The 57,671-nt window shown below is 70.7% G+C and carries 47 protein-coding genes (1 of these 47 only partly in view); 25 read left to right on the top strand and 22 right to left on the bottom strand.

From position 1 onward, the window contains the following. Nucleotides 1–73: 73 nt before the first annotated feature. Genes HLK59_RS03340 through HLK59_RS03350 form a run of 3 tightly spaced genes read left to right on the top strand, consistent with a single transcriptional unit; the run spans nt 74 to nt 5,317 of the window. Nucleotides 74–958 (top strand): hypothetical protein, encoded by an 885-nt coding sequence (locus tag HLK59_RS03340; RefSeq protein ID WP_171139660.1) that lies wholly within the window; start codon nt 74–76, stop codon nt 956–958. Next, complete coding sequence (locus HLK59_RS03345) at nt 955–3,153, top strand: bifunctional serine/threonine-protein kinase/ABC transporter substrate-binding protein (RefSeq protein WP_171139661.1); 2,199 nt, start codon at nt 955–957, stop codon at nt 3,151–3,153. The genes HLK59_RS03340 and HLK59_RS03345 overlap by 4 nt, the downstream gene beginning before the upstream one ends. A 55-nt stretch (nt 3,154–3,208) precedes the next feature. After that, entirely contained in the window at nt 3,209–5,317 is a 2,109-nt protein-coding gene (locus tag HLK59_RS03350) for a bifunctional serine/threonine-protein kinase/ABC transporter substrate-binding protein (protein WP_171139662.1), read from the top strand. A gap of 51 nt (nt 5,318–5,368) precedes the next feature. Here the strand turns inward: HLK59_RS03350 and HLK59_RS03355 are convergent, their stop codons facing one another. The 4 genes from HLK59_RS03355 to HLK59_RS03370 all read right to left on the bottom strand — a co-directional run bounded on the left by HLK59_RS03355 (nt 5,369) and on the right by HLK59_RS03370 (nt 10,432). Beyond that, nucleotides 5,369–6,106, bottom strand: coding sequence for a hypothetical protein (locus HLK59_RS03355; protein ID WP_171139663.1), 738 nt, complete (start codon nt 6,104–6,106; stop codon nt 5,369–5,371). A gap of 99 nt (nt 6,107–6,205) precedes the next feature. After that, on the bottom strand, nt 6,206–6,904 hold the full coding sequence (locus tag HLK59_RS03360; RefSeq protein WP_171139664.1) for a response regulator transcription factor: 699 nt from the start codon (nt 6,902–6,904) through the stop codon (nt 6,206–6,208). After that, entirely contained in the window at nt 6,901–8,115 is a 1,215-nt protein-coding gene (locus HLK59_RS03365; protein ID WP_171139665.1) for a sensor histidine kinase, read from the bottom strand. Before HLK59_RS03365 ends, HLK59_RS03360 begins: the two co-directional genes overlap by 4 nt. Before the next feature lie 112 nt (nt 8,116–8,227). Further along, nucleotides 8,228–10,432, bottom strand: coding sequence for an MMPL family transporter (locus HLK59_RS03370; RefSeq protein WP_171139666.1), 2,205 nt, complete (start codon nt 10,430–10,432; stop codon nt 8,228–8,230). A gap of 349 nt (nt 10,433–10,781) precedes the next feature. On the opposite strand from HLK59_RS03370, the gene HLK59_RS03375 reads away from it, so the two are divergent. The 8 genes from HLK59_RS03375 to HLK59_RS03410 all read left to right on the top strand — a co-directional run bounded on the left by HLK59_RS03375 (nt 10,782) and on the right by HLK59_RS03410 (nt 24,231). Then, nucleotides 10,782–13,028, top strand: coding sequence for a glycoside hydrolase family 3 C-terminal domain-containing protein (locus tag HLK59_RS03375; protein ID WP_171139667.1), 2,247 nt, complete (start codon nt 10,782–10,784; stop codon nt 13,026–13,028). Nucleotides 13,029–13,177: 149 nt separating this feature from the next. Beyond that, a complete protein-coding gene (locus tag HLK59_RS03380) occupies nt 13,178–14,158 on the top strand; it encodes a LacI family DNA-binding transcriptional regulator (protein WP_171139668.1) in 981 nt (326 codons plus the stop codon). 215 nt (nt 14,159–14,373) lie between these two features. Further along, the gene (locus HLK59_RS03385) at nt 14,374–15,837 is read left to right on the top strand and encodes an MFS transporter (RefSeq protein WP_171139669.1); all 1,464 of its coding nucleotides are present in this window, start codon (nt 14,374–14,376) and stop codon (nt 15,835–15,837) included. A 43-nt stretch (nt 15,838–15,880) separates the two neighbouring features. After that, the gene (locus HLK59_RS03390; RefSeq protein WP_171139670.1) at nt 15,881–18,322 is read left to right on the top strand and encodes a glycoside hydrolase family 2 TIM barrel-domain containing protein; all 2,442 of its coding nucleotides are present in this window, start codon (nt 15,881–15,883) and stop codon (nt 18,320–18,322) included. A gap of 35 nt (nt 18,323–18,357) precedes the next feature. After that, nucleotides 18,358–20,454 (top strand): hypothetical protein, encoded by a 2,097-nt coding sequence (locus HLK59_RS03395; RefSeq protein WP_206326721.1) that lies wholly within the window; start codon nt 18,358–18,360, stop codon nt 20,452–20,454. A 37-nt stretch (nt 20,455–20,491) separates the two neighbouring features. Then, nucleotides 20,492–21,673, top strand: a complete 1,182-nt coding sequence (locus HLK59_RS03400; protein WP_206326722.1) for a glycoside hydrolase family 43 protein — start codon at nt 20,492–20,494, stop codon at nt 21,671–21,673. A gap of 142 nt (nt 21,674–21,815) precedes the next feature. Beyond that, nucleotides 21,816–23,102, top strand: coding sequence for an MFS transporter (locus tag HLK59_RS03405; RefSeq protein ID WP_206326723.1), 1,287 nt, complete (start codon nt 21,816–21,818; stop codon nt 23,100–23,102). Between the two features lie 112 nt (nt 23,103–23,214). Then, nucleotides 23,215–24,231 (top strand): LacI family DNA-binding transcriptional regulator, encoded by a 1,017-nt coding sequence (locus HLK59_RS03410; protein ID WP_346779641.1) that lies wholly within the window; start codon nt 23,215–23,217, stop codon nt 24,229–24,231. Nucleotides 24,232–24,288: 57 nt separating this feature from the next. On the opposite strand, the gene HLK59_RS52305 is transcribed toward HLK59_RS03410, so the two are convergent. Beyond that, nucleotides 24,289–26,208, bottom strand: coding sequence for a serine/threonine-protein kinase (locus tag HLK59_RS52305; protein ID WP_171139673.1), 1,920 nt, complete (start codon nt 26,206–26,208; stop codon nt 24,289–24,291). Nucleotides 26,209–26,494: 286 nt separating this feature from the next. On the opposite strand from HLK59_RS52305, the gene HLK59_RS03420 reads away from it, so the two are divergent. Next, nucleotides 26,495–26,701, top strand: a complete 207-nt coding sequence (locus HLK59_RS03420; RefSeq protein WP_171139674.1) for a hypothetical protein — start codon at nt 26,495–26,497, stop codon at nt 26,699–26,701. 80 nt (nt 26,702–26,781) lie between these two features. Here HLK59_RS03420 and HLK59_RS52310 read toward each other — a convergent pair whose 3' ends face one another. Then, nucleotides 26,782–28,911, bottom strand: a complete 2,130-nt coding sequence (locus HLK59_RS52310) for a sensor histidine kinase (RefSeq protein WP_171139675.1) — start codon at nt 28,909–28,911, stop codon at nt 26,782–26,784. Nucleotides 28,912–28,957: 46 nt separating this feature from the next. Here HLK59_RS52310 and HLK59_RS03430 point away from each other — a divergent pair, with 46 nt between their 5' ends. The 4 genes from HLK59_RS03430 to HLK59_RS03445 all read left to right on the top strand — a co-directional run bounded on the left by HLK59_RS03430 (nt 28,958) and on the right by HLK59_RS03445 (nt 32,925). Further along, the gene (locus HLK59_RS03430; RefSeq protein WP_346779636.1) at nt 28,958–29,665 is read left to right on the top strand and encodes a response regulator transcription factor; all 708 of its coding nucleotides are present in this window, start codon (nt 28,958–28,960) and stop codon (nt 29,663–29,665) included. A gap of 308 nt (nt 29,666–29,973) precedes the next feature. Further along, on the top strand, nt 29,974–31,194 hold the full coding sequence (locus tag HLK59_RS03435) for an acyl-CoA dehydrogenase family protein (RefSeq protein ID WP_346779637.1): 1,221 nt from the start codon (nt 29,974–29,976) through the stop codon (nt 31,192–31,194). A 76-nt stretch (nt 31,195–31,270) separates the two neighbouring features. Then, entirely contained in the window at nt 31,271–32,416 is a 1,146-nt protein-coding gene (locus HLK59_RS03440) for an alcohol dehydrogenase catalytic domain-containing protein (RefSeq protein ID WP_171139676.1), read from the top strand. After that, nucleotides 32,413–32,925, top strand: a complete 513-nt coding sequence (locus HLK59_RS03445; RefSeq protein WP_346779638.1) for a flavin reductase family protein — start codon at nt 32,413–32,415, stop codon at nt 32,923–32,925. The genes HLK59_RS03440 and HLK59_RS03445 overlap by 4 nt, the downstream gene beginning before the upstream one ends. 56 nt (nt 32,926–32,981) lie before the next feature. Here HLK59_RS03445 and HLK59_RS50775 read toward each other — a convergent pair whose 3' ends face one another. The 6 genes from HLK59_RS50775 to HLK59_RS03475 all read right to left on the bottom strand — a co-directional run bounded on the left by HLK59_RS50775 (nt 32,982) and on the right by HLK59_RS03475 (nt 37,964). Continuing rightward, nucleotides 32,982–33,218, bottom strand: coding sequence for a hypothetical protein (locus HLK59_RS50775; RefSeq protein ID WP_240982173.1), 237 nt, complete (start codon nt 33,216–33,218; stop codon nt 32,982–32,984). Between the two features lie 154 nt (nt 33,219–33,372). Further along, nucleotides 33,373–34,206 carry a PIG-L family deacetylase gene (locus tag HLK59_RS03455; protein ID WP_171139678.1) on the bottom strand — a complete coding sequence of 278 codons (834 nt, stop codon included), beginning with the start codon at nt 34,204–34,206 and terminating at the stop codon, nt 33,373–33,375. A gap of 475 nt (nt 34,207–34,681) precedes the next feature. Next, entirely contained in the window at nt 34,682–35,152 is a 471-nt protein-coding gene (locus tag HLK59_RS03460; protein ID WP_171139679.1) for a DIP1984 family protein, read from the bottom strand. 230 nt (nt 35,153–35,382) lie between these two features. Next, the gene (locus tag HLK59_RS03465; RefSeq protein WP_171139680.1) at nt 35,383–36,006 is read right to left on the bottom strand and encodes a hypothetical protein; all 624 of its coding nucleotides are present in this window, start codon (nt 36,004–36,006) and stop codon (nt 35,383–35,385) included. Between the two features lie 270 nt (nt 36,007–36,276). Further along, a complete protein-coding gene (locus HLK59_RS03470; RefSeq protein ID WP_171139681.1) occupies nt 36,277–37,206 on the bottom strand; it encodes an ornithine cyclodeaminase family protein in 930 nt (309 codons plus the stop codon). Continuing rightward, the gene (locus HLK59_RS03475; protein WP_206326725.1) at nt 37,203–37,964 is read right to left on the bottom strand and encodes an IclR family transcriptional regulator; all 762 of its coding nucleotides are present in this window, start codon (nt 37,962–37,964) and stop codon (nt 37,203–37,205) included. Before HLK59_RS03475 ends, HLK59_RS03470 begins: the two co-directional genes overlap by 4 nt. A gap of 133 nt (nt 37,965–38,097) precedes the next feature. On the opposite strand from HLK59_RS03475, the gene HLK59_RS03480 reads away from it, so the two are divergent. From HLK59_RS03480 to HLK59_RS03495, 4 genes are all read left to right on the top strand, one after another. After that, nucleotides 38,098–39,426, top strand: a complete 1,329-nt coding sequence (locus HLK59_RS03480) for an amidohydrolase family protein (protein WP_171139682.1) — start codon at nt 38,098–38,100, stop codon at nt 39,424–39,426. Beyond that, the gene (locus tag HLK59_RS03485) at nt 39,423–40,490 is read left to right on the top strand and encodes a membrane dipeptidase (RefSeq protein ID WP_171139683.1); all 1,068 of its coding nucleotides are present in this window, start codon (nt 39,423–39,425) and stop codon (nt 40,488–40,490) included. Before HLK59_RS03480 ends, HLK59_RS03485 begins: the two co-directional genes overlap by 4 nt. A 254-nt stretch (nt 40,491–40,744) precedes the next feature. Beyond that, nucleotides 40,745–41,326: a snapalysin family zinc-dependent metalloprotease gene (locus HLK59_RS03490; RefSeq protein ID WP_171139684.1), complete on the top strand. Its 582-nt coding sequence runs from the start codon at nt 40,745–40,747 to the stop codon at nt 41,324–41,326. A gap of 132 nt (nt 41,327–41,458) precedes the next feature. Beyond that, nucleotides 41,459–41,878, top strand: a complete 420-nt coding sequence (locus HLK59_RS03495) for a VOC family protein (protein ID WP_171139685.1) — start codon at nt 41,459–41,461, stop codon at nt 41,876–41,878. 84 nt (nt 41,879–41,962) lie between these two features. On the opposite strand, the gene HLK59_RS03500 is transcribed toward HLK59_RS03495, so the two are convergent. Both HLK59_RS03500 and HLK59_RS03505 read right to left on the bottom strand, forming a co-directional pair. Beyond that, nucleotides 41,963–42,622 (bottom strand): response regulator transcription factor, encoded by a 660-nt coding sequence (locus tag HLK59_RS03500; RefSeq protein ID WP_171139686.1) that lies wholly within the window; start codon nt 42,620–42,622, stop codon nt 41,963–41,965. Then, nucleotides 42,619–43,803, bottom strand: coding sequence for a histidine kinase (locus HLK59_RS03505; RefSeq protein WP_171139687.1), 1,185 nt, complete (start codon nt 43,801–43,803; stop codon nt 42,619–42,621). Before HLK59_RS03505 ends, HLK59_RS03500 begins: the two co-directional genes overlap by 4 nt. Before the next feature lie 271 nt (nt 43,804–44,074). Here HLK59_RS03505 and HLK59_RS03510 point away from each other — a divergent pair, with 271 nt between their 5' ends. Both HLK59_RS03510 and HLK59_RS03515 read left to right on the top strand, forming a co-directional pair. After that, on the top strand, nt 44,075–44,671 hold the full coding sequence (locus HLK59_RS03510) for a DUF308 domain-containing protein (protein ID WP_171139688.1): 597 nt from the start codon (nt 44,075–44,077) through the stop codon (nt 44,669–44,671). A 114-nt stretch (nt 44,672–44,785) separates the two neighbouring features. After that, nucleotides 44,786–45,604 (top strand): SAM-dependent methyltransferase, encoded by an 819-nt coding sequence (locus tag HLK59_RS03515; protein ID WP_171139715.1) that lies wholly within the window; start codon nt 44,786–44,788, stop codon nt 45,602–45,604. A gap of 15 nt (nt 45,605–45,619) precedes the next feature. Here the strand turns inward: HLK59_RS03515 and HLK59_RS03520 are convergent, their stop codons facing one another. Then, nucleotides 45,620–46,540, bottom strand: a complete 921-nt coding sequence (locus HLK59_RS03520; protein WP_171139689.1) for a helix-turn-helix transcriptional regulator — start codon at nt 46,538–46,540, stop codon at nt 45,620–45,622. A 138-nt stretch (nt 46,541–46,678) separates the two neighbouring features. Beyond that, nucleotides 46,679–46,909: a DUF397 domain-containing protein gene (locus HLK59_RS03525; protein ID WP_171139690.1), complete on the bottom strand. Its 231-nt coding sequence runs from the start codon at nt 46,907–46,909 to the stop codon at nt 46,679–46,681. A 150-nt stretch (nt 46,910–47,059) separates the two neighbouring features. Here HLK59_RS03525 and HLK59_RS03530 point away from each other — a divergent pair, with 150 nt between their 5' ends. Both HLK59_RS03530 and HLK59_RS03535 read left to right on the top strand, forming a co-directional pair. Beyond that, entirely contained in the window at nt 47,060–47,566 is a 507-nt protein-coding gene (locus tag HLK59_RS03530; protein WP_346779639.1) for an ATP-binding protein, read from the top strand. Nucleotide 47,567: 1 nt separating this feature from the next. Then, nucleotides 47,568–48,056: a hypothetical protein gene (locus tag HLK59_RS03535; protein WP_171139691.1), complete on the top strand. Its 489-nt coding sequence runs from the start codon at nt 47,568–47,570 to the stop codon at nt 48,054–48,056. A gap of 43 nt (nt 48,057–48,099) precedes the next feature. Here the strand turns inward: HLK59_RS03535 and HLK59_RS03540 are convergent, their stop codons facing one another. Together HLK59_RS03540 and HLK59_RS03545 are read right to left on the bottom strand one after the other, a co-directional pair. Further along, the gene (locus HLK59_RS03540) at nt 48,100–49,227 is read right to left on the bottom strand and encodes a histidine kinase (RefSeq protein ID WP_171139692.1); all 1,128 of its coding nucleotides are present in this window, start codon (nt 49,225–49,227) and stop codon (nt 48,100–48,102) included. Then, nucleotides 49,224–49,886, bottom strand: a complete 663-nt coding sequence (locus tag HLK59_RS03545) for a response regulator transcription factor (RefSeq protein ID WP_240982174.1) — start codon at nt 49,884–49,886, stop codon at nt 49,224–49,226. Before HLK59_RS03545 ends, HLK59_RS03540 begins: the two co-directional genes overlap by 4 nt. A gap of 381 nt (nt 49,887–50,267) precedes the next feature. On the opposite strand from HLK59_RS03545, the gene HLK59_RS03550 reads away from it, so the two are divergent. Further along, nucleotides 50,268–51,497 (top strand): DUF418 domain-containing protein, encoded by a 1,230-nt coding sequence (locus tag HLK59_RS03550; protein ID WP_171139693.1) that lies wholly within the window; start codon nt 50,268–50,270, stop codon nt 51,495–51,497. A 321-nt stretch (nt 51,498–51,818) separates the two neighbouring features. On the opposite strand, the gene HLK59_RS03555 is transcribed toward HLK59_RS03550, so the two are convergent. The 4 genes from HLK59_RS03555 to HLK59_RS03570 all read right to left on the bottom strand — a co-directional run. Continuing rightward, on the bottom strand, nt 51,819–53,327 hold the full coding sequence (locus tag HLK59_RS03555) for a DUF4246 domain-containing protein (protein ID WP_171139694.1): 1,509 nt from the start codon (nt 53,325–53,327) through the stop codon (nt 51,819–51,821). A 112-nt stretch (nt 53,328–53,439) separates the two neighbouring features. After that, a complete protein-coding gene (locus HLK59_RS03560) occupies nt 53,440–54,504 on the bottom strand; it encodes a peptidase C39 family protein (RefSeq protein ID WP_171139695.1) in 1,065 nt (354 codons plus the stop codon). A 50-nt stretch (nt 54,505–54,554) separates the two neighbouring features. Beyond that, entirely contained in the window at nt 54,555–56,657 is a 2,103-nt protein-coding gene (locus tag HLK59_RS03565) for an iron ABC transporter permease (protein ID WP_171139696.1), read from the bottom strand. Next, on the bottom strand, nt 56,654–57,671 hold the 3' portion of the coding sequence (locus HLK59_RS03570) for an iron-siderophore ABC transporter substrate-binding protein (protein ID WP_171139697.1). It continues 47 nt past the right edge of the window; 1,018 of the gene's 1,065 nt are visible here — the last part of the coding sequence; its start codon lies beyond the right edge, outside the window; the stop codon is at nt 56,654–56,656. Before HLK59_RS03570 ends, HLK59_RS03565 begins: the two co-directional genes overlap by 4 nt.

The following is a 57,671-nucleotide window of genomic DNA, read 5'->3' on the forward strand; positions in this document are numbered from 1 at the left end:
TTGTTGGCGCCCAAGAGTGTTGACGTACGCCACACTGATTTCAGGGACGTGGGCACTGGGGTGGGAGTGATGCATGGCCGAGTGGAGACCAGTCTTAGCCTCGGCGGCGGGGGTGCTGCTGCTGGCGGGGTGCACCAGCGGGTCGGGGGATGAGCCCAAGGCGCGGAGCACGCCGGAGAAGAGTCCCGGCGCCTCGGCGTCGCCGTCGGGCTCGGCCTCGGCGTCACCCGTGAACGAGCCGTACTCGCTCGCCGAGAACCGGGCGCCGAGGACACGGACCGAGGCAGTCGAGTTCGTGCGTGAACTCACCGTGCGCCCCGACTACTTCGGCACCGGGTACCGCAAACGCGACCCCTTCGAGAGCGATCCGGCCGAGTGGGCCGTACTCGGCGACGACTGCCTGTGGCGGCGCGAAGCGCTGCCCGACACCGTACTGGCCAGTCTCACGCGGGCGTTCGAGCTGCCGGCGAAGGACGGCAAGGGTCCGGTGTACGTGTCGTTGACGGTCACCGTGCACCAGAACGTCCTCGCGGCGCGGCGCGACATGGCCGGGTCCCTGGAGGAACCGCTGCGCTGCCCCGAGCAGCGGCTGAACGCCACGGACCGGGTGCGCGGCCTGTACTCCCGGGTCGACGCGTTCGCCGACGAGCGGTCCGTGATCTCCGAGGACGACCTGACGGAGACCGGTGACTGGGTCGCCGACGGCGGCAAGGCGTATCCCTTCGACTGGTCGAAGTTCCGGCTGGGGCCGGTCACCGTGGCCGCGACCGCGCGGCACGGCTCGGGCCGCAGCGAGGCCGAGGACTCCACGATCACCACCGACATGGCCAAGGGGCTGAGCTTCATCGCCGCGGACATCGACCAGCAGGGCAAGGCGGGAGATGCGGGCGATACGGGTGACGCGGGCGATGCCGGTGCCACCGCCGAACCGACCGGGACGAAGGAGGCGGAGCAGTGAGCGAACCGCTGCGATCCTCCGACCCGTCCCGCATCGCGGGTTTCCGGCTGCTGCGGCGGCTCGGCGCGGGCGGCATGGGCGTCGTCTACCTCGGCCGCACCGACTCCGGGGCACTCGCCGCGGTCAAGGTGATCCGGGGCGAGAGCGCCGGTGACGACGACTTCCGCGCCCGGTTCGCGCGCGAGGTGGAGCTGGCGCGGAGAGTGGACAACCCCTGGGTGGTTCCCGTCCTGGACGCGGACGCCGAGACACGCGAGCCGTGGCTGGCCACCGCGTTCGTCCCCGGGCCCGCCCTCGCCGAGGCGGTCGCCGCGCACGGCCCGCTGCCGTCGCCTGCCGTACGCGTCCTGGGCGGGCTGCTGGCCGAGGCGCTGGCCGCCGTCCACACGGCCGGGCTCGTCCACCGGGACGTCAAACCGGGCAACGTCCTGCTCGCCCTGGACGGACCGCGGCTGATCGACTTCGGTATCGCGCGCGCCGCCGACGACACGGCACTGACCGCGTCCGGGCTCGTGGTCGGCACCCCCGGCTTCCTCGCCCCGGAGCAGGCCCAGGGGCAGCCCGCCACGTCCGCCAGCGACGTTTTCGCGCTGGGCTGCGTCCTGGCGTACGCCTCGACCGGCGCTCCTCCCTTCGGCACCGGGACGCCGGATGCCCTGATGTACCGCACGGTCCACGACGAGCCGGAACTCGGCCCTGTGGAAGGCGAGTTGCGCACTCTGGTGGAGCGCTGCCTGGCCAAGGACCCGGCCGAGCGGCCCACGGCCGACGAACTACGGGGCCTCTTCACCGAAGACGCCTCCGACTCTGCCGACTCTGCTGCGGACGCGTCCGGCGGCTGGCTCCCCGACCCCGTCGCCCGGATGGTCGCCGCACGGGCCGCCGAGAGCCTCGCCTTCCCGGACATCGAACCCACCGTCGTGGACGATCCGGCCGTCCCCGCCCGGCACCCGGGACGGCGCCGACTCCTGCTGGCCGGCGGTGCGCTGCTGCTCGCGGGCGGCGGGACCGGAGCGGCGGTGTGGGCGTCGGGGGACGACGAGAAGCCGCCCGCGAGCGCCGGGCGTCCCGTCTACGTCATCGGCGTGCACACGACCACGCGCACGGCAGAGGCCGCCGTCAGCCGGGCCTCCGAACGCGCCGCCCGCCTCGCCGTCGCCGAGCACAACGCCACACCCAAGCGGTCCTACGACCTGAAGGTGAAGGTCCTCGCCGACCGCGGCGACGCGGACACCGCCCGGGAGGTGGCCCGCGGGTTCACCGCCGACCGGAACGTCGTCGCCGTGCTGGGACCGGTCGCCGAGATACCCATGCGGACGGCCGCGGCCGTCTACGGAGAGGCGGGGCTGACCCATGTCTCCAGCAGCACGGGCCAGCAGGACTACTTCCTGACGTCGCCGAAGACCTCGTTCCAGAGCGGCCCCGCCCACGCCGCGCTCGGCAGCTGGATCGCCCTGCACGCCTTCGTGACGCGGCGGGTGGTGCGGACCGGCGTCGTGATCGACCGGGCCGGGGGCTCGGTGGTCCAGGACCAGGGCACCCAGGTGGTCAGCAACTGGCGCGACATCCTCAAGAGCGAGGTCGTGCCCCGCGTCGTCGCGGAGGAGACGGACGACGGCCCGCAGGCGGTGCGCGAACTGCTCGCCGCCGGTGTCGAGGCCTTCGCGTACCTGGGGCCCCTGGACGCCACCGTCCGCGCGGCCCAGGACCTGGCCGCGGCCGGCTTCACCGGGCCGCGCTGGATGCAGCACCAGCTGTACGGCTCGGACTTCCCGCGCCTCGCGGGCGCGGCCGGCGAGGGCTGGTTCGTGGTCACGGACGCCGTGGACCCCTCCGTACTGACGACGAAGCGGGCCAAGGACTTCACCGCGGCCTGGCGGAAGCGCTACGGCAGCACGCCGGAGCCGTATGCCACCGAGGCGTACGACAGCGTGGGCATGCTGCTCTCCGAGTTCGCCCGCACGGTCCCGGCCGGGGCACGTCGGCGGCCGGTGCGGGCCGATCTCGCCGTGCGGCTGGCGAAGGTGGAGTACCGGGGTATCACCCGTACGTACGCCTTCGGTGATTTCCACCAGTACGACAACAGCGCGGAGGGCTGGGCGGACGAGACCTTCGTCCACGAGGTCCGCGGCGGGCGGTTCCGGCAGGTGGGATCGCTCGGCGATCTGCAACGCGTGGCGGAGGGCCAGGGCTGACGAAGGGCCCGGAACCAGGCGGCGCGGGAACGACGGGGAGACGGAGGCCGCTGACATGGAACGGCTTCTGCCCGGCGATCCCTCCCTGATCGGCGGTCATCGGCTCGCCGGACGGCTCGGCGCGGGCGGCATGGGCGTCGTCTACCTGGCGCGCTCGCCGCACGGCGCCTGGTGCGCGTTGAAGGTGATCCGCGCCGAGTACGCCGACGACCCCGGCTTCCGCGCCCGTTTCCGCCGCGAGGCCGAGCTCGCGTCGCGCCTCACGAGCCGGTGGACCGTGCCGGTCGTCGCGGCCGACGCGGACGCCCGCTCCCCGTGGCTGGCCACCGCCTATGTGCCCGGCCCGTCCCTCGCCGAGGCCGTCGCACTGCACGGACCCTGGCCCGAGGCCCAACTGCGCGGCCTCGGTGCCGTGTTGGCCGAGGCTCTGGAGGGGGTGCACGCGGCCGGGCTGGTCCATCGGGACGTCAAGCCGGCGAACGTGCTGCTGGCCGCGGACGGGCCGCGGCTGATCGACTTCGGGATCGCGCGGGCCGTCGGCGCGACCGCGCTCACCACGGACGGCTCCGTCGTGGGCTCCCCCGGCTATCTCTCGCCCGAGCAGGCCCGCGGGCACACCGTGGGTCCGCCCAGCGACGTGTTCTCGCTCGGCTGCGTCCTCGCCCGCACGGCCACCGGCCGGCCGCCGTTCGGCACCGGCGGCGCTGCGGCCGTGCTGTACCGGACCGTGCAGGAGGAGCCGGACCTGGACGGCGTACCGGAAAGCCTCGACGGGCTCGTACGGCGGTGTCTGGCGAAGGAACCGGAGCGGCGCCCGGGCATCGGTGAACTCCGCGCCGTTCTCGGCGAGTTCGCCGTGGACGCGTGGCTGCCCGAAGGGCTGCCGGCCCTGGTCGCGGCCCGTGCCGCGCGCGTCCTCGACCTGCCCGTTCCCGACCCCACCCTGGTCAGCGGGCCCTCCCCCGTGGACGCGCCGCCCTCGACCACCCGGCGGCGCCTGCTCGTCGCCGGGGCCGCGCTCGGTGTCACCGCGGTGGCCGGGGCGGGCGCGTGGTGGCAGTGGGGCCGGGGCGCCGCGTCGGCGGACACCGGCTCCGTGCAGCGCTCCCGTCACGTGGTCGCGCTGCTGGGCAGCCCGGACGACCCCTTCTTCGCCGACCACGGGCGCGGGGCCCTGCTCGCCGTAGAGCAGCACAACCAGGACGCCCGGCGTACCGTGGACCTCGTGCTGCGCACGGCGGACGACGGCGGCACCGCGGCGGGCTCCGCCGCGGCCGCCGCCCGGCTGGCCGCCGACCCCGACGTGTCCGTGGTGATCGCGGCGGGCACGAACACGACCGTGCCCGCCGCGCTGCCCCCGTGTACGAAGGCCCGGCTGACCCTGCTGGTCACCCGCGCCGACACCGAGGCCCTCGACACCGTCAACACCTCGACCGCGCTCGTGCTGCGTGCCACCCAGACCGTCGGCCCGTTCGCGGCGCTGATCTATCTCAACCGGGTCGTCGAACCCGCCCGCACGGTGATCGTGCACGACCTGGCCACCGAGGTGGAGAGCCTGGCCACGGTCCGCATCACCACCGTCTACGACAAGCTCGAAGGCGCGGCGTCGGTGGAGGAGGTCGCCGCGGACGAGGACTTCACCGGGGCCGCCCGCCGCATCGCCGCCCGCCCCCGGGACGCCGTCTTCTTCGGCGGGGTGCGCCCCGACCGCGCCGCCGCCTGTGCCCGCGCGCTGCGGGACGCGGGCCACCAGGGCGCCCGGGTCGCGGGCGAGCACGTACTGGACGCCGCGTTCCTCGCCGTCGGCGAGGACTGGAGGATCGGTACGAGCTACACCGACGCGAGCGCCGACTCCCGTACCGAGGCCTTCGACGCCGCGTTCCGCGCCCGCCACGGACGCGCGCCGGGCCCATGGGCGGCGGAGGCGTACGACGCCGTCCGGTTCGCCGCCCACGGTCTCGCCGCCGCCGGCGACGACGGCCGCACCGCCCTGCGCTCGGAACTCCTGCGCCGCCCCTGGCAGGGCATCACCCGCCTCATGAGCTTCGACGCCTCCACGCAGTACTTCCAGGTCGGCGACGACGGCGGAGGGTTCCTGTACCGGGTGACCGACGGGGCCGCCCGCTTCGTGGACCGGTCCGCCGACATCGGCAAGAAGTCGTGAACCGACCTCGAACCACCGCGTTCGCGCTACGACGGCTGGGCTGCTGCCGGATCACACGTCCGGCAGCAGAAGCCACACTTCGGAGAGGGCGAGGCCGTGCTCACGGGTCACCGCCCCGCATGGGCAGCCCAACGAGATCAGGCGCCAGTCGCAGGTCACCGTCCACGGGCCGGCCTGACCCCCGCACGCCGGGCAGCCGACGGCCTCGGCCGTCCACACGCCCGGAGCGGGTCTGCCGTAACGACGGAAGCGGCCCGCGTACCGGACCTGCCAGGGCTCGACCGGGGGCGTGAGCGGGACGGTCCCGGGCGGGTGCGGCGAGGCCAACTCGGTGAACAGCGCGGTCAAACCGGGGAGCAGGTGCTCTCCTGCCTCCGTCGGTGACACGACCGGGCCGTCCGCGGTCCCCGCCGGAGACCCGTATCTGGGGGCCGCGCCTGCGCCCGGCGGGTTCGGGGTGGCGTGCCAGGGCAGGAAGGCGCGGGCGACGGCGGCCAGGAGGGCGGCCATGGGCGGGCTCACGGCGCCCGCGTCCAGGTGGTGGAGGGTCGTGCGCAGGAGGCGTTGGAGTCTCCGGTCCCGGTCCGTGGCCAGCTCCCGCGCGGTCGTCGCCCGCCGGGCCGGGAGCGGGGCCGCGAGGCGGTCCAGGACCGCCGCGGCCGCTTCGGAGTCCGCCGCGGCGGGGCGCCACTCCCCGGCGGCGAGGCGCAGCCGCGCCTGCCCGGCCTCACGGGTCAGGGCGCATGTCAGCAGCGGCCACGCACGATGGGACTCGCGCCCGCTCGTCATGGCTGCTTCTCCCTCGCCCCTGCGGATGCCGCAACGTGCCCGCGTGCCCGCTGCGGGCATCGGTGGACATCCCATCACACGAGCGCATCGCCACGGACGTCAGAGCGTGTCTGGCGTACCGGAGGTCGATGGAGGCGGTTTCACCAGGCCGCTCTGGTAGGCGATGACGACGAGTTGGGCGCGGTCGCGGGCGTCGAGTTTGGTCATGGCGCGCTGGATGTGGCTGCGTACGGTCAGCGGGCTCAGGACGAGCCGGTCGGCGATCTGGGTGTTGGACCTGCCGTGCGCGGCCAGCGTCACGACCTCGCGTTCACGGTCGGTGAGGGACTTGACGGCTTCGGGGAGGGCGAGCAGGTCGTCGGTGTCCGGGGTGGCCAGGAAGCGGGTGACCAGGGCTCTGGTGGCCGCGGGCGACAGCAGCGCTTCTCCGGCCGCCACGGTGTGGATGCTCGACAACAGGACGTCGGGGCTGACCCCTTTGCCGAGGAAGCCGCTCGCGCCGGCGCGCAGGGCCTTGGCGACGTTCTCGTCGTTCTCGAACGTGGTGAGGATGAGGATGTGGGTGTCCGACAGCTCGGGCCGGGAGCAGATCGCGGCGGTGGCCGCCACCCCGTCGAGGTTCGGCATCCGGATGTCCATGATGACCACGTCGGGCCGGTGTTCGGCGGTGAGGTCGACGGCTTCCTGGCCGTCGGCGGCCTCCGCGACCACGGTCAGGTCCTCGACCGAGTCGATGAGGATGCGGAAGGTGGCCCGGAGCAGGGCCTGGTCGTCGGCGAGCAGGACACGGATGGTCATGTGGCGGGACTTTCGTCGGGGCTGTCGGTACCGCTGGCGTGGGCGTCGAGCGGCAGGGTGCAGACCACCTGGAAACCGTCCTGGGCGTGATGGCCCGCGTGAAAAGTGCCACCCGCCGATGTGGCGCGCTCGTGCATGCTGATCAGGCCGAATCCGCTTCCCTTGCCGGACGGCGCGGGGACGCGATCGGGGGCGGTGGCGTTGGTGACGGTCAGCGTCAGCCGCCGGGGCGCGTAGCCGAGCCGTACCTCGGCGGTGCGGCCGGTGCCGTGCTTGGTGACGTTGGTGAGCGCTTCCTGGAGGATCCGGTAGGCCGTCAGGTCGAGTACGGGGGTGAGTGTGCGCCGCTGCCCCTCGACGGTGACGTCGACCTGGAGGCCGGCCGCCGCACAGGAGTCGACGAGATCGGGCAGTCGGTCCAGTCCCGGCGCGGGGGCCAGGTCGTCGGCGGGGTCGGTGTCCTGTCGTAGGAGTCCCACCGTGGCCTTGAGTTCGCGCAGGGCCGCGGCCGTCGTCTCCGGAAGCCTGTCGATGATGTCGTGGGCCTTGTCGGGTTGTGTGCGCAGGAGGTGCTTCACGGCTCCGGCCTGGGCGTCGGCCAGGGTCAGGTGGTGGGCGACCACGTCGTGCAGTTCGCGTGCGATGCGCATGCGCTCCTGGACGACCCGGTGGCGCGCCTCCTCCTCGCGTTGCCGGTCGGCGTGCTCGGCGCGGGCCACGGCGTACTCCCGGCGTACCCGCTGATAGCTGCCCAGGGCCGCGCAGAGCAGGATCCACGCCGTGGGGTTGACCACGGCGAAGACCAGGGAGTCGAGGAAGGAGGGGAAGACCAGGCCGCTGACCACCACACAGCCGGTGACGACGAGGGCGCTGTTCCACCCGGTGCGCCGGCTCGTGCGCACGCTCGTGGCGTACTGCGCGACCAGCAGCGGCCCCATCAGCAGCGGGGTCAGGAGGTAGCCCGTCGCGCCGACGGCCATCACGCACAGCGCCGTGACGGTCAGGACGAGCAGGGGGTGGCTCCGGCGCCAGTGCAGGGCGGCGCAGGCGAGCGCCGACAGGGCGATGCCCGGCCACAGCGGCAGCGGGTCCGAGGCCAGTGCCCAGGTGACCAGGACACCGGCGACGGTGACGGCGAACAGCAGGAACAGCACCGAGAGGTCAAGGGCCTTCGGACGGGTCGCTGCCCGGTGCCGCCAACTGGTACTCATCACACTCCGAGGGACTGCGTGGGAACGGCCATGCTCACACATCGCGGATCGCGGCGCCGAGGTGCTCGGCGCCGCGATCACTCGTGCGGGCCCGTGCGGGCTCGTGCGGGCCTCAGACGCGGGCCGGCTCCCGCGGCGCGGGATGGTCGCCCGGCACCGGCGACGGTGCCGTGAGCCCGGCGCCCTCGACGTCGACGCGGGGCAGCAGCCGGTCGAGCCATCCCGGCAGCCACCACGCCTTGTCACCGAGCAGGGCCAGGACCGCGGGCACGAGCGCCATCCGTACGACGAAGGCGTCGAAGAGGACCGCCACGGCGAGCCCGAAACCGATCGTCTTGACCATCGACTCGCCGGAACCGATGAACCCGGAGAACACCGCGATCATGATCACCGCCGCGGCGACGACCACCCTGGCGCTGTGCCGGAAGCCGGAGACCACCGCGTCGGGAGCCCGGTCCCCGTGGACGTACGCCTCCCGCATCCGGGCGACCAGGAACACCTCGTAGTCCATCGCCAGACCGAACACGATGCCCACCAGGAAGATCGGCATCAGGCTCATGATCGGGCCGGCCTGCTCCACACCCAGCAGTTCCGCGCCCCAGCCCCACTGGAAGACCGCCACGACCGAACCGAGGGCGGCCAGCACCGACAGCAGGAACCCGAAGGCGGCCTTGACGGGCACGAGCACGGAGCGGAAGACCACCAGCAGCAGGAGCAGCGCGAGGACGACGATGACGGCGAGGTAGGGGAAGAGCGCGGACTGGAGGGCGTCGGCGATGTCGATGTTCATCGCCGTACTGCCCGTGACCTCGAAGGTCGCCCCCGTCTCGCGTTCCAGGGCGGCGCGTTCCGCGCGGATGGTCTGGACGACGTCCTTGGTCTTCTCGTCGTTGGGCCCGGTGGCGGGAACGGCCGAGACGAGCGCGGTGTCTCCGGCCGGGTTGAACTGTGCCGGTGAGACGGACACGACCCCGTCGGTGGCGCCGATCTTCTTGGCTATCGCGGTCACGGCCGCCTTGGCGTCGGCCGCGTCCTTGGCGTCGACGACGATGGTCAGCGGCCCGTTGAAGCCCGCGCCGAAGCCGTCCGCGAGCGCGTCGTAGGCACGCCGCTCCGTCGACGACACCGGCTTGGACTCGGCCCCCGGCATGCCCATCTCCAGGCTCGCGGCGGGCAGCGCGAGCACACCCAGTCCGGCGACGCACGCCACCAGTACGGCCACCGGGCGGCGCAGCACGAAGCGCGCCCAGCGGGTGCCGCCGTTGTCGGCCGCCTCACGGACAGCCCTGCTCTTGCGGGTACGGCGGGACAGCACCGCGTTCGGCCACATGCCCAGCAGCGCCGGCACCAGGGTGAGGGCGACCAGAACGGCGATCACCACCGCGCCCGCCGCGCACAGGCCCATCTTGGTCAGCATGGGCACGCCGACCACGGTCAGTCCCGCCAGCGCGATGACGACCGTGAGGCCGGCGAAGACCACCGCGGACCCGGCGGTGCCGACGGCGAGCCCGGCCGCCTCGCTCGGGGCGTGGCCGTTCGCGCGTTCCTCCCGGTAGCGGGAGACCACGAAGAGCGCGTAGTCGATGCCGACCGCGAGACCCAGCATGGAGGCGAGTGTGCCGGTGGTCAGGGAGAGTCCGAAGACGCTGCCCAGGGCCATGATCGCGGCCATGCTGGTGCCGACGCCGATCACGGCGGTGAGCAGCGGCAGGCCGGCGGCGGCGAGGGAGCCGAAGGTGATCAGCAGGATGACCGCGGCGAGACCGATACCGATGGCCTCGGCGCTGCCGCCCGCGGCGGGCTGCTCGGCGAGGGCGGTGCCGCCGACCTCGACCGTGAGGCCGGAGGTGCGCGCCTCGGCGATGGCCTTCTCCAGGGCGGCCTTGTCGGCGTCGGTGAGGTCTTCGGCCTTCACCTTGTAGTTCACCGTGGCGTAGGCGGTGGAGCCGTCCTCGCTCACCGCGCCCGCGGTGAACGGGCTCACCGCGCTCAGGACCTTCGGCTCGTCCGCCGCGTCCGTCACGAGCGCGTCGATGGCGGCCCGGTTGCCGGAGGCGGTCACCTTCTCGCCGTCCGGTGCCACGAACACGATGCGCGCGTCGGCGCCGTTGGCGTCGGTTCCGGGGAAGCGCTCCCCGATCAGGTCGAACGCCTTCTGCGCCTCGATGCCGGGCATGAACGACGTGCTGTCGTCGGACGAGGCCGGAGCCGTGGCGGCGCCGACTCCGGCGCCGCCGAGGATCACCGCCCACAACAGCACCACGAGCCAGCGGCGCCGGAAGGCGGTGCGGCCCAGACGGTAGAGCAAGGTAGCCACAGGAAACAGGTCTCCAGGTCAGGTTTCGGGTGGATGGCCAGCCTGACGGGACAGGGTGTGCCGGGGCATCGTGCGGGTGCCCGCATTCCGGCTTGGTGCCACCGCACGAGCCGGCCCGCCGCTGTCCTCCTCCAGGAGGAGTCGCGAATACGGCCGGCGGATGAATCCGTGGCCGCCCGGACCCGGCAGCCTTGTCCACTGTGAGTAATCCGGTTAGGGTCCATCGACGCGCGTAACTGACGCGCGTCAGTAGAGCCGCTATCGCGATCCGCCCCACGATCTGTCCCCGCGATCCGTCCCCGCGATCCGCGCCGTGGGCCCCGCCACCACGACCTCGAAGGATGCACGCATGCCCGACATCGACCTGTCCCGTCTGTCCCTGGAGCAGAAGGCCGCACTGCTCTCGGGACAGGACTTCTGGTCCACCCACGCCCTGGAGGACGCCGGCCTCCCGTCGGTCGTCCTGACCGACGGACCGCACGGGGTGCGCCGCCAGGTCGGCGAGTTCGACCACATGGGCATCTACGAGAGCCTGCCCTCCACCTGCTTCCCGCCCGCGGTCGCGGTGGGCAGCAGCTGGGACCCGCAGGTCGCGGCCCGTGTCGGGGCGGCCGTCGGACAGGAGGCCCGCGCCCTCGGCGTCCACGTCGTACTGGGACCCGGAGTGAACATCAAGCGCTCCCCGCTGTGCGGCCGGAACTTCGAGTACTACTCCGAGGACCCGCTGCTGTCCGGGCACCTCGGCGCGGCACACGTACGCGGCCAGCAGGAGCAGGGCGTGGGCGCGTCGCTGAAGCACTTCGCGGTCAACAACCAGGAGACCGACCGGATGCGCGTCAGCGCCGACGTCGACGAGCGCACCCTGCGCGAGATCTACCTGCCGGCCTTCGAGCACATCGTCACCGAGGCGGCGCCGGCCACGGTCATGGCCGCCTACAACAAGGTCAACGGCGTGCACGCCGCCCAGAACCGGTGGCTGCTGACCGAGGTGCTGCGCGAGGAGTGGGGGTTCACCGGAGCGGTGGTGTCCGACTGGGGAGCGGTCCACGACCCGGTGGCGTCCGTGCTCGCCGGCCTGGATCTGGAGATGCCCGGCCCCACCCCCGAGCACACCCGGCGCATCGTGGACGCCGTACGCGACGGTCAGCTGGACGAGTCCGTGGTGGACACGGCCGTACGACGCCTTCTCGCCCTGGCCGATCTGGTGACCGAGCGGTCCGACGGCTTCGACACCGACGCCCACCACCGGCTCGCCCGTGAACTGGCGGCCGAGTGCGCCGTCCTGCTGAAGAACGACGACGGCGTGCTGCCCCTGTCCTCCGGACAACGGATCGCGGTCATCGGGGAGTTCGCGGCCTCGCCCCGCTACCAGGCGGGCGGCAGCTCGCACCTGCGTCCGACCCGGCTCGACAACGCCCTGGACGAGATCCGGGCCCTCGCGGCCGGGCGGGAGTGCCCGGTGGAGTTCGCGGCCGGGTTCACCCTGGACGGAACGGGTGACGCCGAGTCGCTGCGGGAGGCCGCCGTGCGCCTGGCCCGCTCCTCGGACGTGGCCCTCGTCTTCGCCGGGCTCCCCGAGAGCGCGGAGTCCGAGGGGTACGACCGCGACACGCTCCAGCTCCCGGCCGTACAGGTCGACCTGATCCGTGCCGTCGCCGCCGCGGCGGCCCGGACCGTCGTGGTGCTGTCCAACGGCGGGATCGTCTCGCTGGAGGGCTGGCACGACGGGGCCGACGCCATCCTGGAGGGCTTCCTGCTCGGCCAGGCGGGCGGTGGCGCCATCGCCGACCTGCTGTTCGGCGAGGTCAACCCGTCGGGCCGGCTCGCGGAGACGCTTCCGGTGCGCCTGGAGGACAACCCCAGCTTCGTGAACTTCCCCGGCGAGCAGGGCCATGTCCGCTACGGCGAGGGCGTGATGGTGGGCTACCGCTGGTACGGGGCGACCGGCACCGCGGTGCGCCATCCGTTCGGGCACGGCCTGTCCTACACCACGTTCGCCGTGGGCGACCTGTCCGTGGCGGCCACCGGCGACGACTCGGCCCGCGCCTCGGTCACCGTCACCAACACGGGTGACCGCGCGGGCAAGCACGTCGTCCAGGTCTACGTCGCCACCGACGCAGGACCGGTACGGCGACCGGCACGCGAGCTGCGCGCCTTCGCCAAGGTCCCGCTGGAGCCCGGCGAGTCCCGCAGGCTCACGTTCGACCTGGGCCGCCGCGCCTTCGCGCACTACGACGTCCAAGGCGCCGGCTGGGCGGTCGCGCCCGGCGACCACCGGATCCAGATCTGCGAGAACGCGGCCACCGTGGTCGCCGAGGCGACCGTCTCCCTCGCCGGGGACGCCGTCGCCCAGGAACTGACCCTGGAGTCCACCTTCGGCGAGTGGGTCACCCACCCCGTCGTCGGCTCCACCCTCCTCCAGGAGCTGGCCGCCGCCCTCCCCGACCAGGGCATGCAGCTGGGCGACCGGCCGGAGCTGCTCCAGGCGGTGCAGGACGTACCGATGAAGAGGGTCGTGGGGCTGGTGGACGGCAACGCGCTGGACGAGACGCTGGAGCGTCTGATGGAGCGCACCCGTGTCGCCGGCCGGCCCTGAGCTCCGCGAGGGGCTGATGCGCGTCAGTGACGGAGTCCCGGGACGCGTATCATCGGGCGTGCCTGCCGACACCCGTGGCAGGCGGCGGGCAGGGTCGTGGGGCGGATGCGCGCCCTGCCGCGCCGACGGCTCGGACGGATCAGAGGGTCATGACGCGTCCCGCGAAGCGGATCACCAGCGCCGATGTCGCCGAGGCGGCCGGCGTCTCGCGCACCACCGTCAGCTACGTGCTCAACAACCGCCCCGGGCAGACGATCCCGGAGGAGACCCGGCAGCGGGTCCGGGCCGCCGCCGAACGCCTCCAGTACCGACCCCATGCCTCCGCCCGCGCGCTCGCGGCCGGGCGCAGCGACATCGTGCTGCTGTCCATCCCCGATCTGCCCATCGGCCCCAGCATCAGCCGCTTCGTCGAGGAACTGACCGTGGCCCTGGCCGACCATGGTCTGACCCTGGTCACCCATCTGATGGCCGAGCGCGGCAGGTCGGTGACGGATGTGTGCGCCACCGTGGGCGCCTCGGCGGTGCTCGGCTTCGAGGGGTTCGACGAGGCGACCGTCCAGGCCCTGCGCGGACTCGGTGTGGGTGTCGTGCTGCCGCCGACCGACGCCCATCTCTCCGCCATGCCCCCGCTGGGACGCATGCAGGCCGAGCATCTGATCGGCCGTGGTCATCGCCGGATCGGCTATCTGTCGCCGTCGCCGAAGCGTTTCCGCCGTATGGGCGAGGAGCGCCTTCAAGGGGTCGCCGAGGCGTGCGCGGACGCGGGTGTCGCCGCTCCGCTCGCGCTCGGTGCCACCGAACTGGAGATCGCCGCGCTGGCCCATGTGGTGGAGCAGTGGCAGGAGGCGGGGATCACCGGTGTGTGCGCGTTCAACGACGAGCACGCCATCGCCCTGCTCGCCGCCATGCGGCAGTTGGAGCTGACCGCGCCGGACGACCTGGCGGTCGTCGGGGCCGACGACATCCCGATGGCCCGCTTCGCGGCGCCGCCGCTCTCCACGGTCTACTTCGACCTCCAGGAGGCCGGCCGGCACCGGGCCGAGGCCGTGGTGGCCGGTCTGACCGGCCGCCGGATGACCCTGGGCGGGCCGGGGGACAGCCTGCGCCTGGTCAAGCGGCTCTCCTCCTGACCGAACGCCCGGATCACCTGGGCCACCCGGATCATCGCGTTACCAGCTCGTTACCTTCTCGCATCTTGCCGTCGGGGACGTGCTGCTGTTTTCTACTTACGCGCGTCACTTACGCGCATCACTAACGAAACGTGATCGCAATCCCCCCACCCCCCACCGACAGGAAGTCGTCGACAGTCGACTGAAACGTTTCACAAAGTTGTGAAAGGTACCCCATGTCCTCAACCGAGACCGCCCCCGACGCCTCGCAGGCCGCCGAGGGGACGAGATTCTCCTCCCGGCATCTCCTCGCGCTCGTCGCCCTCCTGTGGACCGTCGCCCTGAACCCCATCGCGGGTCTGCTCTCCGGCACCTCGCAGGCCGAGGTGGCCGTCCACTTCCGTACGACGCAGATCGCCTGGTTCACCCTCGGCGGCGCGCTGCTGGGCACGTTCCTGACGCCGTTCGCGATGAAGGCCGCCGCGATGTACGGCAAGAAGCGCGTCATGGTCGTCGCCACCAGCATCGGCCTGCTCGGCGATGTGATCGCCGCCGTCGCCACCGACTACTCCACTCTGATCGCCGGACGCGTCATCGCCGGCGCCTACGGGGCCACGGTGTTCATCGCCTACGCCCTGGCCCGCGACATCTTCCCGCGCAAGCTGGTCGGCACGGCGAGCGGTGTCCTGGCCGCCAGCATCGGCCTGGTGGGCCTGGGCGGACCGTTCCTGTCGGCCTGGCTGATCGACCACCACGGCTTCCGCGGCGCCCTGTGGTTCATCGTCGTCTCCACCGCCGTATGCCTGCTCCTCCAGCTGCTGTGCGTGCCCGAGAGCCCGGTCCGCGAGGCGGCCCGGCGGATGGACTGGATCGGCGGCCTCCTGCTCGGCGGCGGCCTCAGCGCGATCGTCTACGGCATCGGCGAGGGCTCCGCCTGGGGCTGGACCAGCGGAAAGACCCTGACCTGGATCGGACTCGGCATCCTCGCGGTGCTGCTGTTCCTGCCCTTCGAGTCCCGCGCCGCCGACCCCCTGCTCCCCCTGTCGCTGATCAAGCGGCGCCGGGTGTGGACCGTCTTCCTGGCCGCCTCGGTCGGCGCCGGAGCCACCTTCGCCGTGGGCACCGTCACCATGATCCTCACCCTCATGCCGCACATCCCGACGATGTCCGACGGCCTGGGCTGGTCCGCCACCAAGAGCGCCACGGTCCAGTCACCGATCAGCGTCCTGGTGATCGTGTCGGCGATCGTCACCGGATGGCTCGCCCGCCGCGTCGACACCCGCATCCTGCTCGCCACCGGCGGCGCCCTCACCACCGTCGGTTACGTCGTCGCCTCCCAACTCCACACGGAGATCTGGCACTTCGTCCTCCTGGGCCTGATCTCCGGTCCTGGCATGGGTCTGGTCATCGCCGTACTGCCGATCATGATCATCGAGTCGGTCGCACCCGAGGAGCAGGCCCTGGCCAACGGCTCCCAGTGGCTGATCCAGAGCGTGATCCAGGTGGTCGTCAGCCAGCTGGTGTTCACGGTCATGGCCCAGGACGGCGTGGTCATGAAGGGCACGCAGTTCTACCTGGACGGCGGCTACTCGGGCGGCTTCCTGCTCGTCGCCGGAGCCTGCGGCCTCGGCACCCTGCTGGTGGCCCTCATCCCCAAGGCGCGCCGCACCGACACCGTCGAGGCGGGCCAGGCGGCCTGATCCCCACCCCCCTCCCGCCTCTTCCGAACAGACAAGGCAGGCAATGATCCGCACCTCCTTCAACGACGACTGGCAGACCCGGCGCAAGGTGAACCCCTTCGCCGAACTGTCCGGCCCCGTGGCCCCGTTCCAGGCGGTCACCCTCCCCCACGACGCGATGATCGACCAGGACCGGGTCGCGCCGGACGGCGAGGTGACGATGGAAGGAGGTGCGGGCGCCTACTTCTCCGGCGGCGTCTTCGAGTACCGCAAGACGTTCTTCGTCCCCGAGGAACTGCGCGGCCAGCGCGTCCAGTTCGAGTTCGAGGGCGTCTACCGCGACGCCACCGTCCACATCAACGGCGTCTACGCCGGGCAACGCCCCTACGGATACTCCCACTTCCACATCGACGCCGACCCGTACCTGCGCCACGGCCAGGACAACGAGATCCGCGTCGAGGCCCGCGCCCACCAGGACGCCCGCTGGTACACCGGCGCCGGCATCTACCGTCCCGTCTGGATGCTCACCGGCGACGTCGTACGCGTCGTTCCCGACGGCATCCGCGTCACCACCCTCGACATCGAGGACGGCCGGGCGACCGTCGAGGTCGCAACACACCTGCGCAACGACTCCCTCGCGCCGCGCACCCTCGACCTCGCGGTGAACCTGCGCGACGCCTCGGGGAACGCCGTCACCGGCGACATCACCAAGGTCACCGTGCTGCCCGGCGAGGACGCCGTCGTCCGCTCCCGCCTCTACATACGCGAGGCGAGCCTGTGGGACGTGGACCACCCCCATCTCTACGGCTGTCACGTCGCGTTGAGCTCCGAGGGCGAACCGGTGGACAGCGACAACGTGACGTTCGGCATCCGCTCCCTCCGCCTCGACCCCGACCAGGGGCTGCGGCTCAACGGCCGTACGGTCAAACTGCGCGGCGCGTGCGTCCACCACGACAACGGCCCGCTGGGCGCGGCGACTTACGCCCGCGCCGAGGAACGGCGGGTGCGGCTCCTCAAGGACGCCGGCTTCAACGCCCTGCGGATGTCCCACCAGCCGATGAGCAAGGCGATGCTCGACGCCTGCGACCGCCTGGGCATGCTCGTCGTCGACGAGACCTTCGACGTGTGGACGTCCGCCAAGAGCGGCTTCGACTACAGCCTGCACTTCCCCGAGTGGTGGGAGCGCGATGTCGAGGCGATGGTCGCCAAGGACTACAACCACCCCAGCGTCATCATGTACTCGATCGGCAACGAGATCCCCGAGGCCGGCTCCCCGTTCGGTGCCGCGTGGGGCCGCAAGCTCGCCGAGAAGGTCCGTTCCCTCGACAGCACGCGCTACGTCACCAACGCCGTCAACGGCTTCCTCGCGGTCATGTCCGACCTCGCCGCACTGCGCCAGGGACAGCAGGAGCAGGGCGGGGGCGTCAACTCCCAGATGGCCGACGCCGGCGACATGATCAACTACGTCAGCGCCTCCGACCTGGTCACCCAGCGCACCGCCGAGTCCTTCAGCGTCCTCGACATCGCCGGCATGAACTACGCCGAGGCCCGCTACGCCCTGGACCGCGAGCTCTTCCCGAACCGGATCATCCTGGGCACCGAGACCTTCCCCACCCGCATCGACGGCAACTGGAAGCTGGTCGAACAGCACAGCCACGTCATCGGCGACTTCACCTGGACCGGCTGGGACTACATCGGCGAGGTCGGCATCGGCCGCCCCCAGTTCGCCACCCCGGACAACCCCCGCCCCGAGCACACCGCCCCCTTCCCCCACCTCCTCGCGGGCAGCGGCGACATCGACATCACCGGCCACCGCCGCCCCGCCTCCTACTACCGCGAGATCGTCTTCGGCCTGCGCAGCGCGCCCTACATCGCCGTCCGGCGCCCCGAGAACCACGGTCTGACCCCCATCGGCGGCCCCTGGGCCTGGAGCGACTCCCTGGCGAGCTGGACCTGGCCCGGCTTCGAGGGCAAGCCGATCACCGTCGAGGTGTACTCCGACGCCGACGAGGTCGAACTGATCGGCAACGGCAACTCCTTCGGCCGCCGTCCCGTGGGCGCCGAGCACCGCTTCCGCACCGAGTTCGACATCGTGTACGTCCCCGGAGAGCTCGTCGCCGTCGCCTACCGCAACGGCGTCGAGACCGGCCGCACCAGCCTCCAGTGGGCCAACGGTCCCGTGCGGCTGACGGCCGAGAGCGACCGCCCGGTCGTCCAGGCGACCGGCGGCGACCTCGCCTACGTCACCCTCGCCCTCACCGACGCGGCCGGCACCCTGCACACCGCCGCCGACCGCCAGGTGGAGGTCGAGGTCACCGGTGCCGGGGAACTGATCGGCTTCGGCAGTGCCGCCCCCGCGTCGCACGAACGCTTCGACGCGACCGAACGGCACACTCACGAAGGCCGCGCCCTGGCCGTCGTACGGCCCACCGGCACCGGGAAGATCCGCGTCCTGGCCACCGCGCCGGACTGCGAGCCGGTCGAAGCCGTCATCACCGTCGAATGAAGCAGTCAACACCGTCCGACAAGGAAAGCACCCTCGTGATCGACAGGAAATCGCTGGTCCGCCGGCACACCGTCCGCCTGACCGAACCGGACCCCGCCCACGTGCTCACCGTCGGCAACGGCGACTTCGCCTACACGGCTGACATCACCGGCATGCAGTCCTTCCCCGCGCACCACGACCAGAGCGCCGCGATGGCGGAACGCCGTCTCGCCGTGAACACCGCGACCATGAGCACCTGGGGCTGGCACGCCATGCCCAACCCCGAGGGGTACACCCTCCCGGACGCCATGACGGAGCACAACACGGTCCGGGGCACGGTGAGTTACCCGGACAAGTTCGGGATCGCCGCCATGATGGGCGGCGACCTGCCCGAGGAGATGCGCGCCGGAGCCTGGCTCAGCGCCAACCCCCAGCGACTCGACCTGGGCCGCATCGGTCTCCTGCTGCGCCCCTCCCCCGACGCCGCGCCCGAGACCGGCCCCGGAGCCCTGCGGGACACCGAACAGTGCCTGGACCTGTGGACCGGGACGATCAGCAGCCACTTCACCTACGCCGGCCAGGAGGCCCGGGTCACCACCGTCGCCGATCCGGAACGGGCCCGCGTCGCCTTCCGGATCGAGTCCGAGCTGCTCGCCGACGGGCTGGCCGGGGTCGTGCTCCGCTTCCCCTACCCGAGCGACGGCTTCTTCCAGACCAGCGACTGGACCGCGCCGGAACGCCACCGCACCGACCTCGACGAGGTCACCGACACCGGGTGCGTCCTGCGCCGGACCGTCGACGACACCACATACAGCGTCCGGTTGAGCTGGTCGGCAGGTGTCGTAGGACCGACGCGGAACCCGCACGAGTATCTGCTGACCACCGACTCGGACACCCTCGAACTCGTCGCGTCCTTCTCCCCCGAGGGCGAAATTCCCTCCCTCGACGACGACTTCACCTCCCTCGCGCAGGCATCCGCCGCGCATTGGCGTGACTTCTGGACCTCGGGCGCCGCGATCGACTTCACCGGCAGCGCCGATCCGCGAGCGGTCGAGCTGGAGCGACGGGTGGTGCTCTCGCAGTACCTGACGGCGGTGAACTGTTCCGGTGCCCTGCCACCGCAGGAGACCGGCCTGATCACCAACTCCTGGCACGGCAAGCACCACCTGGAGATGCACTGGTGGCACGCGGCCCACTTCGCCACCTGGGGCCGTCCCGAACTCCTCGAACGCAGCCTCGACTGGTACCTGTCGATCCTCCCCGAGGCCCGCGCCACCGCACAGCGCCAGCACTACGACGGGGCACGCTGGCCCAAGCAGACCGGCCCCGACGGCCGCGAAAGCCCCTCCGACATCGGGGTGTTCCTGATCTGGCAGCAACCCCACCCCCTCTACCTCCTCGAACTGCTCCACCGCAGCCGCCCCGAGAGCGAGTTGGTGACACGCTTCGCCGAACTCGTCGAGGACACCGCCGCGTTCATGGTCTCCTTCGTCGAGGAACGCGACGGCACCTACCACCTGCCGGCGCCTCTGCTACCCGCCCAGGAGTTCTACGACGCCACGACCACCGAGGACCCCACCTTCGAACTCGCCTACTGGTGGTGGGGGTTGGAGATCGCCCAGCGCTGGCGCGAGCGCACCGGCCGTGAGCGGGACAAGCAGTGGCAGCGAGTCCAGGACGGGCTGGCCCTGCCCCACCGGCGCGACGGCCTCTACACCGCCATCGCCACCGAGCCCTACCTCAAGCGCGACGACCACCCCGCGCTGCTGTGCGCCCTCGGTTTCGTCCCGAGCACCCCGCTCGTCGACCCCGGCGTCATGACGGCCACCCTCCAGGACGTCCGGGCCGACTGGGAGTGGAACAGCGCCTGGGGCTGGGACTTCCCGGTCATGGCGATGACCGCGACCCGCGTCGGGCGTCCCGACCTCGCGGTGGACGCACTGCTGATGGACACCCCGAAGAACCAGTACCTGCCGACCGGGCACACCCCTCAGATCGGCAGCCTGCTTCCGGTCTACCTCCCCTCCAACGGCGCGCTGCTCGCCGCCGTGTCCCTCATGGCCGGCGGCTGGGACGGGGCGGACGGCGAGTGTCCCGGCTTCCCCGCGGAGGGCTGGACGGTGCGGCACGAGGGTTTCGTCCCGTGGCCGTGAGCCGCTCCTGTCCGCACCCCATGACAAGGAACCACACGTGAACGCAGCACTGACCGGCCGGAGCACCCTGGGCGACTGGCTGGAGGACCCCGCCGGCGGCCCCCTGGTCCGGGAACTCCTCACCCGGCTGGGCCAGGACGTCTCCCGGCTCGGCTCGGCCCGGGTGTTCTCCCTGAACCGGCTCGTCGAACTCAGCGAGGGCAAGATCTCGCAGCCCACGGTGGACAACCTGGTCCGCGCGGTGAACGGCGGCCGGCTCGTCACCGGAGACGAACCGGCCGCGGCCACCAGGACGGATACCCCGGAGCCGGTACGGCACGGCCTGACACTCGACGCGATCCAGATCCGTGACCCGTTCGTCCTGCACGACCGGCCCACCTCCACCTACCACCTCTACGGCAGCACCGACCCCAACATCTGGGACGGGCCCGGGATCGGGTTCAACACCTACCGCAGCACCGACCTGCGGCACTGGGAAGGCCCGTTCGCGGCCTTCCGGCCGCCCGCCGGGTTCTGGAGCGAGGGCTCCTTCTGGGCCCCCGAGGTGCACGCGTACCAAGACCGCTGGTACATGTTCGCCACCTTCACCGCTCCGGACGGCTACCGCGGCACCCAGATCCTCGTGGGCGACACACCCCAGGGCCCGTTCAGCCCGTGGAGCGAGGGAGCCGTCACCCCGCGCAAGTGGCAGTGCCTCGACGGCACCCTGCACATCGACGGGTCGGGCGCGCCCTGGATCGTGTACTGCCACGAGTGGACCCAGATCCACGACGGGGCGATCTTCGCGCAACGCCTCAGCGAGGATCTCCGGTGCGCCACCGGGACGCCCGTCTTCCTCTTCAACGCCTCGGACGCCCCCTGGTCCAAGCCGCTGCCCGGAGTGTCCGTGAAGTTCCCCGCCTACGTCACGGACGGGCCCTTCCCCTTCCGGCTCGCCGGCGGCCACCTGCTCATGCTCTGGTCCAGCTACGGCGAGCAGGGCTACGCGATGGGCGTCGCCCACTCCGTCTCCGGGCGGATCACCGGTCCGTGGACGCAGGAGGAGCACGCCCTGTGGCCCACGGACGGCGGCCACGGAATGATCTTCCGGCTCGCCGACGGGAACCTGGCGCTCACCCTGCACCAGCCCAACAACACCCCCGACGAGCGCGCCGTCGTACGACGCCTCGTGGAACACGACACCACGATCACGATCGAGGACACCCCGACGCCTCGGTGATCTCCCCGTCCCCACGGCCCGCTCGGCCTCCCCCCGTCTCCTTCTCCCCGTCCGTACGCGCGCCCGCGTACGGTCCCCGAAACACGAGGTCTCCATGGCACTGCCCCCTCCCCCGCAACCGCCGACCGACGGACCGCTCCTCATGGACTCCGTCGAGCCCGCCGACACCGAACCCGTGCGTAGCGGCGGTGCGCGGGAGGCGGAGAGCTCGTACGTCTGGCTGATGGTGCTCGCCGTCTTCGGTGTGTTCATGGCCATCGTCACCCCCATGGCGATCTCCCTGGCGATCCGGGTCGATCAACTCGCCCCCGGACACGAGGAGTACCTCGGTTACATCACGGGTGCGGGCGGGCTCACCGCGATCCTGACGGCTCCGCTGTTCGGCATGCTCAGCGACCGCACGCGCAGCCGGCTCGGCCGTCGGCGTCCCCTGCTGATCGCCGGGACGGTCGTGGGGCTCGTCGCCCTGCTGGTGATGGCCCTGGCCGACGGCGTCCTCGTCCTCGCGCTCGGCTGGATGCTGGCGCAGGTCGGCTGGGGCACCATCCTCGCGCTGCTGACGGCCTCCCAGGCCGACCGGCTGCCCGAGGCCCAGCGCGGCAAGGTCGCCGCGCTCACCGGTGTCGTGCAGCAGCTCGCCCCGGTCAGCGGGGCCCTCCTCGCCGGCGCGCTGTCGGGCAGCAGCCTGCTGATGTTCCTCGTGCCCGGGGCGGTCGGCGCCGTGTCCATGTTCTTCTTCGTGCGCTTCGTGCACGAGCCGGACAGCCGCGACATGCCACTGCCTCAGGAACGCCTCGACCTCCGTACTCTGACCGCCTCCTACGTGTTCGACCCGCGTCGAAGCCCCGACTTCGCCTGGAACTGGCTCGGCAAGTTCCTGTTCATGTTCGGGCTCACCCTGACCTCGACGTTCACCGCGTTCTTCCTGGCCTCCCGGATGGGCGTGAGCGTGAAGGAGGTCTCGGGTACCGTCGCCGTCCTCGGCGGCGCCGGGATCGGTGCCACCATGCTCGGCGCGATCGGCGGCGGGTTCCTCTCGGACAAGCTGCGCCGGCGCCGCGTCTTCATCCTGATCGGCGCCTGCGTGTTCGCCACCGGCGCGATCACCATGGCACTGGCCCCCACCCTGCCCGTGATCATCGCCGGAGCCGTCCTCGGCAACCTCGGTCTCGGCCTGTTCGCCACCGTCGACCAGGCCATCATGCTCGACGTCCTCCCCGAGAGGGAGACCAGCGCCGGCCGCTACGCGGGCATCTACGGCTTCTCCACCACGCTCGCCCAGGGAGTGGCGCCGCTGGCCGCCCCGGTGGTCCTTCTGCTCGGCGGCGACGGAAGCGACAAGAACTACACCCTGCTGTACTTCATGGCCGCCACGCTCACGTTCCTCGGCGGCCTCGTGATCGCCACCCGCATCAAGTCGGTCCGCTAGAACCGGCCGGGCGTTCCGCACAGGGGTGACAGACGTGAGCCGGCAACCTCCGCCAGTACACGGTCGTAAGTACCGCGAGCCGGCACGATCCCATGGCTCGGCCCGCCGACGGATCGGTGTCAAGGACGTGGCGCGGGAAGCCGGCGTGTCCCTCGGTACGGTCTCGAACGTCCTCAACCGCCCGGAGATCGTGGCCGACGCCACCCGGACACGGGTCCTGTCGGTGATCGACTCCCTCGGCTATGTACGTGCCGAGGGAGCCCGGCTGCGCGACATGGCTTCCAGCGTGGTCGCCGTCATGGTCCCCGACCTGGCCAATCCCTTCTACGCGGCGCTGGCTTCGGGGGTGGAAGCGGCGGCCCGCGAGGCCGACCTCGGCATCATGGTGTGCTCGGGAGCACGTGATCCGGCGGGGATCGCACGTCACATGGCGCTGCTCTCGTCGCACCAGATCCGCGGCGCCGTACTCGCCTCCGCCGAGGGCATCGGCAGAACCGTCTCCGCCCTCCGCCGCAACGCCGTCCCCTTCGTCATGGCCGACCAGCACGCACCCCAGCCCTCCGCCTCCTCCGTGGGAGTCGACGACGTCGCCGGCGGACACGCGGCCGTGCGCCATCTCATCGAACAGGGCCATCGCGCCCTCGTGTATCTCAGCGGCCCGGATCGCCTCCAGCAGATCCGGGACCGCCGCAGGGGCGCGCTCGACGCCGTCGCCGCAGCCGGTCTCCCACCGACGAGTCTGCGCGAACTGCCCTGCTACGACCTCACCGTCGCCGCGGGCAAGGACGCGGGCCACCGCATCCTCGGTCTGCCCCTGCGACCGACGGCCGTCTTCTGCGCCAACGACCTTCTCGCCCTCGGCGTCATGCAGGCCCTGTACGAGGCGGGCCTGCGAGTGCCCGACGACATCGCGCTCGTCGGCTACGACGACATCGAGTTCGCCGCCTCCGCCGTCGTCCCCCTCACCTCGGTCAGACGCCCCGCCTCACTGATGGGACACCGAGCCGGACAGCTGCTCGTCGCGGACACGGTCCAGGACACCTCACCGCGACACCGGCACCTGGTGCTCAGCCCGGAACTGGTAGTACGCCGCTCCACCACAGGCTCGCCGTCCCGGAGGGACCGGTGACACGCCTGCGCACCCCTGGCCGGCACGCCCTCGGGTACCTGCTCCAACGTTCGGACTTCACATCGCGGCACCGCGCAGCGTGCGGGCCGTGTCCCGCGCATCCGGGCGTCGCGTCGCGTCCTTGTCCAGCAGGGCGGTGATCAGAGCGGTCAAAGCCCCCGCTCGCCGGGGCGGTGACAGCGGGTGTTGGCGGATCGCGTCGAACAGCTCGGGTTGCGTGTCGGCGTGGAACGGCCGGTGCCCTTCGACTGCTTCGTACAGGGTGACGCCCAGTGCCCACAGGTCGCTGGCCAACACCGGCTTGTTGTAAAGCTGTTCGGGTGACATGTAGGCGAAGGTGCCGATGACCTTCCCGGCCGTCGTCACGCCGGGGACGTCCAGGATCCGGGAGATGCCGAAGTCGGTGAGTACCGCCCGGTCGTCGCAGACGAGGATGTTGCCTGGTTTCAGATCGCGGTGGATCACCCCTGCGGCATGCACGTGTGCGAGAGCATCGGCCACCTGTGCGCCGAGGGCGGCCACCTGCTGCCAGGCGAGGGGGCCCTGGTCGCGCATCAGCAGATCCAGGCCGGTGCCGGGGACACACTCCATGACGATCCATGGAATGCCGTGGAAGTGGAAGGCGTCGTGGACGGCGACGATGTTCTGGTGACGCATCCGTGCCGCGGCCTGCGCCTCGTACTCCATCCGCGCGGTCAGCGACGCGCGTTCCGCGAGGGTCGCCTGCCCGAAAAGGATCTCCTTGACCGCGACAGGCCGCTTCAGCCGCTGATCGTGACCGCGCCACACACGGGCCATCCCACCCTGGCCGATCAGCGCGGTGAGCAGATAACGGTCATTGACCAGCAACCCTTCGTGTCCGGCCAGCTGTCGCGTGGTGGGGACGCCAGGCCCCTCGTGCCAGCCGGAGGTTGGCCGGCCTGGCTCACCCGCGGCCGGCTGGCGGGGGGTTCGGGTCCCCTTCCTGCCCGCCTCCCGCTCCTGGTGCCCTTCTGGATGCGGAACCGGTTCCGCCGGGCGAGGGGCGGCCGCTACGGCGGTCGGGCCGTTCAGGCGGTCGTCACTGAGGATCTCCCGCAGCCGTTCACGCCGTCGCTCCCAACTCAGGGCCGCCCCGTCGGCGAGTTCCCTGACCAGCTGCGGCATGCCGGCACCCTCCAGCTGTTCGCCGTACACCAGAAGATGTTCCACCAGCCGGGCCGCCGCCCGGTGCTCGAAGCGGGGGACAGCCGGCGGACGGTCCATGATCCGGACCAGGGGGCCCGCACCGCCCGTGTCCGGCACCCAGCTGGGCACCGCCATCAGCCGTAGGGGATGGGTGTCCACCGCGTCATAGGTGGCATACGTCCACGGTCCGTCCAACCAGGTCCCGAAGATCAGGAACAGCCCGAGGCAGACCAGCGGCACCGCCTCCCGGTCCGGCCAATCGCACGGGGCCTGCTCCTCAAGGAGCAACGACACTCGCTGCGTCGGATCGCGCAACAGCTCCGCCGTGGCCAGGATCAGGGCGTGCCGCACTGTGGGCAGTCGTTCCATCATCTCGGGCAGCCGAGGAAGCGCCAGCCTGTTGATCGCCGCCGGATCGACCACGGGCACATGGCCATGCACCCGCTCGGCCGACTCCTGGGCGCCCCATCCGCCGTACGACAATGCAAGACACGCACGGGTCTTGAGGTCGTGTGAGTGACCGATCAGAACGTGGCTGATCGTACTGGGCCGCCCGCTCCGGTCAGTGGTGGGCCAGCGCTGCATGAGCATGACGTCACCGTCGCGAGACAGCGTGCGCACCACGCTCCTCCCTCCCGCCGCCGAACCTCCCAGCCACAGCAACGGGCCCAATTCCCGGCCCACTTCCTCGGCACGCTCACGGTCGCAGGAGTGGGCGACGGGGCTCATCCCTATGCGCTGGCGGCCTTGGCCGACGTCCCACTTGAAGACGATCTGATGCACCGAGGACCGCTCCCCCACGCCGCTCACCGAAGTCCTCCCCGCTCCTGCCCCTTGGATCCCCCACGGGCCTGCCTCGCTCGCAGGAGCCACCCGTCATTGTGGCTGCCTGGGCACGGCTTTGCCGGTGGGATCTGCCCCTTTCGAACATAACGAGGGAGGAAGAGCGCGGTGCCGTCGAGCGGAGTCGGGACACGAGTAGGCCATGAGGCTCATGCGCCTGGGTGAGGTGAGGTGAAACGTTTCTTCTCGAAGCGGAGCGACCGACCGCTTCCGTGTCGGGGCCAGAAGGGTCCCCCAGGGAGAGGAGCCACCCATGAAGAGCAAGATCATCGCGTCGGCGACCGTCTGCGCCACGATCGCCGCGGCGCTCCTGGCCAAACCGTGGGACAAGCGCCGCTCCCTTCAGGCAAGCGGTCCGGCACCTGCGACCGAGGAGAAGGACTGCCCCGGCTGCGGTCACCCGGGTACCGCGACGAAGCACTGCACCGGCTGCCTTCACCCGGGCACGAGCACGACCTGATCTCGTGTGTGCGCCCGCTGCCGCGAGGAAGCGGCAGCGGGCGCACACACGCACGGTCACCGAACGCGACGTCAGGCCCGTCACGCTTCCGCACGGCCGCCGACGGGGGCTTCCGACGAGGAGCCCTGGGGAGTGTCTGCTCCACCATCCAGGGCACCGGCCCCGTTCGGATGGCTCGTCCTGATCGATCGGGGCAGAACGGCACGTACCCGGGTACCGGGTGAGACGCGTTCGATCGTGCAGTGTCCGCCGATCTCAGCTGCCCGCTCCGTCATGGAACGCAGCCCCACTCCCCGGGACTCCGCGGCGAAGTCGCAGCCGATCCCGTCGTCCTGGACAGTGAGCGTGAGCCGGTCCGCGTCGATGCTTACCCGCACCTGTGCGTGTTCGGCCCGGGCGTGGCGCAATGCGTTGTTCAGCGCTTCGGCGGCGATGCGGTAGGTCGCGACCTCGACGGCCGCCGGAAGGGGAGGCAGGGTCGAGGGGACGAGGTCCACGTCGATCCGAGTCCGGGCGCCGTCGAATGCGCAGACCAACTGCCGCAGGGCGCCGGTGAGGCCCAGTTCACCAAGGGGCGCGGGACCCAGCCGTTCGGTGATCCGCCGCACTTCCCGGATCGCCATGCCTAGATCGTCGGAGACCACACGCAACGCGTCTCGCACCGGGTCGTCGGCGCTCAGGTGCGTGGTGGCGTTCTGGACGCGCAGCCGAAGTCCTGCCAGGGTCGGCCCGAGGCCGTCGTGGATGTCGCGGCGCAGATGGCGCCGCTCCTCCTCGCGTCCGGTGACGATCTGTTCCCGGCTGCTCCGAAGCTCCTCCTGTAGGCGCAGCGACGCCAGGGCCGGTGCGGCTTGGTTGGCCAGGGACGAGAGGATGCCGGTGTCCAGGGCGTCGAGCGCGGCCTCCCCCTCGCGCGGGCTGACGGACAGGCGACCGATCAGGGCACCGTGGTGCCGCAGGTCGAAGTGCTGCTGGTCGGCGCCCAATTCGCCGACCCTGGCGACCGGACGTGGACCGGCATGGGTGTGCACGACGAGAGCCGCACCCGGCAGCCGCAGGCTCTCCACCACCGTGGTGCACAGGGTGTCCGGGATCTCATCGGGGCTGACGGCACGGCTGATGCCTTCGGCGAGGGCGTGCAGTACCTGATAGGGGTGTGCCCGGTCCCCGTAGAAGAGTCGGTCCACAAGCCCCGTGGCCCACTCCATGGTGCGCCGCAGTCCGGCGCCCAGCAGGAAGGCCAGCGCCACCAGGACCAGGGCGTCCCCGATCTCGCCGAGGGCCACGCCGGAGGCCAGAACGGCGGCGGCCGCGACATAGCCGACGGTGAGAATCGTCGTCACCATCAGTCCGGCGAGCATCCGGCGTGCCGAGCGGCTGATCCGCCACGTACCGGTCCGCACGACGAAGTAGACGAACGTCGCCGCCCAGAGAACCGAACCGGTGACGAAGAGACCGAAGGCCAGCCAATGGTGGTGTGCGGTCAGGTAGCCGTAAGCCGACTGCGTAACGGCCCACAGGAGGTAGCCCGACAGCATCAGAAGGATCGGACGCCGCTGCCCCGCGTCCCCGGCGCGGAGCCGTACCAGGAGCACAGCGGCACCCACACCGATGAAGACGTAGTGACTCGGTTCTTGAGCAAGTTCCAGGTGACCGTTGAGCAACGCGCTGGTCTCGCCCCACCAGCCGGTGGACAGCGGGTTGGGCGCACCGTACCGCTCGCTGATCGCCGCGTACGAAAACACTTGTGGCAGCATCCACAGCGCGATCCCGGTCGCGTAGAGCCGCCACCACCGGCTGGTCAGTCGCCCTTGGGGGAACCACAGAGGCAGCGTGTACCAGAGCGTGACCGCGACCAGGTTTCCCAGCACCTCCAGGAGGATCACCAGGACGCGTGCCGGGGAGCCGGGCTGTTCGATCCACATGGGCGCGGCCGCTACGGTCGGCAGCAGCACGGAGATTCCATAGGCCAGCAGCACCCATCCGGCCGGACTGCCGGGGCGATGGGCATGCAGGAGGACTCCTCCGCCGACCGCCACCAGGCTGTAGGGCAGGACGGACAGCCCCTCCGCGCTGATCGCCGCCCCGGGGGTGCCCCAGTGGGCAAGCAGGTAACAGACCCACAACCCGCTGAGCACGACCGTTGCCGCAGCGCACAGCGTCGCGGCGGCCAGCTGTCGTTCCCCGGCCGTCCGGCGGACACCTGTCACCGTATGCGCACTCCATGGAGTCATCTCATCACCTATAGTAATCAACGTGGCTGAGGAGACCTTCCCAAGGACCGATGCGGACATGGTGAACGTCCTGCTGGTCGACGATCACCCGATGTTCCTCGAGGGACTGCGCGGAGTCTTCCTCCCCCAGGACGGCTTCCGTGTCGTCGGTGTGGCGACGTCCGCCGAAGAGGCGATCGCGCTGAGCGTCAGTACGTCCCCGCGGGTGGTGGTCCTCGATCTGGCACTGCCCGACGCCTCCGGTATCGAGGTCACCCGCCGGCTGCTCGACGACCGCCCGGACGTCAAGGTGCTGGTGCTGAGCATGTCGGACGACGATGACAACGTCCTCGCGGCCATGCGGGCCGGCGCCCACGGATATCTGGTCAAGGGCGCGGACCGGGAGGAGATCCTGACCGCGATGCGCACCGTCGCACGCGGCGGGGCCGTCTTCAGCCCGCTGGTGGCCGGACGGCTGCGCACGTTCTTCGACTCGCTGGCCGCCGCGCCGGGCCGCAGTGCCTTCCCGGAGCTCACCCCGCGAGAGCTGGAGATCCTCGACCTGCTCGCCGGCGGACTCAACTACCGCCAGATCGCTCGCCACTTGACCATTTCGGACAAGACGGTCCGCAACCACATCACCAATATCTTCACCAAGCTTCAGGTCAACGACCGCGCCCAGGCGATCGTCCGTGCCCGCAACGCGGGACTGGGCGCGGCCGCTCTCCCGCCCCCGGGCGTCCAGGGCTGACCGGATTCCGAGCAGTACTGCCACGGCGACCTCCTCACGGAAACGTCTCCGTAGGCCAGCCTCCTGGGCCCGCACGCCCAGTCTCATGAGGCGCACAGCCCCTTTGTGTCCCGAGGCGAGGTCCCAGGTGTGCGGCGTGTCTGCCCCGCACTCGTCCCGCCCGCAGCAGGGACGGGGAGAGGGGCGCCGGCTCAGGTGCCCGGGACAACGGGCCCCGCACGGTTGTGTCATGCCCCGCCGCTCCGAGCGCACAGCGCACACAGCGGCGAACGGCAGTCCGTACACCGCCGTGCGAAGGAGGTATCACCGTGACCGCGTATACAGCCCGTATCGGACGCGTTCCCGCTTCCACCCAACGCCCGTCACTGCTGGCCACGACACCGGTTCCCGCCAGGGCCGAGGAATGGCTCGACCGGATCGACGCCGTCGCGCCACTGATCCGGGAGCACCGGGACCAGGCCGAACGGGACCGCGTCACACCCGAGCCCGTCGTCAAGGCACTGTGCGAGGCCGGCGTCCACCGCATGTGGGTCAGCCGTGATTTCCGAGGTGGGCAGGTGAGTCTGGCCACTGGCTCCGCGGTACTCCAGTACCTGGCACGGCTGGACGCCTCGGTCGCCTGGCAGATGGGAGTGCAGGGCGCGATCGGACGGCTGTCCGACTACCTCCCCGAACCGGCGGCCCGCGCGGTCTTCACGGACCACGACGGACTGGTTGTGGGCAATGTCCATCCGACGGGTCGGGCCCGCCGGGTCCCAGGCGGCTATCGGCTCACCGGCACCTGGGCGTTCGCCAGCGGTTCCGCGCACGCGCACTGGCTTGTCTGCTCGGCCACGGTCGAGGACGGGGACGAGGAGGCAGACACGGACCGGGACGAGGCCAAGGCCGCGACCCGACTGCTGTTCGTCCCCCGCGCGACGGCCAGGCTCCTCGACACGTGGCACTCCGTCGGCCTGCGCGGCACCGGAAGCACTCACTTCGAGGTCGAAGACGCCTTCGTCCCGAACGAGTTCACCGTGGACGGAGCCGCACTGCTCCGTCCACCCCCGCGCCGTGCCTCGCGGGCGTACGACATCGGCTACTACGACTTCGGCCCGTTCACGTCCGCATCCACCGCCCTGGGAATCGCCCAGGACTCCGTGGAGACGTTCCGCCGGCTGCTGTCCAAGGCGGGCGGCACCGTTGGCACCGTCGTACAGGCGGGCTTCGCACGGGCCGAGATGCGGGTACGCCGGGCCGGACTCCTGCTCGCGGACACGGCCAGGCGGGCATCGGTACACGGCCAGGACGGCGGCGAACCGCTCAGCGCGCTCGTCAAGCTGACCGCGGCAACCGTCGCCGAGGACACCGCCGCGGCGGTCGACGCCGTCTACGGCCTGGCCGGCTCACGTGCCGTGTACACGAGCGGCCGGCTCGAACGCTGCTTCCGCGACATCCATACGGCGGTCAAGCACATCACCTTGTCGCCGACGCACTTCGAGACCGTCGGCCGGTATCTGCTCGCGGACGGCCCGGCGCTGCACCGCTGAGGCTTCCCGACCGCCGTAAGCCCAAGTGAAGAGAACAAGCAAGAGCTCAAGGAAGAGAACCAGGAGAGGCACCGCCATGCCTGACAACAGCACCCGGACCATGAAAGCCCTGCAACTGCTCGCTCCCCGCCAGACGGTCCTCGCGGAGGTTCCCGTCCCCAGGACCCCCTCCGACGGCCTTCTGCTGAAGACGAGGTGTGTGTCCATCTGCTCCACCGACATCTCGTTCTACGAAGGCCACCTCTACCCGTCGGAGTACCCCGTCATCCTGGGCCACGAGTACCTCGGAGAAGTCGTGGACATCGGGCCGCGGTTCACCGGTTCCGTGGACATCGCGGTCGGTGACAGGATCGTCTACTGGGGCCAGACCGACTTCGGCGGGTTCGCCCAGTACCGTTCGGTGCGGCCCGTGTTCTCGGGGGAGGCCAAGGAGGACCACTTCTGGGCGGATCGGAACTTCTTCGACGACCGCCGGGCGGCCGCCGTGAAGGTCCCGGACTCGCTCGGAGACCTGGAGGCGTCGTTCATCGAGCCCACCACGGGCGCGCTGCGGTCCCTGCTGACGCATCCGCCCAAGGTCGGTGACAAGGTGCTGATCCTCGGCACCGGCCCGATCGGCATCATCGCCGGAAGCGTCATCAAGCGCCTGTTCGCGCCCCACAGCGTGGTGTCGGTGGACGCCAACCCCCAGCGCAACGCGCACGCCGAGGAACACTTCGCCGAGCGGGCCCACCTCCCCGATGAACTGGACAGGGACGTTCCGGAGAACACCTTCGACTACGTCTTCGACGCACTGCCCACGGTGAAGGTGACCGACCGCGAGAAGGACCCGCGTCGGCTCGCGATGCGCAAGCTGAAGCCCCGAGGCCAGTACGTCCTGTACGGCGCCTCGCAGGAGATGCAGCAGTTCGACACCTGGCTGATGCTCGCCAAAGGCCTCAACATCAGCTCGGCGCCGTTCGACGTGACCAGTTTCCCGATGCACAGGACGGCCAACGTGATCGTCGCGGCGGCCCACATGCTGTCGGCGGGCATCGTGGATGCCAAGGGACTGCTGTCCACCGTGTGCCCGTTCGACGACTACGGCCGGCTGGTGGACGTCCTGGCGAACTACCGGACGACGACGGACCTCAAGACCATCGTCGACTTCCGCACACCCGCACCGCCCCAGCGCGAACCGGATGTCAGGGGAGCAGACGTCCTGCAAGGGAGCTCACGGTGACCACCACCACGAGCACTCTCGACCGCCAGGCGTTCACGGGCACGATGGCCCGCGTCCCCGCCCCCGTGACGGTCACCACGACCGTCGACGGGACGGGGCGGCAATGGGGCTTCACCGCGAGCGCGTTCACCTCGCTGTCCCTGGAACCGCCGCTGATCCTGGTCTGCGTCGACAGAGCCGCGAGTGTGCACTGCGCCTTCGCGTCGGCCGAGCACTTCCTCGTCAACGTCCTGGCCAAACACCAGGCCGATGTGGCGGCCCGCTTCGCCGCCCGGGGAGCGGATCGCTTCACCGCGGGCGACACGGAGCCCTGCGAACTGGGGCTGCCGGGCCTGCCCGACGCCGCCCTACGAGTGGCCTGCCGGGTCCACGAGGTCCTCGACGGCGGCGACCACAGCATCCTCGTCGGCCATGTCGAAGCTACGTACACCAGTGCCCGAACGCCCCTGCTGTACTGCGACCGCACCTTCGACTACCCGGCACGCCTCGATCGAGTCGAGCACGGCTAGACAGCCTCACCAGGGCCCTCACCTCCGACGGATACCGCAACCGAGGTCGGCGAGGTTCAGCGATCGGCCGCCCAGCACGCGTCCGCAGGCCAGGAACCCGTGCTGATGAGGTGCGTGACGAGTCTGAACGCCTCGCCGACGGGGACGGTGTCTTCGTCCGGGTACTCGTCGTGCTGACCGTTGGAGAGGATGAACCCGGCGCTCGATCCCGCGGCTCTAGGGTCCACGGCATGCTCGCCGGGATCGTCCTCTCCGTCGAGCAGCACCACCATCGCCCGCTCGGTGTTCGTCACGAAAGCCAGTCGACGTCCGGACGAACTGGTGAACCATGTCTCGAGCCGCCCGCTGTCGATCCTCGCGCGAAGGGCCTCCGGCACCCTCTCGAACGGGACGGGGACGGGGCTGTCGTCATCGATCACCCAGGATTCGATCATGAGGAAGGGCAGTTCAGCGCAGTCCGGCGAAGAGGTCGTTCTCGGGTACGGCCGCGCCGGTGGTGTCCTGGACACGTACGAAGGTCTCCGTGCCCATCAGCTCACCGAACCTCTCCTTGCCCATCTTGAGGAAGAAGATGTTCTCGCCCTGGCTGGCGTGCGCGGCCAACGAGTCGAACTTCTGGCCGCTGAACTCGAGGGTGTCCACCCAGGTGGTGATCTCGTCGTCGGGGAGGCCGATCTCGGCCAGCGCGGCGGCCTCGGCCGGATCCGGCTCCGGCATGTCCGGATGGAACTCGCGCATGAGCTCCCCGAACCGCCGCATCCCCGAACGGGGCATCGTGGTCCAGTACACCTTCGGCGTCAGCTCGGTCATCTCCAGCGCCGCCATGGTGATGCGGTGGGCCTGGATGTGATCGGGATGCCCGTAGAAGCCGTTCTCGTCGTAGGTGACGACCACGTCAGGCCGGTAGTGCCGCATGAGTTCCGCGAGTCGGGCCGCGCCTTCCTCCACGGGGGTCTGCCAGAAGGATCCGGGCGCGTCGTTGCTCGGCCAGCCCATCATCCCGGAGTCGGCATAGTCCAGCGTCTCCAGATCGCTGACCTTCAGGACGCCACAGCTCGCCTCGAGTTCTCGACGGCGGAGCAAGGCGACCGCCGCCGGATCGTGCCCGGGATCGCCCGGCTTGACACCCCCCGGTCCGTCACCGCAGCCGCCGTCGGTACACGTCACCAGAACGGTGCGGATGCCTTCCGCCGCATAGCGCGCGAGGACCCCTCCGGTTCCGGTGGCCTCGTCATCGGGGTGGGCGTGCACTGCCATGAGCGTCAAGGGCCGGTCAGTCATGAAAAGTCCTCCTGCGAAAATACATCGTGCTCCACGTAACGCGGCGGGGCGGGCGTACCGCTGATGAACCCCGGATCCTGGTGCGGCGGACGACCCTCAGGTCTCCGTGTCTCCCGCCTCCACGGCGCCGGCCCCTCAGTCGGTGCAACCGTGCCGACGGGACAGGCTGTTCCCGGCGCGGCCACTCGGATTCCGGATGCCGGCGTTTGAACGCGAACGAGATCGCGATCTCCATGGTGCCGTGATGTGGAATGCCCCGAACCCGCCCTCGCCGCCTCGGATCTGCACGTGGTGATGTGCTGTGCGATGTGCACTGTCACCTGTACGCGGTGCTGAGCTGCACTGTTCATCGGGGAGTCGAACCCCCGCGTTGCTCTTCACGCGCCAGGAGTGGGCTGGAAAACCGCCGGCCCTCGGTGTGTACACGCCTCCGAGGCTGCTACCTGCTCCACACCATCCCAGTTTGCCGGACTGCTCAGTCCAGCAGATCGGCCTCCCAGTTCGTGCGCTGGATCCGCACATCGACCTCGCGGATCTCCCGGGCGACGGCATCCGCCTCACCGCGCAGTCGGGCGACCGGAAGCGCGGAGAGCATCATCAGCTCGGACCGGAGCTGACGGCCGTATCCCCGCTCGCCCTGACCCGCCGCCGCGTCCGCCGCCGCGGTGAGCACGGAGTGACGCAACCGCAGGACGTCCCGGCGTGCGAGAGCGTCGGTGAGCGTGCCGTCCGGACCCATCTCCACGGTGGCGTTGGTCCGGTTGATCCGCCGGATCAACGTCTCCAGAGCGTCCAGCACCTCACCGGCCTCAGCCAGCAGCACAGCCGCGTCCTCGGCGGGCGTCTCGCCTTCCTGGTAGCGCGCACTGCCGACGACACGCGCCCGCAGCTGCTCTACACGGCGCGTCGCCTCCGCACGTTCCGCCAGCGCCTCAGCAAGCTTCACTGTCCCCACCTCCCCCTCTATGAACCCGCACGAGTATACGAGCGCGAACCGGCTCATCCGCACCTGGATTTCGCTCCGCCACCGCGCTCACCAGCCACTAGAGAGAGTGGGCGGCCAAGGACGACGATCTGTACGAACTCGCCCGGTCGGTCCACCACGGCGAGGGGCCGCCCTTCCGCCCCTCCCCTGGCGAAATGGGCGGCCCCGGCTCTTTGCGGTGGCCGTGCCGGTCAGTACAGCTTGTTGACGGCGGTGGTCGTGGTCTTCTTGAAGGCGGACACGGGCGCGCTCTTGAAGTCGCCCATCTGTCCCCACTGCACGACGGTGACGGTCCTGCCGTCCCGCCCGACCGACAGCAGGGAGATGTCGTTGGCACCCCAGGACGTCTCGGTGTGCACACCCCGGACGCGCGCGCCTTCCTCGACCGCCAGCTTGCCGTAGTCCCGGCCCTCGGCCTCGACATCGGGCGAGGCCGCCTCGGCACGCTCGGCGCAGGTACGGATCAGGTCGTCGTAGTGCTTCGCGAGCGCCTTGGCCTGACCGGCCGTGCCCGTCACCACGGTCAACTGCACGGCAGTGGCGTCCAGGTCGGTCCGGAACGTGCGGTGCCGGTAGTCGTAGTCGAGCACACCTTCCGTGCTCACACAGAAACCGAGCTCCTCCGGGAACCCTTCCGTGACCGGCCCGGCCGTCCAGGACGACGACGGGTGCGGCGGCAGCTGGGACGCCGACAGGAACTTCGGCACGGCCGCCTTCGGCACGGCGCCGGCAACCGGAGCGGTCAGGACCGTGCCCGCCCCGAGGGCGGCGACGGCAAGTGCGGTGAGAGCGCTCATTCGGATGCGCATGGACATGGGTGTTCCCCCGTGGACGAGTACGTGGACATGGATGCCGCGGCGAGGCCGGCTGGTCAGGCGGACCTCGTCGGTGCGACACCAAGAGCATCAGCGGTCACAGCCACCGGATGCAACCACCCACGGCCGATCGGACACGATGGAACCATCCCAGCCCACCTGACCTGCACGTATATGCGGTGCCTGGGATGCCGTCCGGGTCGGGTGAGGGCGTACGAAGACGAGGAGAACCCTTGGCAGCACTGCTTCCTCTGCCCCGGCGGGCTGGGTTTACCGCCCGGCCCGCCCCGTCACCGTCGTGTGCACCACATGCGCGGCGGCCACATCGAGGACCGCGTGCCCGGTGGACTTGAAGACGGTCAGCGCCTCGGGCGAGCGCCGCCCCGGGGCCTCACCGGACAGGACCGAGCCGAGGAGGGTGACCCGGCGTTCGGCCGGCAGATCCTGCAACTCGTGGGCGCCGGAGGGCGGCGGGGTCGTGGCGGCGCCGGCCCACTCGGTGAAGAGGTCGGCGTCCCGGACGGTCTCGGCGTCGAGTTCGGGACCGTGGGAGCCGCCGACGGAACTCACGTGGGTGCCCGGAGCCAGCCAGGCGCGACGCACGACGGGACGGGTGGCGCCGGTGCAGCAGTACACCGTCGCGGCCTGGCGTACGGCGTCCTCGATGTCCGGCGTCGCCCGTCCCTCGGGGTGCGGTGCCGCGGTCGCTCGGGCCGCCTCCGGGTCGCGGCCCGCGACGGTGACGGGAACGTCGGGCCGGAGCACGGCGAGCAGGGAGACCTGCGCGCGGGCCTGGGCGCCGGTGCCGACCACCACGACCGGGCCGGGCCCGGCGAGGGCCAGGGCGCTGTGTGTGGCGGACGCTGCGGTGCGCCAGGCCGTGATCGGCTCGGCGTCCAGGACCGCCAGCGGCCTGCCGTCCTCGGGGTCGAACAGGACGACCACACCCTGGTGGCTGCTGCGGCCAGGATGTTCGGGGTCGCGGAAGACCGACACGAGTTTCGCCGCGAGGCCGAGGCCGGGGACGTATCCGGGCATGGCGCCGAGGAGCCCGTCGGGGGTGAAGGCGGCGGTCCGCGCCGGAGCGGACGCCCGGTCCTGGGCCACGGCGACGAGGGCCTCGCAGACGGCGGTCATCAGCCGGTTCGGGTCGAGGGCGGCGAGGGTGGCGGCCCGGTCGAGGACGAGGATGTCGCTCACGCCGGGACCTCCTGGTGTGAACCGGAGAGCAGGCCCGCCAGCGTGTCGGCCGCGGAGGCGAGGGCGGCGCGGAGCCGTTCGAGCCGTTCGTCGTCGATCTCCGCCGACGGTCCGACGACGGTGAGCGCGCACACGGGCACTCCCTCGGCGGGTACGACGGCCCGGCTGACCGAGGCGACGAGTCGGTCGTTGCGTCCGTCCTCGGCCGCGAAGCCGTCCGCTTCGGCACGTGCGAGATCGGCGAGCAGTCCCGTGTCCCCGTCGAGGGGATGCCCCGCGTCCGAGGCCACGTCGAGGTACGGGGTGCGAGCGTCCTGCGGCAGAGCGGCCACCAGGGCGAGCGGTCCGGCGAATCGGTGCACGGGCAGCGTTTCGTCGAGCAGGGTGCTGATCATCGCCAGCCGGTCGGGCCGTACGACGTCCACCACCCGGGAGCCGGTGCGCTCCAGCACCTGGAGGTTGGCCATCAGACCGGTGTGCGCGGACAGGTCCTCCAGCACCGGACGGGCCAGCGTGGTCAGCGAGTTGTGCGCCGCGCGGGCCGACAGGAGCAGTACGGCCGTACCGGGCAGATAGCGGTCGTCCGCGCGCAGCACCCAGCCACGGCGTACCAGGTCCACCAGGATCCGGTAGGCGGTGGCGCGGTGCAGTCCGACCGTCTCGGCGAGATCGGTCAGCCGGGGCGGGCGAGGAGCGCGGGCAACCGCCTCGACCAGGTCGAGCGCTTTGTCCACGGCCGTGCGCTGCGTTTGCGGCATCGAATCCCTTCCGGAACGTCGGGCGAGAACGGTCCGGTGGGGCGTGTGCACCTCCGGGATCCGGATGTAGGGTACCGGGTGTTTCGGCCAGCGAGAGAGATGTTACGTACTGCGTAACAAAGGAGCGGTGTTCATGACGGGCGACAGTGCAGGGGCGGCCACGCCGTACGCGCCGCCGGAGCGGGGCACCGGCCCGACGGTGGTCTACCGGGGCGTCACCCTGTTCGACGGGACGGGCAGCCCGCCCCGCACCGGGATGTCGATCGTGGTGGACGGTCCGCTGATCCGGGCGGTCGTGCCCGACGCGGAGGCCGACGCCCTCGCCGAGGGTGCCGAAGTCGTCGACCTCAACGGGCAGTTCGTCACTCCCGGGCTCTTCGACGCCCATCAGCACCTCGCCACCCCGCCCGACCGCCCCACCGCCGAGGCTGTGCTGGACCGGCTGGTGCACAGCGGTGTCACCGGCATCCGGGACATGGCCGACGACCTCCGCCAGATCGGCGACCTCGCCCGGGCCACCCGCGTCGGCGAGATCGCCGGTCCCGACATCCACTACGCGGCGCTGATGGCGGGCCCCGGCTTCTTCGACGACCCCCGCACCCATCAGGTCAGTCAGGGCGCGGTGCCCGGCGAGGTCCCCTGGATGCAGGCCGTGACCGAGGCCACCGACCTGCCTCTCGCGGTGGCGCTCGCCCGTGGGACGTACGCGTCCGCCATCAAGGTGTACGCCGACCTCGACGCGGGGCTCGTCGCGGCGATCACCGCCGAGGCACACCGGCAGGGCATCCCCGTCTGGGCGCACGCCGCCGTCTTCCCCGCCGCGCCGGGCGAGGTCGTCGAGGCGGGCGTGGACGCCGTCTCGCATGTGACCCTCCTCGCCCACGAGGCGGCGACGCAGCCGCTGACCTCGTACAAGGACAAGCCGCCCGTCGACCACTCCGCCCTCGTCACCGGGGAGGACCAGCGGCTGGAGAAGCTCTTCGCGCGGATGCGGGAGCAGGGCGTCGTCCTGGACGCGACCGCCGGGCTGTACGCCTCCCGCGAGTTCGCGAGCGACGACCCCGAGGTCAACGAACGGGCCGCCCGCAACAACGAGTTGGCGATCGCCCTCACCGCGCAGGCGCACCGGGCCGGAGTCGAGATCGCCACCGGCACCGACTACGAGACCCCGCCCGAGGAGCCCTTCCCCGCCCTCTACGAGGAACTCGCCTTCCTGGTACGGCGGTGCGGCATCCCGGAGCGTGACGTCCTTCGGTCCGCGACCCTGATCGGTGCCCGCAGCGCCGGAGTCGACGACCTGACCGGCAGCGTCCAGGCAGGCAAGCTCGCCGACCTCGCGGTCTTCGCGCGCGACCCGCTGGCCGACATCGACCACCTGCGCACCATCACCCTGACCGTCAAGCGGGGCCGTCGCTTCTCGCGTTCCGCCTACGCCGAAGCCCTCCCCCAGGAGAAGCGATGACCACCCCACCGATGATCATCAACGCGCTGGGGCAGCTCGACAACCCCAACGACCCTCGGTCGCAGGCGGCGGCAAGCGAACTCAACGCGAGCAGCGAACAGTTCACCGTCGACGCCCGCACGCTCACCGAGGCACGGGCCTCCGGCCTGACCGCCGTCAACATCACCCTGGGCTACGTCATGGGCGACCTCCCGCCCTACGAGCACACCCTGCACGAGATCGACGTCTGGGACGGCATCACCGCCCGGCACCCCGACGAGCTGCTCAAGGTCACCTCCGTCGCCGACATCGAGTCCGCGGCACGGGACGGCCGTATCGGCGTGATCTACGGCTTCCAGAACGCCGAGGCCGTCGGCGACGACGTCGGCCGGGTCGCCGTCTTCGCCGAACGCGGCGTGCGGGTGGTGCAGTTGACGTACAACCAGGCCAACCACCTCGGCGGCGGTTCGATGGCGCCCGCCGACACCGCGCTGACCGGCTTCGGGCGTGAGGTGGTCGACGCCCTCAACGACCGGCACCTCATGGTCGATCTCTCGCACAGCGGTGAACGCACCTGCCTGGAGGCGGCGCGCCACTCCTCCGTGCCCGTCTCGATCAACCACACCGGATGCCGGGCGCTCACCGACCTGCCGCGCAACAAGACCGACGAGGAGCTGAGGCTGGTCGCCTCCCGGGGCGGGTTCGTCGGCATCTACTTCATGCCGTTCCTGAGCCCCACCGGCCACGCGCGTGCCACCGACGTCGTAGAGCACATCGTGCACGCCGTGAACGTCTGCGGGGAGGACCACGTCGGCATCGGCACGGACGGACCGGTCACCGCCATCGACGACCTCGGAGCCTACCGGGCCCACCTGGCCGAGCACGTCGCCCGGCGGCAGCGGGCCGGGGTCTCCGCCGCGGGGGAACGCGCGGACACCTACCCGTTCGTGGTCGACCTGCGGGGCGTGGACCAGTTCCGGGAACTGATCCGCCTGCTCGAACAGCGCGGATTCTCCACCGAGCGGATCGAGAAGATCATGGGCCGGAACTTCGTCGACTACGCGCGACGCGTCTGGGCCGAGTAGCGGGCCGAAGTGGGGCCTGCCGACATGGTGTTGCGCAGGGCGGGCGATCCGGACGTCACACCGACCCAGGCAAGGACAATGGCGGAAAAAAGAGATGGCAGGTACATGACCTAAGAGGTCTCCGGGGCATAGCATCGCAAGGCCCCGGAGGGGCGGTCGACGGTGCGTCCGGCCCCACCGGTCAACCCGTGCCGCTCCTTCGCGTACCCGGCCCCGCCGGGGCCGGAAATCCCCCCACGGATGAAGGAGCAGCAATGCCCCTCGGCACATGGCTCAAGGCAGGCACCTCCGCCGCGGCGTTCGTCCTCGCCACGGCGGGCGCGGCGACCGCCTCCCCCTCCCTGGCGAGTGAACCGTCCACCGCTCAGGCGGCCGTGGTGACCCTGCACTACGACGACAGCCGCGCCGGAGGCTGGGAAGCCGCGATCGCGGCCGGGGTCGCCACCTGGAACGCGAACGTGAGCAACGTACAACTGGTGGAAGCCGCACCCGGCACCACGACCGAGATCGTGATCGTCGCCACGACGGGCTGGCCGCAGGCCACGCTCGGACCCGTTCGGCCGGGCCGTCAGGTCCGCGTCGAGCTCGGCAGCCAAGCCGTGAGCCAGGGCTACAACAAGACCCGGATCGCCGCCCACGAGCTGGGACACAGCCTCGGCCTGCCGGACACGAAGCCCGGCCCCTGCTCACAGCTCATGTCGGGGTCGAGCGCCGGCACGGCCTGCACCAACGCCGTGCCCAACGCGACCGAACGGTCCCGCGTGCAGTCCGCCTACGCGAGTGCCGTCGCCGCGCTCGCGCCCATGGACGGACGGACCCTCGTCGACGCGCCTTGAGCCCGTTGCCATGAAGCGACCGCGCCCCGGGGATCTCGAACACGTCCCCGGGGGTGTGGCATCAGAGAGCGTGCGCGGTAGGCCCGTTCACCGCCCCACTCCCCTTCAGGGCCCCACTACAGTGGGCCAACCATGCCCGGACTCCTCGGAATCAACCACCTGACACTGTCCACGACCGACCTCGACCGGCTCGTGTCGTACTACACGCAGCTGCTCGGCGCGGCACTCGCCTTCGAACGCGCCGTCACCTCTTCCGATCCACGCATCGCGGTCCTCGATGTGGGCTCGGACGACCACCTCATGATCGTCGAGACCGCCACCGCTCCCGCGCCCGGGCTCGACCCCCTCGGGAAGGCGGGGTGGGGGCTGCGCGTGGGTTCGCACGCGGAGCTGTGTGAGGTCCGCGCACGCATTCTGGCCACCGGGTGGCCGGTCGGGCCGATCGAGACGCTGCCCACCCAGTGGACGATGACGGCCCACGATCCGGACACGCGCCCCGTGGACATCCGGGCCCACCGCCCGCGCACCCCGTCACCGCAGCCCGCCGCCTGACCTGGGCCCCAGGCCCCAGGCCCCAGACGCTCGGCGCGTCCCGGAGAGCTCGCGCTCTCCGGCTTTCCCCGCTGTACCGCCCCGTCAGGGGTAGAGGCCGGCCCGGAAGGCGAAGGAGACGAGTTGTGCTCGATCACGTGCGTCGACCTTTGTCATGGCCCGTACAGCGTGGGTCTTCACGGTGAACGGCGACACCGACATCTGGGCCGCTATCTCGTCGTTGCTGAGACCGCCGGCCACGAGGACGACCACGTCGCGTTCTCTGGGGGTCAAGGCGTCGAAGCGTCGCAGCAGCTCCCGGTCGATGACCGGGGGCGGGCTGTCGGTCATGTGACCGATGAGTGCGGCCGTCGCGGCGGCCGAGAGTGCGCCACCGCCGCGGACGACCTCGGTGATTCCGGCGACCAGTTCCGCGGGGCTGACGGTCTTGCTCAGGAAGCCGTTGGCGCCCGCGCGCAGGGCGGCGAGCACGATGTCGTCCTGGTCGAAGGTGGTCAGGACGACGACTCGCACGTGCTCGGGCGGGTGCTCCGCGCGGATGCGGCGGGTGGCTTCCACACCGTCGATGCCGGGCATGCGGATGTCCATCAGGACCAGGTCCACGGGGTGGTCCCGGAGGAACGGGACGACCTGGAGTCCATCGGAAAGGTCGCCCACGACGACGAGATCCGGGTCGACGCGGAGCACGGCCTTGATGCCGGCTCTGATCTCGTCCTGGTCATCGACAATCAGGATCCGGGTCATCGGACGCCGGCTTCCAGGAGGCGGAACTCCGCGTGGACCCGGAATCGCCCGTCGTTCCTGTCGATCGTCAGCCGCCCGTCGGAGGACTCGACGCGTTCGCGCATGCCGAGGAGTCCCAGTCCGCTGCCCGACCCGGTGCCGTGCGGTGAGGGGGCGACGCGGTTGTCCACGGTGACGCAGATCCGGCCGTCGCGCTCGCGCACCTCGACCGTCGCCGCTCCCTCGCCGTGCCGGTGGGCATTGGTGAGGGCCTCCTGAACGACCCGGTAGACCGTCACGCCGACGCCGGGCTCCACGGCACCGGCCGGGATGTCGATGGAGGAACGGACGTCGAGGCCGATGCTCTCGAAGGAGGCAATCAGGCCTTCCAGACCGCTGAGCGCCGGGGCGGGCCGTAGCGCCTCGTCCTCGGAGATCTCGTCCCCCAGGCGCAGGAGCGCGAGGATCCGTTGCGTTTCGACGACGACGGTGCGGGCACTGGACCTGGCCGAGTCGAGCGCCTGCCGGGAGGACTCGGCGTCGTCGGGCAACCCGATCTCGGCGGCACCGAGATGCAGGCTCAGCAGTGCGACCTGGTGGCCGATGACATCGTGGAGATCCCGGGCGATGCGCAGCCGTTCCTCGGTCACCCGTCGGACGGCCTCGATCTCGCGGGTGGCTATCGCGCTCTCGGCCCGTTCCTCCAGGGTCCGCCAGTGCTCTCGATGGATCCGCAGAGCAGCCCCTGTCGCGCCTCCGGCTATGGCTGAGAAGAGTGCGGCGGCTCCCACGATCGCGCCGCCACGAAAGCCTCCCAGCGTCATGAACGCGCCCAGGAAGAACGCCGCCACGATGCCTGTCCCCACGAGCGGCTGCTTACCCGCAAGCGTGATGGAGAACAGCACGAGCACGGCCATCATCCACACCGACAGGGGGTCGTGGCCGACCGCTGTGACGGCGAAGGACGCGGCGCTCGTCACGACGAGCCCGGCCCAGGGCCGCCACCACGACAGGGCGACGCCGCCACCGGCGAGGAGCACGGCCAGGACCGTCGGCCCGTCCGACCCCCGCAGGATCACCGCCGCGATCTGACCGGCGAACACCAGCGCGGCCAGCGCATAGGCGACGAGGTGCAGCACCTCGGGGCGGCGGACCCACAGGGGTGCGACGGGCCCGTCGTGCTTGTTCCGCGCCTTGACCATGACCTGATTGTCGTCCACCCGTGGGGCGGCCGCGTACTTCGAACGATGTAGAAGGCTCGCCCGGTCCGGGTGATCGGATCGGCGGAACGCGATCGATTCCAAGCAGGATCCAGACAGGACTCCGGGCAGGATTCCGGGCAGGATTCCGGGCAGGATTCCGGGCAGACGGCAGAAGTACTTCGTTCGAAGTACGCGGCCTCGTCCCAGGCCACTGAGACTCCTCAGCGAGGCGACCGCCTCACACCATCACCCATACACAACGGGACACCGGATGACTCAGACCGCCCTGCCTTCGAGCACGACAGCGACCACGCCGACCCTCACCGGGCTTCGCTCGCTCTATCTGATCCGCGCCGCCTTCTCCCTGATCTGGGTGACTCTGCTGGGCACGACTTCCGCCTCGCTCGTGTCGGCGGACAAGCCCACACCGGTCTCGGCCGTGCTGCTCGTCCTCTACCCCCTGTGGGACGTCATCGCCACGCGCCTCGAACATCGCATGACGGGCACCGGCTCGACGGACCGCGCCGGTGCCGTCAATGTGGCGCTCGGCCTCGCCACCACCGTCGTGATGATCGCTGCCGTCTTTTCCACCGTGGGAACGGTCCTGCTCGTCTTCGGCCTGTGGGCCCTGCTGTCCGGAGCGATCCAGTTGGCCGTGGCGATCCGGCGCCGACGTACGGTCGGCGCCCAGTGGCCCATGATCATCAGTGGTGGGCTGTCCGTCCTCGCCGGTGCGTCCTTCGCTGCCATGTCCGCCTCGGCGACGAGCGGCCTGTCCGGCGTCGCCGGATACTCCGGCTTCGGCGCCTGGTGGTTTCTCGTCTCCGCCATCGCCCTGAGCCTGCGCAACCGACGCGAACAGAGGTGAACCGCCGTCGCCGGGACTTCGTCCAGACGGTGGTTGCGCCAACTGTCTTGTCCCTAGGATGTGTTGTCTGACGCGCCACCGGTCGGGCTGGTGCGGTACGTGACTGGGGAGACGATGGAGTCCGGGAAGCGGTTGTCCACCAAGATCGACGCCACGGTTCCGACGGCCGCGCGCATGTACGACTACTACCTGGGCGGCAAGGACAACTACGCGGTCGACCGTGCCGCGACCGAGGAACTGGACAAGGTGGTGCCCAGCACTCGGGCACTGGCACTGAACAACCGGCGCTTCCTGCAACGGGTGGTGGGGACGCTGGCGCAGGAGTACGGCATCCGGCAGTTCCTGGACCACGGGTCCGGTCTGCCCACACAGAACAACGTGCACCAGGTCGCCCAGCGCATCGATCCGACCTCACGCGTCGTGTACGCGGACAACGATCCGATGGTGCTGGTGCACGGCCGTGCCCTGCTGGACCAGAACGACCGCACGGCCGTGATCCAGGCCGACATGCGCGACACCGACGTGATCTTCTCCCACCCCGACACCCAGCGGCTGATCGACTTCTCGCAGCCGGTGGGCGTGCTGTTCAACTCGGTGTTCCACTGCATTCCGGACAGCGACACGGAAGGCCCGCTCGCGGTGGTGAAGCGGGTGACCGAGCGTCTCGCGCCCGGCAGTTGCCTGGTGATGTGCCAACTGGTCAGCGAGGACCCCAAGGTGCGGGACTTCGTCACCGACTTCATGGACAAGGCCACGCAGGGGCACTGGGGTCGGGTGCGCGAGGAGAAGGACGTCGCGCAGTGGTTCGAGGGGCTGGAGATCCTCGAACCCGGCCTGGTGGAGGTGTCCACCTGGCGGCCCGACAGCGAAGTGGCGCCGCGTCAACTGACCCACGAATGGGTCGAGTTCGGCGGATGCGGCCGCATCCTGTGACGGAGCGGCCCCGGCTCACCGGTCCCCGTAGCGCAGCTTGACGGTCTCACGCAGACGGTCGAGGGAGTCACGGGGGCTGAGGGCGTCGTCGGCCAGTTGGTCCAGCGCCACGCGGTACTGCTCGGTCTCGTCGCGGTCCTCCAGGAACGTGGCGCTCCTGATGTGCTCCAGGTAGACGATGTCCGGGAGGTCGAGGCCGCCGAAGCGCAGGTATGTGACCGGGATGGCGGGTGCGGAGGCATTGGTCACGTCCAGGGGTACGACCTGGACGGTGACGTGTGACTTCTCGGCCATCTCGATGAGGTGTTCCAGCTGTTCGCGCATGATCTCGCGGCTGCCCAGGACCCGTAGCAGCACCGACTCGTCGACGATCGCCCACAGTTGTGGCGCGTCCGGCCGTTCCAGCAGTTCCGCCCGCTTCATGCGCAGCTCCACGCGGCGGTTCACCTCGCGGCTCGGGGCGGCGGGCAGGCCGCGCTCCATGACGGCGCGTGTGTAGGCCGGTGTCTGCAGCAGTCCGGGAACGTACTGGATCTCGAACGTACGGATGGAATCGGCCGCTTCCTGCAACCCGACGAGCCGGTCGAACCACTCGGGCATCAACCGCTTGTCGAAGCGCTGCCACCATCCGGGCTCACCGGCCCGCCGCAGCAGCTCCAGCAGGACGGAGGCCTCGTGCTCCTCCGTCTCGTAGAGGTCCAGCAGCGCGCGGACATCGGTCTCGGTGGGTGGCCGGCGGCCCTTGCCCGCCTCGATGCGGGACAGTTTCGCCGGACTGAACCCGATGGCCCGCGCCGCCTGTTCCTGCGCCATACCGGTGTCCTCGCGCAGGCCCGCCAGCTGCACGCCGACCAGCATCTTCAGCAAGGTCGGTGCGGGCTCGGTGCGCCGCAGGTACGGTTCGAGTCGGGAGACACGCGGTGACTCGGAGGGCATCCTGACTCCCGGTGGGCAGAAGGCAACAGCCCGCATTATCGCACCGGTTGGCCGCTACGCGCATGTCCGGACACGAGCACGGGGCGGACGGCGCGCGTCCCCTTTCACATCACGGCTTTCACATCGCGGCGCCGGACTTCACATCAGGCCGTCGAACTCGCCGTCCTTCACACCGGCGAGGAAGGCCGCGACCTCGGCGGACGTGTAGACCAGCGCGGGGCCGTGCGGATCACGGGAGTTGCGCATCGCCACACCTCCCTCGGCCAGGGTCGCCACCTCGACGCAGTTGCCCTCGGCGTTGCTGTGTCGGCTCTTGGTCCAGCGGACGTCCAGTGAACTCGCTCGCACCCCGTTCGGAACTGATGGCACCGCAGTCTCCTCGCGCATGACTGGCTCGATCCACACGTGCAATTTCTCGTGAAATTGCACGGGCTGGCTGTCGACGTGGATAATAACCCCGTCGCCAACGTCCTTGCTGGCACCTAGTTCTGACGCCCTGACGTCACCTCAGGAGATGCCGTGTCGCAGCCCGCGCGCCCAGCACCCTGGTCTGGCCCGACCGTGCTCCCGGCACAGCGGGTCGCGCCCCTCACCGCCGCATCGCGCCCCACCGCCCGGAGCGCCACCCTGCGCCTGCCCGGCACCACCGAGGGATGCGCGCAGGCGCGCGAGTTCACCGAACGCGTCCTGGGCGCGTGGGAGTTGAACGAGTACCGGGACGACGCGCTGACCGTCGTCTCCGAGCTCGCCGCCAATGCCGTGCTGCACGGCCGGAGGAGCGATACGCCCGACGACACCGAGTCCGACGTATGGCTGCGGCTCACGCGCCGCACCACCCACCTGGTGTGCGCCGTGACCGACCAGGGCGAAGGACTCCCGCACCCGACGCACTCGCCGAACCTGATCAGCGAACACGGCCGCGGCCTGTTCATCGTCGAGGCCCTCGCCCAGCACTGGGGCTGGACCCGCCACACACCCCTGTGCAAGACCGTCTGGGCCATGCTGCCCACACCGGCGCGCGCCTGACATGAGTCAGCCGCAGGAGAGCACCACGCTCCACGACGTCGCGCTCGTACCCTGGAGCGACATCGAGGACGTGTCGGGGTCCGCCGCCGCCATCCCCTACCTGCTCGCCGCCATCGCCTCGGGCGACAAGGCCGCCACGCAGCACGCGCTGGACCGATTGCGGCACCGGATCTGCCGGCACGGGTTCGTCGTCGGACAGGCCACCGCCCCCACGGTCCCCTTCCTGTGGGACCTGGCCCAGCGTCCGCAGACGACGTGCCGGGTGCAGATCCTGCGCCTGTTGCGGAACATAGCCGACGCCCGGCAATGGGAGACCACGGCCGCCGCCTACCCGAAGCTCCGACGCCGCCACGGTGACCATGTCGAGTGGGAGTCGGCCGCCCGCCGGGCCGTACGCGCCCAACGCGGCGTCATCCCGCGTCTGTTGGCCGAGCACGACGACGAACTCGTGGACGCGACCGAGGCACTCGCCTCCACACTGACCAAGTGAGGACTCCGGGGCTCTGACGACGCGGGCAACCGGTAGGCCCCTCTCAGGCACTCCCATGCGCCGGGATCCGCAGACGCACCTCGTAACCACCGCCCGGGGTGGGCTCTGATTCGAGGGTGCCGGCGAGGAGTTCGGCGCGTTCCTTGAGGCCGATCAGGCCCTGCTGGGAGCCGGGAAGCGGCAGAGAGGTGCGGGTGGGGGGTGTGTTCGTGACGGTCACGCCGAAGGCGGAGCCGTCGTCCGCATGCCACAGACGCACGGTGGCGGAGGCGCCGGGCGCGTGCTTGCGGACGTTGGTGAGGGCTTCCTGGACGGTGCGGTAGACGGCGCGCTGGGCGGTGGTGCTGACGTCGGGGGGCAGTTCGCCGGTCAGTTCGGTGTCGATGCCGCTGGTCGTGACGAGCTTGTGCAGGTCGGCGAGGGTGGGCTGCGGGGTGAGTTCGGTGCTCCGGCCGCCGGAGGCACGCAACAGGGTGACCATGTGGCGCAGTTCGTCGAGGGTGTCGACGCTGAGGGAGCGGATGGTGCGGGCGCCCTCCTTGAAGTCCGGGTCCTTCGCCGCGACTTGGAGGGCGCCGGCCTGGACGGCGATCAGGCTGACCTGGTGGGAGACGACGTCGTGCATCTCGCGGGCGAGCTGGGCGCGTTCGCGGGCGAGGACGGCCTGGGAGTGCAGCAGGCGCTCGTGTTCGCGGGCCTCCTCGATCTCGGCGAGGCGGCGGGCCAGGTCGCGGCGGGCCTGGAGGAGCTGTCCCAGCAGAACGGGAGCGGCGGCGGTGGCGAGTGTGTAGAAGAAGTAGACCAGGGTCCAGGTGCGGTCGTTCGAGGTGAGGTCGTTCAGCGGCCAGGGGGCTGCGGAGGCGAGTGCGAACAGCACGGCGCACACGATCAGCAGTCGGCGGTCGCGGGACCGCTCGGCCAGCGTGAACAGGGCCGCGAACGGCGCGAACACGATGTCCAGCATGAGGCTGGCAGGGAGCGTGAGCAGGAACACCGCGAGCGGGAAGCGCCGTCGCACGGCGAGCGCGGCGCAGGCGAGCGCTGCCATGGCCTGCGCGGCGCGGTCGGCGTCTCCGAGGCTGAGCAGAACGTCCACGAGGGCGACCGCGACGACCGCGGCGTCGATGACCGGGGCGGGGATCCGCGCCCACCACTCCTCGGGTGCGGTCATCGGCCGGACTCCGGGCGCCGTCGTCCGTCGTCGAGCAGGCCGGCCCGCTGTGCGAGGAGCGCCGCCTGGACCCGGCTGCCGACACGCAGCTTGGTGAGGATCGCGCTGACGTGGTCCTTGACGGTGCCCGCGCTGAGGTGGATGCGCGCACCGATGTCGGTGTTGGACAGGCCCTCGGCGATGAGCACGAGCACGTCGCGCTCGCGCTCGGTGAGCCGGCCGACGCGGGCGCTGTCCTCGTCGTCGAGGGTCGCCGCTCCGGGGTGGCTCTGCCAGACGGCGCGGGACGCCTTGGGTGACATCACGACCCCGCCCGCGGCCAACGTGCGCACGAGTTGGGCGAGTTGATCGGGTTCGGTGTCCTTGAGCAGAAACCCTGCCGCACCCGAGCGCAGCGCGGTGAGGATGTACTCGTCGGCGTCGAACGTGGTCAGCATCGCCACCACCGGTGGCTCGGGGAGAGCGCGGAGTTGACGCAGCACGGTCAGTCCGTCGACGTCCGGCATCCGGATGTCCAGGAGCACGACGTCGGGGTCTTCCTTGCGCACGGTGTCGACCGCCTGCGCGCCGGCCGTGGTCGCGACGACCTCGATGTCGTCGGCCGCGCTCAGGATGAGTTTGAAGCCGGAGCGCACCAGCGCCTCGTCGTCCACCACCATGACCCGGATCATTCGCGTCCCATCTCGCCGTCCCTGTGCGCGCGGCGCCGGCCGCACGTCGATGTCGATTGTCACCGTTCCGACCGTAGATCCGGGATACGCCGTCCAGGGCGGAGCGGCGGGACGTTCCCGCCGGTCGGGGGGAGGGTTCCAGCCGGGCGGGGGGAATCCGGGACCGGCCGGCTCTACGGGACCTGGCGCTCGGTCCTCGCCCTCGACTGTGTGGACGCCACTCCGGGAATGATCGTCGTGGCCGCGTACGCGTTCATCGAGTGCCCGGGTGTGGCCCCTGCCCGGCAGGGGCCGTACCCGCCGGGTGGCGGGGTCGGACCGGACAGTCGCCGGATACTGCGCGGCCCGGCCGCTCTCCAGCCTGGAAGCATGACCCAGAACGCAGATCACACGGCGCCCACCGCCGCCCCGCCCGGGGCCGCCGAGAACACACAGTCCAAGGCTCCGGAGACCGGACGTGTCCCGGTCGGCCGCCTGATCGGCGTGGACCTCGCGCGGGGGTTCGCGGTCTTCGGGATGTACGCGGCGCACGTCGGCCCCGACCCGTCCCGGGGCGGCTTCATCGGGAACGTCATGGACCTGGCGCACGGCCGCGCCTCCGCGCTGTTCGCCTTCCTCGCCGGCTTCTCGATCATGCTGATGACCGGCCGCCGCACCCCGAAGACGGGCCGGGCGGGCCGCCAGGCGGTCGCCAAGGTGGTGATCCGGGCGCTGGTCCTGCTGGCCCTGGGCACCGCGTTGACCCTGAGCGGTACCCCGGTCGAGGTGATCCTCGCCTTCTACGGCCTGTACTTCCTCATCGTCCTGCCGCTGTACCGGCTGCGCGCCCTCCCGCTCGCGCTCATCGCCGCGGGCAGCGCGCTGGTCCTGCCGCAGGTCCTGTACGTCATCCAGCACGCGCTGCCCGCCGACGGCGTCGAAGGCGTCTGGGCCTGGCCCGCGGGAGCCGACGGCATCGTCTCGCTGCTGTTCACCGGGAGCTACCCGGCCCTGACCTGGATCCCCTTCGTCGTCGCCGGGATGGCCGTGGCCCGCCTGGACCTGGCCGCCGGCGTGGTGCGCATACGCCTCGCGCTCACCGGGGTCGGCCTCGCCGTGCTCGGATACGGCGGCTCCTGGCTGGCCCTGCACCTGGTGCCCGGCGCTCTGACGACGCTGAGTGCCGGAGCCTGGGGCGGTGGCTCGGCCGCGTCGGCCTGGTGGTCCGACACCTGGGGCTACCCCGATGGCAGCACCCCGATGGGGCTCCTGGTGGCCTCGCCGCACAGCGAGACGACCTTCTCCGTCCTGGGCAACGTCGGTGTCGCGGTCGCCGTACTGGTGGCCTGCCTCGCCGCCGTCGACGCCTTCCCCGGCTTTCACCGCCTGGTCCGCCCGGTCATCGCGGTCGGCTCGATGTCGCTGACCGCGTACGTCTTCCACATCGTCGGCATCCACTTCCTCGGGATCGAGGAGCTGCCGGGCTCTCCCCTGCACGTACTGCTGGGCTTCATCGTCGCGGTGACGGTGTTCGCGTCGCTCTGGTCGCGCTTCTTCCGGCGGGGACCGCTGGAGTGGCTGCTGGGCAAGGCCACCAAGCCCGCCGAACTGGTCCGCTGAGCAGCACCACCACAGCGCGGTGTCTCCCTCCGGTGCCCCGCGGCGCTCATGCAGGTGACCCAGTGGCTCTACGCCGACTCGAAGCGTTGATCGGCGACGAGATCCGGTACCACGTACACGGAAGCGCTTGGCAGGAACCGGCGCGTCTCATGGTTCGGCGTGGCTTCTCCCGTCGCTCGGGCGGGAGGGCCCCGTCGGCCGGTGGACCCGGCCGACGAAGGAGAACTCAAGCGCGTCGCGGGGCGGGACCGGCATCTGTCAGGGCGGCGGACGCCGCTGCTTGGTCCGCGGGAAAGTCACGCCGCGAATGAGGCTCGGTGTTCAGTGTTCGCAGAGGGAGAATTCTCGTTCGTAGAGCTCTTGGTTGTGCTCGTCGACGAAGAACTTGCGTTCCTGCATGAGCTGTTCGCGGTATTCCTTGGCCTGTTCAAGTGTCATCGTCGAGGATTCGGACCACGGTTGCTGCGGTGGCACATCGGATGTCGAGACGATCTTTTCTGACGGATCCACCAGAAAGAACGCGAGAATCTTGCGATATCCCGGACGGGTCGGGTCCGTGAGGCGGAATGAACCGACGCGGTGTTGCAGGATGTTCGGGAAGGCCAGGCAACGGCCCGCCGGGGTCGATGCCGATCCGAGTACCTGGTTCAGCGCGTCTTCGTTCTCCAGGCCGTAGACCTCACGCAGACCGTTGTCGTCGTTCTGCTCGTAGTCCGGGTCGTCAAGTGCCGCCCGGAAACTCAGGCTGCTTTCGGTGATGTTCTCGCTGTCCCAGTAGTAGATGCCGGTCGAGACGATCCGTTCGTTCATCATCCCCTCGACATGCCAGGAGCCACCGGGGTACTCAGGTGTGTCCGGGGTGAGATGAATGGCGGCGATCTTGACGATGACCTGGAGAGAGCGGCCACGCAGGTCGACTCGGGAGGACACGTCAGGCGCCTCGGGCGGGGTGAAGGCGGGGGCATCCGGGATGATCGGACGGCGGTTCTCGTACCAGGCGTCCTGGGCCGCTCCCCATACCCGGCGGGCTTCGGCGTACGCCTCGTCATCGCTGTAGGAGGACTTGTCCGGGAACTCCGGCTCCGAGTCGTACCACCCGTACGGATCGGCCTCGATCCGCAGTGGTCGCGGGTGACGCAGGTCGGTCAGCACGTTCTCCCAGAGCGGCCGGAAGCGGGCGAACAAGTCCGGTAGCACGGAGACCAGTTCGCGATGCGTCTCGGGATGGACGTTGTTGACGTACGACCGGAAGGAGACAGCGCCGTCGGCACTGACGTCCACGTCCGTCGGCAGCCACTGGAACTTCTCCGAGAACTCGTGCTTCGAGTACCGGTCCGTCGGGTTGCGCCAGGCACGCTCGGGTGCACCGCCGGTCTCTCTCACGAGGCAGAAGAGTGAGGGATGGACCAGATCCAGTACGAGGCCGTCGGATCCGGGATGCCAGTCCTGTTCCGCTTCGGGGACCTGCTCCAGAGCCTGTACCGCCTCGCGCAGCCGCATTCCGAGTTTGTCGTCGATGAGGGTGTCCGACTGCCACACTCCATCAACAGCGGACACCTCGATGCCGGTTCGTGCGTCGCGCAGCGCGGCGTAATGCCGAAGTTCGGCCAGCACATAGTTGACCTGTGCTTCGGTGAGGCCCTGGGCGATCGCTTCTCGCGTCCACCTGGCGACGATGTCGACGTCGTTCATCTTGTCGAACCATCGCGGCTTCGCCCGAATCTGTGAACTGCACTCCAACATCTCAAGTTCACGCAGTGTGCGGGGTGTTGCGAACTCTATGGAACGGGAAGCCTGAAAAGGCAGCGGAAAAGCGGACAGGTCAGTCAATTCTCTGAGTCTTCCCCGTAGGTGAGTGGTGGCCAGAAGACTACTTGAGGGCACTGACATGACGGCAACGCACGATAGAGCGGGCGGCAGTTCCCCGCGGTCACCCGAGCGGTCACCCGATACTGACGGCACCTCGGAAACCGTCCGACGCCATGGTCGACATCGCGTCGAGCCTCGCCTCCGGCACCGGGAGGAGGTGGGCGTCGACCCACGTGTCCCCCGCTGCGGCCTGAGCCCAGGGGTCGTCGATCACCACCGCTCCCTCCACGGCGCCGTGGCACAGGACCCAGTGCGGCACATCGAACCCTTGCATCTCGGCCAGGGAGAGCAGGAGCAGCACGTGCTGGCCCCGGCCGATGAGGTCACGGACCGTGGGCAGTGCGAGGCGACGCGGGTCGACGGACACACCGATGCGGTCGGCGTGCGCGCGAGAGCTGCGCTGAAGCACGGCACGCCAGTCCTGTTCCTTCTCGTCTAGGTGGTCGAGGAGGACCGGCCGGTCGGTGTCCAGATGGACGGTGACGTGCGATGACGGCCACCGTCTGCGCACGGCCACGCCCAGTCCGACGGGTTCGCAGGCGGGGAAGTTGGTGGCCTCCCGCCAGAGGGTCAACTCCGCCTGGCGGTCCAGGTCTTCGCCCACCAGGATGCCCGCGTGCGTCTGGGCGACGAGAGCCGTGACGGCACCGCAGGTGAAGTGTGTGCTCTGCCCGTAGTAGGGAGGCCGTTCGACCACGCCGCCGCCCAGCCAGCGGACGTATCCGGCAGGGGGCCCTGACGCGCCGTCGGACTGCGCAAGCGGAGGGTCCAATGCCGTGAAACCCGCGGCGGCGGCCTCTTCGGGGCTTGCCGTCCATCCTTCCCACTTGACCTGCGCCAGCCGCTGCTCGCGGGCGTGGGCGATGACGGCCGCGGCGGCCGCGGGCACATCGCCGACGGCGTCGACGATCTTCAGGTAAGCGGTACCCGGACGTGCCGTCACCAGGGCGGCCGCGATCCACTGCTCCCCGTCCTCGCCCGGAACGGCCACGAGGACGGGCGCGTGCGCGGAGCGGTCCACCGCATGCCAGCGCTCCGGCACCTCATGCAGTCCGTGCCGCCGCAGCAGAAGCGGTGTGGAAGCACGCTCGAAGGGGACGACGACGTACCGCATGGGCGCTTGGCGTGAGGACGGCATGCCGGCACTCCTTTGAGGACGGAGAAGGGTACGGAAGCTCGGAATCTCCGTCATGCGCGGGACTGCCTGAGCACCCACACGAAATACGGGGCTCCCACCAGAGCGATCATGAGGCCGGCCGGTAGCTGGGCGGGGGCGATCACCGTACGGCCCAGCGCGTCCGCCACACACACCAGCAGGCCGCCCAGCAGCATCGCGACGGGAATCGCGCGGCTGTGCCGGGCGCCCACCAGCGAGCGGGCGAGGTGAGGGGCGACAAGTCCCACGAAGCCGACGACGCCCACGGCGATCACACTGAGCGCGGCGAGTACCGCGGCGATCGCCAGCGCGGCGAAACGGGTGCGCTGCACCCTGACGCCGACGACGCGTGGGGTGTCCTCGTCGACGGCGAGCAGGTCGAGCCGGCCGCGCATGCACAGCAGCACCGGGAAGGCGATCGCCAGCGCCACCGCGATCGGTACGACGTCGGCGAAGGTCCGTCCGTAGGTCGTGCCGGACAGCCAGGTGAAGATCCGCGGTGTGTCGTAGGGGTCGGCGCGCAGCAGGAGGAAGGTGGTGAGGGAGCTGAGGCCGTAACCCATGCCGATGCCGATCAGGACGAACCGGTCGGGCAGGAAGCCACCGCGCCAGGAGAGCAAGGAGATCACCGCGAAGGTGGCGAGGCCGGCCGTGACGGCGACCGCGATGAGCAGCGGCCGCCCGCCGGACGCACCCGAGGTGACGACACCCGCCGCACCCAGGCCGGCGCCCGCGGTGATGCCGAGCACACCCGGCTCCGCGAGGGGGTTGCGCACCGAACTCTGCACGACGCATCCGGCCAGTCCCAGCGCGGCGCCTGCGACGATCGCGGCGCTCACCCGCGGCACCCGGTCGTCGAGCGCCTGGCCGATGAGGTCCGGAGCGCTCCCCTGGATCCACAGCGCGATGTCCCCCGTCCGCAGCCACAGGCTGCCCGCCAGAACGGACGCGACAGCCGCCACCGCGAGCAGCGCCGCCGCACCCGACACGACGACGAGGAAGGCACGCCGCGACCGCACGGCGACACGCGCCGGGGGCGGTTGCCGCACCCCGCCCGTGTCGCGCAGGCGCAGCGCGAGCACGACGATCACGATCGAGCCGAGCAGTGCTGTCGGTACGCCGGTGGGGATGGAGGCGGCCCCGTCCGCGCCCTGCACCGCGCGCAGTACAGCGTCCGAGAGCAGGATGAGCAGCGCGCCCAGCAGACCCGCCGCGGGCAGCAGGAAGGCATGCCCGCGCAGCGCTCGAATCCGGCTCGCAATCAGGCGGGCCAGCACCGGTGCGCCGAGACCGACGAAGGCGATGGGCCCGGCGAGCGTGACCGCCGTGCTGGTCAGGAGCACCGCGCAGATCACCGCGCACACACGGGTGCTGCGGATCGGTACGCCCAGCGTGGCGGCGGCGTCATCGCCGAGATGCATCACATCCAGCCGCCTGGACAGCGCCAGGGCGACACAGAGCACCACGGTGACGACGGGGAAGGCGCGCGCCGAGGCGTCGATGTTCAGCTGCGCGAGCGAACCGCTCCCCCAGGCGAACAGCCCCGTGGTGTTCTTGGAGAACAGGATGAGCAGCATCCCGGTCGCGGCGTCCAGGGCCATCGCCACCGCCGACCCGGCCAGGATCAGGCGTGTGCCCGCCGTGCCCGCCGCCCGGCCCGCCAGCAGCAGCACCACGCCGGCGGCGAGCAGACCGCCCGTGAACGCGACGGCACCCGAGGCCCACAGCGGCACGGAGACACCGAGAGCGGCGACGCACGTGATGCTGAGATACGCCCCGGCCGTGACCGCGACCGTGTCCGGGGAGGCGAGCGTGTTGTGGGTGACGGACTGGAGCAGCGTGCCCGCGCAGCCCAGGGCGACACCCACGGCCAGGCCCGCGAGCAGGCGCGGCAGGCGTGAGCCGGTGAAGATCTCGCCGACCAGGACCCCTTGCGTGCTCTCGTGCTGTCCCGCGGCATAGCGCGCCAGGTCAGCGAAGCCGACACCCGACGTTCCCTGCGTCAGATGCCACAGGCCCACCATCGCCGTCGCGGCCGTAAGGGCGACCAGGACGGCCACGCCGGCGGGGCCGCCGCCGCGCTCGGAAGCGGGCAGCGGCCTTTCCTGCGGCGGTGCCAGTCGTGCTGTGGTCACTTCTTGTCGAGGACGTCGACGTAGGCGTCGATCGCCTGCTCGCAGGAGCGCGGTCCGCCCGCGCCCCACACCCGGGCCGGGAAGGCGTGGGCGCGGCCCTCCTCGACGGCCGGGAGGGACTTCCAGATCGGGTTCTTCCGCAGGGCCGCCACGTAACCGCCGGCTCCTTCGTCGTTCGCGTAGAACAGGTTGGCGTCGCCCACGGCGGTCAGGCCCTCGACGTCGGTCTGTGCGAGACCGTAGGACGGGTCGACGCCCCCGTCACCGTGCTTGCTGTTGACGTCCTTGGTCCACGCGGGCGTCATGCCCAGTTCCTTGCCGATCTCGGTGAAGAGGGCGCCGTCGCTGTAGGGGCGGACGGTGAGGTTGCCGCTCTGGAGCCATCCGTCGAAGAACAGGAAGTCCTTGGTCGGCAGGTCCGCGTCGGTGACCTGCTGCTTCGCCTCGGCGAGGTGCTGGTCGAACTCCTCGAGCACCTGGTCGGCCCGCTCGGTGCGTCCCGTCGCCTCGCCGATCATGCTGAAGACCTTGCGCATGTTCCCGATCGGGTCGTCGGGATCCGCGCCTCGCGTGGCCATCACCGGCACGCCCCGCTTCTCCAGCTTCGCGATCATCTCGTCGTCGGCGTCGAACGCCTCCACCACGATGAGGTCCGGGTCGGCCGCGTACAGGGTGTCGAGATCGGGCTCCTCGCGGGTGCCGATGTCCGTGACCCCGTCGGGCAGCGTCTCCGCGCTCACCCAGGTGTTGTAGCCCTTCGCGTCGGAGACCGCGGTCGGGGTCACGCACAGGGTCAGCGCGTCCTCGATCTGCTGCCATTCGAGGACGGCGATCCGCTTGGCGGGCTTGTCCAGCGTCACCTTGCGGCCGACGCCGTCCGTGAAGGAGACCGGCTCGGTCGACGTGGTCGTCCGGTCGTCGGCACAGTTCTTCGACGCGGGTGACGCGCCGGCGCTGCTCGCGGCCGTGGCCTTGTCGACGTCGGTCGTTCCACAGGCCGTTGCGGCCAGCAGG

Source organism: Streptomyces sp. S3(2020), from assembly GCF_013044505.1.
In the GTDB taxonomy this organism is placed as follows: Bacteria; Actinomycetota; Actinomycetes; order Streptomycetales; family Streptomycetaceae; genus Streptomyces.

What these genes read in the sequence shown, in the direction of transcription:
- HLK59_RS03340 (WP_171139660.1), top strand. Translation starts at nt 74, where the DNA reads ATGGCCGAGTGGAGACCAGTCTTAGCCTCGGCGGCGGGGGTGCTGCTG.
- HLK59_RS03350 (WP_171139662.1), top strand. Translation starts at nt 3,209, where the DNA reads ATGGAACGGCTTCTGCCCGGCGATCCCTCCCTGATCGGCGGTCATCGG.
- HLK59_RS03355 (WP_171139663.1), bottom strand. Translation starts at nt 6,106, where the DNA reads ATGACGAGCGGGCGCGAGTCCCATCGTGCGTGGCCGCTGCTGACATGC.
- HLK59_RS03360 (WP_171139664.1), bottom strand. Translation starts at nt 6,904, where the DNA reads ATGACCATCCGTGTCCTGCTCGCCGACGACCAGGCCCTGCTCCGGGCC.
- HLK59_RS03365 (WP_171139665.1), bottom strand. Translation starts at nt 8,115, where the DNA reads ATGAGTACCAGTTGGCGGCACCGGGCAGCGACCCGTCCGAAGGCCCTT.
- HLK59_RS03375 (WP_171139667.1), top strand. Translation starts at nt 10,782, where the DNA reads ATGCCCGACATCGACCTGTCCCGTCTGTCCCTGGAGCAGAAGGCCGCA.
- HLK59_RS03380 (WP_171139668.1), top strand. Translation starts at nt 13,178, where the DNA reads ATGACGCGTCCCGCGAAGCGGATCACCAGCGCCGATGTCGCCGAGGCG.
- HLK59_RS03385 (WP_171139669.1), top strand. Translation starts at nt 14,374, where the DNA reads ATGTCCTCAACCGAGACCGCCCCCGACGCCTCGCAGGCCGCCGAGGGG.
- HLK59_RS03390 (WP_171139670.1), top strand. Translation starts at nt 15,881, where the DNA reads ATGATCCGCACCTCCTTCAACGACGACTGGCAGACCCGGCGCAAGGTG.
- HLK59_RS03405 (WP_206326723.1), top strand. Translation starts at nt 21,816, where the DNA reads ATGGACTCCGTCGAGCCCGCCGACACCGAACCCGTGCGTAGCGGCGGT.
- HLK59_RS03420 (WP_171139674.1), top strand. Translation starts at nt 26,495, where the DNA reads ATGAAGAGCAAGATCATCGCGTCGGCGACCGTCTGCGCCACGATCGCC.
- HLK59_RS03440 (WP_171139676.1), top strand. Translation starts at nt 31,271, where the DNA reads ATGCCTGACAACAGCACCCGGACCATGAAAGCCCTGCAACTGCTCGCT.
- HLK59_RS03455 (WP_171139678.1), bottom strand. Translation starts at nt 34,206, where the DNA reads ATGACTGACCGGCCCTTGACGCTCATGGCAGTGCACGCCCACCCCGAT.
- HLK59_RS03465 (WP_171139680.1), bottom strand. Translation starts at nt 36,006, where the DNA reads ATGTCCATGCGCATCCGAATGAGCGCTCTCACCGCACTTGCCGTCGCC.
- HLK59_RS03475 (WP_206326725.1), bottom strand. Translation starts at nt 37,964, where the DNA reads ATGCCGCAAACGCAGCGCACGGCCGTGGACAAAGCGCTCGACCTGGTC.
- HLK59_RS03480 (WP_171139682.1), top strand. Translation starts at nt 38,098, where the DNA reads ATGACGGGCGACAGTGCAGGGGCGGCCACGCCGTACGCGCCGCCGGAG.
- HLK59_RS03485 (WP_171139683.1), top strand. Translation starts at nt 39,423, where the DNA reads ATGACCACCCCACCGATGATCATCAACGCGCTGGGGCAGCTCGACAAC.
- HLK59_RS03490 (WP_171139684.1), top strand. Translation starts at nt 40,745, where the DNA reads ATGCCCCTCGGCACATGGCTCAAGGCAGGCACCTCCGCCGCGGCGTTC.
- HLK59_RS03495 (WP_171139685.1), top strand. Translation starts at nt 41,459, where the DNA reads ATGCCCGGACTCCTCGGAATCAACCACCTGACACTGTCCACGACCGAC.
- HLK59_RS03500 (WP_171139686.1), bottom strand. Translation starts at nt 42,622, where the DNA reads ATGACCCGGATCCTGATTGTCGATGACCAGGACGAGATCAGAGCCGGC.
- HLK59_RS03505 (WP_171139687.1), bottom strand. Translation starts at nt 43,803, where the DNA reads ATGGTCAAGGCGCGGAACAAGCACGACGGGCCCGTCGCACCCCTGTGG.
- HLK59_RS03510 (WP_171139688.1), top strand. Translation starts at nt 44,075, where the DNA reads ATGACTCAGACCGCCCTGCCTTCGAGCACGACAGCGACCACGCCGACC.
- HLK59_RS03515 (WP_171139715.1), top strand. Translation starts at nt 44,786, where the DNA reads ATGGAGTCCGGGAAGCGGTTGTCCACCAAGATCGACGCCACGGTTCCG.
- HLK59_RS03520 (WP_171139689.1), bottom strand. Translation starts at nt 46,540, where the DNA reads ATGCCCTCCGAGTCACCGCGTGTCTCCCGACTCGAACCGTACCTGCGG.
- HLK59_RS03535 (WP_171139691.1), top strand. Translation starts at nt 47,568, where the DNA reads ATGAGTCAGCCGCAGGAGAGCACCACGCTCCACGACGTCGCGCTCGTA.
- HLK59_RS03540 (WP_171139692.1), bottom strand. Translation starts at nt 49,227, where the DNA reads ATGACCGCACCCGAGGAGTGGTGGGCGCGGATCCCCGCCCCGGTCATC.
- HLK59_RS03545 (WP_240982174.1), bottom strand. Translation starts at nt 49,886, where the DNA reads ATGGTGGTGGACGACGAGGCGCTGGTGCGCTCCGGCTTCAAACTCATC.
- HLK59_RS03550 (WP_171139693.1), top strand. Translation starts at nt 50,268, where the DNA reads ATGACCCAGAACGCAGATCACACGGCGCCCACCGCCGCCCCGCCCGGG.
- HLK59_RS03560 (WP_171139695.1), bottom strand. Translation starts at nt 54,504, where the DNA reads ATGCCGTCCTCACGCCAAGCGCCCATGCGGTACGTCGTCGTCCCCTTC.